This window comes from Faecalicatena sp., from assembly GCF_058819085.1.
Map to the genome: position 1 here is coordinate 57,672 of NZ_JBZUUL010000027.1, position 54,262 is coordinate 111,933.

Annotated in this window: 71 protein-coding genes and 2 tRNA genes (2 of these 73 only partly in view); 65 read left to right on the forward strand and 8 right to left on the reverse strand. The window is 45.3% G+C overall.

What is annotated here, in order from left to right; translation table 11 throughout:
• A protein-coding gene (locus AC4OGX_RS13880; protein WP_493331178.1) for a uroporphyrinogen decarboxylase family protein crosses the window boundary here: on the reverse strand, nt 1–86 show its beginning. It extends 931 nt beyond the left edge of the window; 86 of the gene's 1,017 nt are visible here — the first part of the coding sequence; its start codon is at nt 84–86; its stop codon lies beyond the left edge, outside the window.
• Between the two features lie 226 nt (nt 87–312).
• Between AC4OGX_RS13880 and xylB the strand changes: the two genes are divergently transcribed.
• A complete protein-coding gene (xylB, locus tag AC4OGX_RS13885; RefSeq protein WP_493331179.1) occupies nt 313–1,800 on the forward strand; it encodes a xylulokinase in 1,488 nt (495 codons plus the stop codon).
• Between the two features lie 65 nt (nt 1,801–1,865).
• On the opposite strand, the gene AC4OGX_RS13890 is transcribed toward xylB, so the two are convergent.
• Nucleotides 1,866–1,949: transfer RNA gene (locus AC4OGX_RS13890), tRNA-Leu, on the reverse strand.
• 485 nt (nt 1,950–2,434) lie between these two features.
• Between AC4OGX_RS13890 and AC4OGX_RS13895 the strand changes: the two genes are divergently transcribed.
• From AC4OGX_RS13895 to AC4OGX_RS13970, 16 genes are all read left to right on the forward strand, one after another.
• Nucleotides 2,435–3,397 carry a beta-ketoacyl-ACP synthase III gene (locus tag AC4OGX_RS13895; RefSeq protein WP_493331180.1) on the forward strand — a complete coding sequence of 321 codons (963 nt, stop codon included), beginning with the start codon at nt 2,435–2,437 and terminating at the stop codon, nt 3,395–3,397.
• 96 nt (nt 3,398–3,493) lie between these two features.
• Nucleotides 3,494–3,718 carry an acyl carrier protein gene (locus AC4OGX_RS13900; RefSeq protein WP_493331181.1) on the forward strand — a complete coding sequence of 75 codons (225 nt, stop codon included), beginning with the start codon at nt 3,494–3,496 and terminating at the stop codon, nt 3,716–3,718.
• Between the two features lie 110 nt (nt 3,719–3,828).
• Nucleotides 3,829–4,767, forward strand: coding sequence for an enoyl-[acyl-carrier-protein] reductase FabK (gene fabK, locus AC4OGX_RS13905; RefSeq protein WP_493331182.1), 939 nt, complete (start codon nt 3,829–3,831; stop codon nt 4,765–4,767).
• Nucleotides 4,760–5,680, forward strand: a complete 921-nt coding sequence (fabD, locus tag AC4OGX_RS13910) for an ACP S-malonyltransferase (RefSeq protein WP_493331183.1) — start codon at nt 4,760–4,762, stop codon at nt 5,678–5,680. Before fabK ends, fabD begins: the two co-directional genes overlap by 8 nt.
• Complete coding sequence (fabG, locus tag AC4OGX_RS13915) at nt 5,674–6,414, forward strand: 3-oxoacyl-[acyl-carrier-protein] reductase (protein WP_493331184.1); 741 nt, start codon at nt 5,674–5,676, stop codon at nt 6,412–6,414. The genes fabD and fabG overlap by 7 nt, the downstream gene beginning before the upstream one ends.
• Nucleotides 6,415–6,426: 12 nt before the next feature.
• Nucleotides 6,427–7,665 carry a beta-ketoacyl-ACP synthase II gene (gene fabF / locus AC4OGX_RS13920; protein WP_493331185.1) on the forward strand — a complete coding sequence of 413 codons (1,239 nt, stop codon included), beginning with the start codon at nt 6,427–6,429 and terminating at the stop codon, nt 7,663–7,665.
• A gap of 68 nt (nt 7,666–7,733) precedes the next feature.
• Nucleotides 7,734–8,240 carry an acetyl-CoA carboxylase biotin carboxyl carrier protein gene (gene accB, locus AC4OGX_RS13925; protein WP_493331186.1) on the forward strand — a complete coding sequence of 169 codons (507 nt, stop codon included), beginning with the start codon at nt 7,734–7,736 and terminating at the stop codon, nt 8,238–8,240.
• Between the two features lie 84 nt (nt 8,241–8,324).
• Complete coding sequence (gene fabZ, locus AC4OGX_RS13930) at nt 8,325–8,756, forward strand: 3-hydroxyacyl-ACP dehydratase FabZ (RefSeq protein ID WP_493331187.1); 432 nt, start codon at nt 8,325–8,327, stop codon at nt 8,754–8,756.
• 15 nt (nt 8,757–8,771) lie between these two features.
• Nucleotides 8,772–10,109, forward strand: coding sequence for an acetyl-CoA carboxylase biotin carboxylase subunit (locus AC4OGX_RS13935; RefSeq protein ID WP_493331188.1), 1,338 nt, complete (start codon nt 8,772–8,774; stop codon nt 10,107–10,109).
• An 86-nt stretch (nt 10,110–10,195) separates the two neighbouring features.
• A complete protein-coding gene (locus tag AC4OGX_RS13940; protein ID WP_493331189.1) occupies nt 10,196–11,908 on the forward strand; it encodes an acetyl-CoA carboxylase carboxyltransferase subunit alpha in 1,713 nt (570 codons plus the stop codon).
• A gap of 20 nt (nt 11,909–11,928) precedes the next feature.
• Nucleotides 11,929–12,990 (forward strand): NAD(P)H-dependent flavin oxidoreductase, encoded by a 1,062-nt coding sequence (locus AC4OGX_RS13945; protein ID WP_493331190.1) that lies wholly within the window; start codon nt 11,929–11,931, stop codon nt 12,988–12,990.
• 42 nt (nt 12,991–13,032) lie between these two features.
• Nucleotides 13,033–13,479: a MarR family winged helix-turn-helix transcriptional regulator gene (locus AC4OGX_RS13950; protein WP_493331191.1), complete on the forward strand. Its 447-nt coding sequence runs from the start codon at nt 13,033–13,035 to the stop codon at nt 13,477–13,479.
• 140 nt (nt 13,480–13,619) lie between these two features.
• Complete coding sequence (locus AC4OGX_RS13955) at nt 13,620–14,204, forward strand: DUF6465 family protein (RefSeq protein ID WP_493331192.1); 585 nt, start codon at nt 13,620–13,622, stop codon at nt 14,202–14,204.
• A 308-nt stretch (nt 14,205–14,512) separates the two neighbouring features.
• Entirely contained in the window at nt 14,513–15,097 is a 585-nt protein-coding gene (locus AC4OGX_RS13960; RefSeq protein WP_493331193.1) for an HD domain-containing protein, read from the forward strand.
• A gap of 90 nt (nt 15,098–15,187) precedes the next feature.
• A complete protein-coding gene (locus tag AC4OGX_RS13965) occupies nt 15,188–15,913 on the forward strand; it encodes an NAD-dependent protein deacylase (RefSeq protein ID WP_493331308.1) in 726 nt (241 codons plus the stop codon).
• A 31-nt stretch (nt 15,914–15,944) separates the two neighbouring features.
• Nucleotides 15,945–16,469, forward strand: coding sequence for a nitroreductase family protein (locus AC4OGX_RS13970; protein WP_493331194.1), 525 nt, complete (start codon nt 15,945–15,947; stop codon nt 16,467–16,469).
• 142 nt (nt 16,470–16,611) lie between these two features.
• On the opposite strand, the gene AC4OGX_RS13975 is transcribed toward AC4OGX_RS13970, so the two are convergent.
• A complete protein-coding gene (locus tag AC4OGX_RS13975; RefSeq protein WP_493331195.1) occupies nt 16,612–17,475 on the reverse strand; it encodes a class I SAM-dependent methyltransferase in 864 nt (287 codons plus the stop codon).
• 228 nt (nt 17,476–17,703) lie between these two features.
• On the opposite strand from AC4OGX_RS13975, the gene yedF reads away from it, so the two are divergent.
• The 9 genes from yedF (at nt 17,704) to AC4OGX_RS14020 (ending at nt 26,819) form a co-directional block, all read left to right on the forward strand.
• The gene (yedF, locus tag AC4OGX_RS13980; protein WP_493331196.1) at nt 17,704–18,321 is read left to right on the forward strand and encodes a sulfurtransferase-like selenium metabolism protein YedF; all 618 of its coding nucleotides are present in this window, start codon (nt 17,704–17,706) and stop codon (nt 18,319–18,321) included.
• A 94-nt stretch (nt 18,322–18,415) separates the two neighbouring features.
• The gene (gene selD, locus AC4OGX_RS13985) at nt 18,416–19,462 is read left to right on the forward strand and encodes a selenide, water dikinase SelD (RefSeq protein WP_493331197.1); all 1,047 of its coding nucleotides are present in this window, start codon (nt 18,416–18,418) and stop codon (nt 19,460–19,462) included.
• A gap of 39 nt (nt 19,463–19,501) precedes the next feature.
• Nucleotides 19,502–20,917, forward strand: a complete 1,416-nt coding sequence (gene selA, locus AC4OGX_RS13990; protein WP_493331198.1) for an L-seryl-tRNA(Sec) selenium transferase — start codon at nt 19,502–19,504, stop codon at nt 20,915–20,917.
• A gap of 1 nt (nt 20,918) precedes the next feature.
• Nucleotides 20,919–22,835 (forward strand): selenocysteine-specific translation elongation factor, encoded by a 1,917-nt coding sequence (gene selB, locus AC4OGX_RS13995; protein ID WP_493331199.1) that lies wholly within the window; start codon nt 20,919–20,921, stop codon nt 22,833–22,835.
• On the forward strand, nt 22,832–23,752 hold the full coding sequence (locus tag AC4OGX_RS14000; RefSeq protein ID WP_493331200.1) for a selenium metabolism-associated LysR family transcriptional regulator: 921 nt from the start codon (nt 22,832–22,834) through the stop codon (nt 23,750–23,752). Before selB ends, AC4OGX_RS14000 begins: the two co-directional genes overlap by 4 nt.
• A 246-nt stretch (nt 23,753–23,998) precedes the next feature.
• Complete coding sequence (locus AC4OGX_RS14005; protein ID WP_493331201.1) at nt 23,999–25,135, forward strand: aminotransferase class V-fold PLP-dependent enzyme; 1,137 nt, start codon at nt 23,999–24,001, stop codon at nt 25,133–25,135.
• A gap of 13 nt (nt 25,136–25,148) precedes the next feature.
• Nucleotides 25,149–26,243, forward strand: coding sequence for a YedE family putative selenium transporter (gene yedE, locus AC4OGX_RS14010; RefSeq protein WP_493331202.1), 1,095 nt, complete (start codon nt 25,149–25,151; stop codon nt 26,241–26,243).
• A 128-nt stretch (nt 26,244–26,371) separates the two neighbouring features.
• Nucleotides 26,372–26,575, forward strand: coding sequence for a sulfurtransferase TusA family protein (locus AC4OGX_RS14015; protein ID WP_493331203.1), 204 nt, complete (start codon nt 26,372–26,374; stop codon nt 26,573–26,575).
• Nucleotides 26,576–26,582: 7 nt separating this feature from the next.
• Complete coding sequence (locus AC4OGX_RS14020) at nt 26,583–26,819, forward strand: putative Se/S carrier protein (RefSeq protein ID WP_493331204.1); 237 nt, start codon at nt 26,583–26,585, stop codon at nt 26,817–26,819.
• A gap of 115 nt (nt 26,820–26,934) precedes the next feature.
• Here AC4OGX_RS14020 and AC4OGX_RS14025 read toward each other — a convergent pair whose 3' ends face one another.
• The 5 genes from AC4OGX_RS14025 to AC4OGX_RS14045 all read right to left on the reverse strand — a co-directional run bounded on the left by AC4OGX_RS14025 (nt 26,935) and on the right by AC4OGX_RS14045 (nt 30,622).
• Nucleotides 26,935–27,615 carry a hypothetical protein gene (locus AC4OGX_RS14025; RefSeq protein WP_493331205.1) on the reverse strand — a complete coding sequence of 227 codons (681 nt, stop codon included), beginning with the start codon at nt 27,613–27,615 and terminating at the stop codon, nt 26,935–26,937.
• The gene (locus tag AC4OGX_RS14030; protein WP_493331206.1) at nt 27,612–27,938 is read right to left on the reverse strand and encodes a PadR family transcriptional regulator; all 327 of its coding nucleotides are present in this window, start codon (nt 27,936–27,938) and stop codon (nt 27,612–27,614) included. Before AC4OGX_RS14030 ends, AC4OGX_RS14025 begins: the two co-directional genes overlap by 4 nt.
• Before the next feature lie 174 nt (nt 27,939–28,112).
• The gene (locus AC4OGX_RS14035) at nt 28,113–28,709 is read right to left on the reverse strand and encodes a hypothetical protein (protein ID WP_493331207.1); all 597 of its coding nucleotides are present in this window, start codon (nt 28,707–28,709) and stop codon (nt 28,113–28,115) included.
• Between the two features lie 109 nt (nt 28,710–28,818).
• Entirely contained in the window at nt 28,819–29,406 is a 588-nt protein-coding gene (locus tag AC4OGX_RS14040) for a TetR/AcrR family transcriptional regulator (RefSeq protein ID WP_493331208.1), read from the reverse strand.
• A gap of 181 nt (nt 29,407–29,587) precedes the next feature.
• Nucleotides 29,588–30,622 (reverse strand): proline racemase family protein, encoded by a 1,035-nt coding sequence (locus AC4OGX_RS14045; protein WP_493331209.1) that lies wholly within the window; start codon nt 30,620–30,622, stop codon nt 29,588–29,590.
• A 332-nt stretch (nt 30,623–30,954) separates the two neighbouring features.
• On the opposite strand from AC4OGX_RS14045, the gene AC4OGX_RS14050 reads away from it, so the two are divergent.
• From AC4OGX_RS14050 to AC4OGX_RS14240, 39 genes are all read left to right on the forward strand, one after another.
• Nucleotides 30,955–31,052, forward strand: a tRNA-Sec gene (locus tag AC4OGX_RS14050).
• A gap of 201 nt (nt 31,053–31,253) precedes the next feature.
• A complete protein-coding gene (prdC, locus tag AC4OGX_RS14055; RefSeq protein WP_493331211.1) occupies nt 31,254–32,579 on the forward strand; it encodes a proline reductase-associated electron transfer protein PrdC in 1,326 nt (441 codons plus the stop codon).
• A 189-nt stretch (nt 32,580–32,768) separates the two neighbouring features.
• Nucleotides 32,769–34,622, forward strand: coding sequence for a D-proline reductase (dithiol) proprotein PrdA (gene prdA / locus AC4OGX_RS14060; RefSeq protein ID WP_493331212.1), 1,854 nt, complete (start codon nt 32,769–32,771; stop codon nt 34,620–34,622).
• 1 nt (nt 34,623) lies between these two features.
• Nucleotides 34,624–34,923, forward strand: coding sequence for a CBO2463/CBO2479 domain-containing protein (locus tag AC4OGX_RS14065; RefSeq protein WP_493331213.1), 300 nt, complete (start codon nt 34,624–34,626; stop codon nt 34,921–34,923).
• On the forward strand, nt 34,920–35,372 hold the full coding sequence (locus AC4OGX_RS14070; RefSeq protein WP_493331215.1) for a glycine/sarcosine/betaine reductase selenoprotein B family protein: 453 nt from the start codon (nt 34,920–34,922) through the stop codon (nt 35,370–35,372). Before AC4OGX_RS14065 ends, AC4OGX_RS14070 begins: the two co-directional genes overlap by 4 nt.
• Nucleotides 35,373–35,396: 24 nt before the next feature.
• Nucleotides 35,397–35,645, forward strand: a complete 249-nt coding sequence (locus tag AC4OGX_RS14075; RefSeq protein ID WP_493331216.1) for a hypothetical protein — start codon at nt 35,397–35,399, stop codon at nt 35,643–35,645.
• 129 nt (nt 35,646–35,774) lie between these two features.
• Complete coding sequence (prdD, locus tag AC4OGX_RS14080; protein ID WP_493331217.1) at nt 35,775–36,542, forward strand: proline reductase cluster protein PrdD; 768 nt, start codon at nt 35,775–35,777, stop codon at nt 36,540–36,542.
• A gap of 33 nt (nt 36,543–36,575) precedes the next feature.
• Entirely contained in the window at nt 36,576–37,043 is a 468-nt protein-coding gene (locus AC4OGX_RS14085; protein WP_493331219.1) for a glycine/sarcosine/betaine reductase component B subunit, read from the forward strand.
• Nucleotides 37,044–38,084: 1,041 nt separating this feature from the next.
• Nucleotides 38,085–38,402: a 30S ribosomal protein S10 gene (gene rpsJ, locus AC4OGX_RS14090; RefSeq protein ID WP_004607300.1), complete on the forward strand. Its 318-nt coding sequence runs from the start codon at nt 38,085–38,087 to the stop codon at nt 38,400–38,402.
• A gap of 81 nt (nt 38,403–38,483) precedes the next feature.
• Nucleotides 38,484–39,167: a 50S ribosomal protein L3 gene (gene rplC / locus AC4OGX_RS14095; protein ID WP_493331220.1), complete on the forward strand. Its 684-nt coding sequence runs from the start codon at nt 38,484–38,486 to the stop codon at nt 39,165–39,167.
• 31 nt (nt 39,168–39,198) lie between these two features.
• Nucleotides 39,199–39,819: a 50S ribosomal protein L4 gene (rplD, locus tag AC4OGX_RS14100; RefSeq protein WP_493331221.1), complete on the forward strand. Its 621-nt coding sequence runs from the start codon at nt 39,199–39,201 to the stop codon at nt 39,817–39,819.
• On the forward strand, nt 39,819–40,118 hold the full coding sequence (gene rplW, locus AC4OGX_RS14105; protein ID WP_493331222.1) for a 50S ribosomal protein L23: 300 nt from the start codon (nt 39,819–39,821) through the stop codon (nt 40,116–40,118). The genes rplD and rplW overlap by 1 nt, the downstream gene beginning before the upstream one ends.
• Before the next feature lie 208 nt (nt 40,119–40,326).
• Nucleotides 40,327–41,169 (forward strand): 50S ribosomal protein L2, encoded by an 843-nt coding sequence (rplB, locus tag AC4OGX_RS14110; RefSeq protein WP_493331223.1) that lies wholly within the window; start codon nt 40,327–40,329, stop codon nt 41,167–41,169.
• A 26-nt stretch (nt 41,170–41,195) separates the two neighbouring features.
• Entirely contained in the window at nt 41,196–41,477 is a 282-nt protein-coding gene (gene rpsS, locus AC4OGX_RS14115) for a 30S ribosomal protein S19 (protein WP_493331224.1), read from the forward strand.
• A gap of 29 nt (nt 41,478–41,506) precedes the next feature.
• On the forward strand, nt 41,507–41,893 hold the full coding sequence (gene rplV, locus AC4OGX_RS14120) for a 50S ribosomal protein L22 (RefSeq protein ID WP_122641714.1): 387 nt from the start codon (nt 41,507–41,509) through the stop codon (nt 41,891–41,893).
• Between the two features lie 14 nt (nt 41,894–41,907).
• Nucleotides 41,908–42,564, forward strand: coding sequence for a 30S ribosomal protein S3 (rpsC, locus tag AC4OGX_RS14125; RefSeq protein ID WP_109732262.1), 657 nt, complete (start codon nt 41,908–41,910; stop codon nt 42,562–42,564).
• Entirely contained in the window at nt 42,564–43,001 is a 438-nt protein-coding gene (gene rplP, locus AC4OGX_RS14130; protein WP_493331225.1) for a 50S ribosomal protein L16, read from the forward strand. Before rpsC ends, rplP begins: the two co-directional genes overlap by 1 nt.
• Nucleotides 42,991–43,197, forward strand: coding sequence for a 50S ribosomal protein L29 (gene rpmC, locus AC4OGX_RS14135; protein WP_025654669.1), 207 nt, complete (start codon nt 42,991–42,993; stop codon nt 43,195–43,197). The genes rplP and rpmC overlap by 11 nt, the downstream gene beginning before the upstream one ends.
• Before the next feature lie 11 nt (nt 43,198–43,208).
• On the forward strand, nt 43,209–43,466 hold the full coding sequence (rpsQ, locus tag AC4OGX_RS14140) for a 30S ribosomal protein S17 (RefSeq protein WP_216238578.1): 258 nt from the start codon (nt 43,209–43,211) through the stop codon (nt 43,464–43,466).
• Between the two features lie 94 nt (nt 43,467–43,560).
• Nucleotides 43,561–43,929, forward strand: coding sequence for a 50S ribosomal protein L14 (rplN, locus tag AC4OGX_RS14145; protein ID WP_025654671.1), 369 nt, complete (start codon nt 43,561–43,563; stop codon nt 43,927–43,929).
• Nucleotides 43,930–43,942: 13 nt separating this feature from the next.
• Nucleotides 43,943–44,254: a 50S ribosomal protein L24 gene (gene rplX, locus AC4OGX_RS14150; protein WP_216238580.1), complete on the forward strand. Its 312-nt coding sequence runs from the start codon at nt 43,943–43,945 to the stop codon at nt 44,252–44,254.
• Between the two features lie 23 nt (nt 44,255–44,277).
• Nucleotides 44,278–44,817 (forward strand): 50S ribosomal protein L5, encoded by a 540-nt coding sequence (gene rplE, locus AC4OGX_RS14155; protein WP_493331226.1) that lies wholly within the window; start codon nt 44,278–44,280, stop codon nt 44,815–44,817.
• 13 nt (nt 44,818–44,830) lie between these two features.
• Nucleotides 44,831–45,016 carry a type Z 30S ribosomal protein S14 gene (locus AC4OGX_RS14160; protein ID WP_493331227.1) on the forward strand — a complete coding sequence of 62 codons (186 nt, stop codon included), beginning with the start codon at nt 44,831–44,833 and terminating at the stop codon, nt 45,014–45,016.
• Between the two features lie 145 nt (nt 45,017–45,161).
• Nucleotides 45,162–45,563 (forward strand): 30S ribosomal protein S8, encoded by a 402-nt coding sequence (gene rpsH / locus AC4OGX_RS14165; protein WP_493331228.1) that lies wholly within the window; start codon nt 45,162–45,164, stop codon nt 45,561–45,563.
• A 280-nt stretch (nt 45,564–45,843) separates the two neighbouring features.
• Nucleotides 45,844–46,386 (forward strand): 50S ribosomal protein L6, encoded by a 543-nt coding sequence (gene rplF / locus AC4OGX_RS14170; protein WP_493331229.1) that lies wholly within the window; start codon nt 45,844–45,846, stop codon nt 46,384–46,386.
• A gap of 17 nt (nt 46,387–46,403) precedes the next feature.
• Nucleotides 46,404–46,772 (forward strand): 50S ribosomal protein L18, encoded by a 369-nt coding sequence (rplR, locus tag AC4OGX_RS14175; RefSeq protein WP_493331230.1) that lies wholly within the window; start codon nt 46,404–46,406, stop codon nt 46,770–46,772.
• A 15-nt stretch (nt 46,773–46,787) separates the two neighbouring features.
• Entirely contained in the window at nt 46,788–47,297 is a 510-nt protein-coding gene (rpsE, locus tag AC4OGX_RS14180) for a 30S ribosomal protein S5 (RefSeq protein WP_493331231.1), read from the forward strand.
• Nucleotides 47,298–47,396: 99 nt separating this feature from the next.
• Entirely contained in the window at nt 47,397–47,576 is a 180-nt protein-coding gene (gene rpmD, locus AC4OGX_RS14185) for a 50S ribosomal protein L30 (protein WP_493331232.1), read from the forward strand.
• Between the two features lie 26 nt (nt 47,577–47,602).
• Nucleotides 47,603–48,043: a 50S ribosomal protein L15 gene (gene rplO / locus AC4OGX_RS14190; RefSeq protein WP_009001876.1), complete on the forward strand. Its 441-nt coding sequence runs from the start codon at nt 47,603–47,605 to the stop codon at nt 48,041–48,043.
• Nucleotides 48,043–49,395, forward strand: coding sequence for a preprotein translocase subunit SecY (gene secY / locus AC4OGX_RS14195; protein ID WP_493331234.1), 1,353 nt, complete (start codon nt 48,043–48,045; stop codon nt 49,393–49,395). The genes rplO and secY overlap by 1 nt, the downstream gene beginning before the upstream one ends.
• A gap of 104 nt (nt 49,396–49,499) precedes the next feature.
• Nucleotides 49,500–50,144: an adenylate kinase gene (locus AC4OGX_RS14200; protein ID WP_493331235.1), complete on the forward strand. Its 645-nt coding sequence runs from the start codon at nt 49,500–49,502 to the stop codon at nt 50,142–50,144.
• Nucleotides 50,145–50,199: 55 nt separating this feature from the next.
• On the forward strand, nt 50,200–50,481 hold the full coding sequence (locus AC4OGX_RS14205; RefSeq protein ID WP_493331236.1) for a KOW domain-containing RNA-binding protein: 282 nt from the start codon (nt 50,200–50,202) through the stop codon (nt 50,479–50,481).
• A gap of 5 nt (nt 50,482–50,486) precedes the next feature.
• Nucleotides 50,487–50,705 carry a translation initiation factor IF-1 gene (gene infA, locus AC4OGX_RS14210; RefSeq protein WP_109732278.1) on the forward strand — a complete coding sequence of 73 codons (219 nt, stop codon included), beginning with the start codon at nt 50,487–50,489 and terminating at the stop codon, nt 50,703–50,705.
• A 122-nt stretch (nt 50,706–50,827) separates the two neighbouring features.
• Nucleotides 50,828–50,941: a 50S ribosomal protein L36 gene (rpmJ, locus tag AC4OGX_RS14215; protein ID WP_073105013.1), complete on the forward strand. Its 114-nt coding sequence runs from the start codon at nt 50,828–50,830 to the stop codon at nt 50,939–50,941.
• Nucleotides 50,942–51,368: 427 nt separating this feature from the next.
• The gene (gene rpsM / locus AC4OGX_RS14220) at nt 51,369–51,737 is read left to right on the forward strand and encodes a 30S ribosomal protein S13 (RefSeq protein ID WP_493331237.1); all 369 of its coding nucleotides are present in this window, start codon (nt 51,369–51,371) and stop codon (nt 51,735–51,737) included.
• 90 nt (nt 51,738–51,827) lie between these two features.
• Nucleotides 51,828–52,223 (forward strand): 30S ribosomal protein S11, encoded by a 396-nt coding sequence (gene rpsK, locus AC4OGX_RS14225; protein WP_009001882.1) that lies wholly within the window; start codon nt 51,828–51,830, stop codon nt 52,221–52,223.
• A gap of 100 nt (nt 52,224–52,323) precedes the next feature.
• A complete protein-coding gene (rpsD, locus tag AC4OGX_RS14230; protein ID WP_493331238.1) occupies nt 52,324–52,917 on the forward strand; it encodes a 30S ribosomal protein S4 in 594 nt (197 codons plus the stop codon).
• Nucleotides 52,918–52,971: 54 nt separating this feature from the next.
• Nucleotides 52,972–53,931 (forward strand): DNA-directed RNA polymerase subunit alpha, encoded by a 960-nt coding sequence (locus tag AC4OGX_RS14235; protein ID WP_109732281.1) that lies wholly within the window; start codon nt 52,972–52,974, stop codon nt 53,929–53,931.
• 107 nt (nt 53,932–54,038) lie between these two features.
• A protein-coding gene (locus AC4OGX_RS14240) for a bL17 family ribosomal protein (RefSeq protein WP_493331239.1) crosses the window boundary here: on the forward strand, nt 54,039–54,262 show its 5' end (the start). 313 nt of this gene lie beyond the right edge of the window; the window shows 224 of its 537 coding nt (coding positions 1–224); its start codon is at nt 54,039–54,041; its stop codon lies beyond the right edge, outside the window.

Genomic DNA, 54,262 nt, shown 5'->3' on the forward strand with positions numbered 1-54,262 from the left:
ATAGCAGGGAAAGATAAGACGGGCATCCCTTTTTTTACTGGACTGTTGATCATATCTGCAACCCATTGTTTCATATTACATTTCATACTTATTACCTCCTGTGGGAATCACTCTCTTTCTGATGAAAAGTATAGCGGATCAGAAGGATAAGTTTTTGAAAAAATATTCTTTTTTTGGTGGTTTTTTAAGTTGTTATAGTTCACGCATTTGTTTATGCGCAAAAAAGAACGTGAAACGGCGGAGAATTATCAGAGAAGATGTGATAAAATGGGGATACAAAGTTCTGTTAACAATGATATAAAGGAGAGCGCTATGGCATATTATATGGGAATCGATCTTGGCACATCGAGTGTGAAAGCTTTGCTCATGCGTGAGGACGGCATAGTGGTGGATACAGTTCAGGCTGGATATGATATTTTGAAGCCAGAACAGCAATATGCGGAACAGGATATGGAAATTCTTTGGGATGCGGCAAAGCAAACGATCCGAAGTCTCTTTGCTCAACATTCTAATTTAAAGGATGAGATCAGAGGCGTGGGATATTCCGGGCAGATGCACGGTCTTGTTATGATTGATAAGGAGGGGCGGCTTCTTCGAAATGCGATCATATGGGCGGATCAAAGGACAGGGGAGACGATCAGCCGGATTTATGCGAAGGTTCCGGAGGATGAGTACCGCAGCATTTCTTTGAACTCTTTAAGTACGGGATTTCTGGTCACCTCTTTAATGTGGGTGAAGGAGAATGAGCCGTCTCTTTATGAAAAGATCGACAAAGTAATGCTGCCCAAGGATTATCTGCGGTATCGAATGTGTGGTGAATTAGGAACTGATCTGTCGGATGCATCGGGAACCGCTGTTTTTGATACGGCGCGCAGGGATTGGGCCTGGGATTTGATCGAACGGCTTGATTTAGACAGAAAAATTTTTGTGCCATGCCATGAAGCACATGAAACTGCCGGAGTCAGCAGCCTTAAATGTGAAGAAGAGACGGGGCTCAAGGCTGGTACAAGCCTGGTCTATGGCGGGGGAGACAGTATGATGCAGGCAGTGGGGAATGGATTGATCGAGCCGGGGCTTCTATGCGCGAATATAGGAACAGCAAGCCAGCTTTCCTGCTGCGTTAAGCGGCCGATACATGACAGCCGGTACAGAACAAATACGTTCTGTCATTCCGTGCAGGATGCATGGATCTTAATGGGAGCAAATCTAAGTGGCGGGGTGGCTTTGAAGTGGCTGAAGGAAAATATTCTGGAGATGAGGTCTTTTGATGAGATGTCCAGGCTGGCAGAAACGGCTTTGGCCGGAAGCGGGGGGCTGTTATTTCTCCCCTATCTAAACGGCGAACGCACACCTTATCATGATCCTGAGGCAAAAGGGATCTATCATGGACTGACGTTAAAGCACACAAGGGCCGAACTGATCAGAAGTACGATGGAGGGGATCGTATTTGCTTTGAGGAATTCATTTGATATTTTTCAAGAAATGTCTGTTGGGTGCGACCGCATCATAGCAAGCGGAGGCGGTGCCCGTGGGCGGCTGTTTAGACAGATACAGGCAGATGTGTTTGGCGTGGAGATCTACACGAATCAAATAAAGGAGCAGGCCTGTGTCGGTGCTGCAGTTACGGCGGCGGTCGGAACAGGCGGGTATGGCTCCTATGAAGAGGCCTGTGAAAGAATCGTGAAAATGGAAGAGGAGATCGTGCAGCCGGATCTTGAAAGGCAGAAGATCTATAGGGAAAGATATGAGGCATATAAGGAACTGTATCCAAGGAATCGGGGATCGTTTGCGAGAACTTGACGAGTTTGAGGATAAGATCCTCATGTAATAAAAAAAGGCTGTAATCACAAGGATTACAGCCTTTATGCGGAAGAAGAGACTTGAACTCTCACAGGATTAACTCCCACTAGAACCTGAATCTAGCGCGTCTGCCATTCCGCCACTTCCGCTCGACAAGTGATATAATATCATATAGATCTGAGTTTGTAAACCCCTAAATTTAAATTTTTTAAATTTTTGTGGAATCAGGATGTACTCCTGCAGTGTTTCCGATTTCTTTTAGTACCTCCTTCCTCGTTTGAATCATCGGAAAATAGTCTTTTAGTGTTTTTGCCATAGACGGTTCCTCCTTTGTAATATGAGTGTGTTTGTGCAAAGCTGCTGTTCTAATTTACGGATTAAACTTCGACAGTGAAGTACCGAATAAAATAGAAATCTTGTGGCTGGATACGGCATGATCGCCTTCCACATAAGATAGTTTCACACTATCATAACTTAGAAGAAGAAACAATAAACACTCTATAAAATTTACATGCAGTAAATATTTTGTAGAATATTTCTGTATTGACATCTGGGAAATTTGTGATATACTTTGATAATCAAAGTATTTTAAAATAAAAATATTTGGAAATGAAATTAAACATGGAGAATAATTATGATAGGAAAGATATGTGGAACAGGTTCATACGTGCCGGCGCATTTTCTGGACAATAATGATCTGTCTAAGATGGTGGACACAAATGACGAATGGATACGTGAACGGACCGGGGTGATCAGGAGACATATTATAGAAGAAGAGACAACCGTCTCCATGTCCGTGGAGGCGGCAAGGCGTGCGCTGGAGAATGGCGGTGTTGCACCACAGGAAGTGGATCTGATCCTGGTTTCTACGTTTACCTCAGAAGTGCTGCTTCCATGTACGGCCTGTGAAGTACAAAAAGAGCTGGGGGCGGTCAATGCCACAGGGTTTGATCTGAATGCGGCATGTACGGGATTTTTATTCGCATATAATACGGCGCAGGCATATATTGCATCCGGGGTCTATCAGACCGTTCTGGTCATCGGTGCGGAGAGCTTATCCAATACGGTGAACTGGGAGGACCGGGGAACCTGTATTTTATTCGGAGACGGCGCAGGTGCGGCGGTACTAAGGGCGGAGGAAGGCAGGTTTTATCAGCCGGTCACACATTCCGATGGAAGCTTAGGCAGTGCACTTACATGTATGAGCAGGCATCGAAAGAACTGTCCGGCCAGGGAGGAAGATTTAGACTCCTATATGCACATGGATGGGCAGGCGGTTTTCAAATTTGCTGTCAGGAAGGTGCCGGAGGTGATCACAGAGGCCCTTGCCGGGACAGAGTTTACGCCCCGTGACATCGATTATTTTATCCTGCATCAGGCAAATAAACGGATCGTAGAAGCCGTTGCGAAGAGATTGAAAGAGGATATCAGCAAGTTCCCGATGAACCTGCAGGAATACGGGAATACATCCTCGGCAAGTATTCCGATCCTTTTAGATGAGATCAACCGAAAGGGAATGCTCAAAAGAGGAGATAGGCTTATGATGGCAGGGTTCGGGGCAGGATTGTCCTGGGGAGCCGTCTGCCTGGAATGGTAATACCCGGCTGTGCCGGATTACATACATCTACATAGAAGCGCAGGAAGAGCGCTCTATGAAAAAATGAAGAGAAGAGTAAGAAAGGAAATTAAAATCATGTTAGAAAGAGTAAAAGAAATCGTAGCAGAATCATTAGGAGCAGAAATCAACACACTTACAGCAGAGACGTCATTTAAAGAGGATCTGGCAGCAGACTCTCTGGATTTATTCGAAGTAGTTATGGCTTTTGAAGAAGAATTTGATGTGGAGATCCCATCAGAAGATTTAGAGCAGATCGGAACGATCGGAGATGTTGTGAAATATTTAGAGGCACATAAGTAAAAGAATGATAAAATAGTAGATCATTATGCTCAGATGCGTATAAAACCGAGGCTTGAAGTAAAATTTGCAAAAAGCTGAATAAATGTTAGGAAAGAAGAAGGGTTGTTAGTATGAAGACAAAAGTAACCGAAATTTTAGGAATTGAATATCCGATCATCCAGGGTGGAATGGCATGGGTTGCTGAATATCATCTGGCAGCCGCCGTATCAGAAGCCGGCGGGCTTGGACTGATTGGTGCGGCGAGCGCGCCGGCCGACTGGGTACGGGAACAGATCAGAGAAGCGAAGAAGCTCACAGAGAAGCCGTTTGGAGTAAATATTATGCTGATGAGTCCGTATGCGGACGAAGTGGCATCTGTGATCGTGGAGGAAGGTGTGAAGGTCGTGACGACCGGGGCCGGTTCTCCTGAAAAATATATGAAGATGTGGAAGGAAGCCGGAGTAAAGGTGATTCCGGTTGTCGCATCTGTTGCACTGGCAAAGCGTATGGAGCGCTGCGGGGCAGACGCCCTGGTGGCAGAGGGAACAGAGGCAGGCGGACACATCGGTGAAAATACAACTATGGTATTAGTGCCTCAGGTTGTAGATGCGGTGAGTATTCCGGTCATTGCTGCCGGAGGGATCGCGGACGGCAGAGGGATCGCGGCGGCATTTATGTTAGGTGCACAGGCCGTGCAGATGGGAACTCATTTTGTGGTTACGAAAGAATCTATTGTTCATGAAAATTATAAGAAATGCATCATAAAAGCGAGAGATATTGACTCCAGGGTGACAGGGCGTACAACAGGCCATCCGGTCCGTGCGCTTCGCAATCAGATGACCAAGGAATATCTTTTGAAAGAGCAGGAAGGTGCATCTTTTGAAGAACTGGAGCTGCTGACACTGGGAGGCCTTAGAAAGGCAGTCGTTGAAGGCGATGTGGTAAACGGCAGCGTGATGGCAGGCCAGATCGCAGGAATGGTAAAGGAAGAGCTGTCCTGTAAAGAGCTGATCCAAAAGCTGGTGAAAGAGACAGATGACCTGATTGGAGGAAAAGGATTTTATGAGTAAGACTGCATTTATATTTCCGGGACAGGGCGCACAGAAAGCCGGGATGGGAAAGGATTTTTATGAGCAGAGTGTAACAGCGGCGGAGGTTTTTGATAAAGCATCCAAACTGCTGGATATAGATATGAAGGCGTTATGCTTCGAGGAAAATGATTTATTGGATCAGACCGAGTATACGCAGGCAGCGTTGGTGACGACCTGTCTTGCGATTGCAAAGGTCCTGGACGAAAGAGGAGTAAAGCCGGACGCAGCTGCCGGCTTAAGTCTGGGAGAATACTGTGCCATCGCCATTGCAGGCGGGATGAGTGCAGAGGATGCAATTACAACGGTCAGAAAGCGCGGGATTCTGATGCAGAATGCCGTACCAGGTGGGAAAGGTTCTATGGCTGCAGTTTTGGGCATGGCAGCAGAGGAGATTGAAAAGGTGCTCAGTGAGATCGAAGGAGTCAGTATTGCAAACTACAACTGCCCGGGACAGATTGTGATCACAGGCTGGAAGGAAAGCGTGGAGAAGGCATCTGAGGTGCTGAAAGAAGCAGGTGCAAAACGGGTTCTTCCGCTGAATGTGAGCGGACCGTTCCATTCCCCGCTTTTAGAGGAAGCAGGCAGGGAGCTTGGGAGTGTGCTTAAGAATGTGGAGCTGCATCCGCTTAATTTTCCGTATGTGACCAATGTGACCGCGCAGTATGTGGAGGATATCAGCGAAACGAAGGAGCTGCTAAAACAGCAGGTGGCATCGTCTGTCCGCTGGCAGCAGAGTGTAGAGCGTATGATCGCAGATGGTGTGGATACATTTGTGGAGGTCGGCCCGGGAAAGACGCTGGCCGGATTCATGCGTAAGATCGACAAAAATGTCAAAGTGTACAATGTAGGTTCATGGGAAGATGTAGACAAGGTGGTCAGTGAATTATGTTAGAAGGAAAAGTTGCGGTCGTAACAGGCGCATCCAGAGGGATCGGAAGGGCAGTTGCCTTGAAGCTGGCCTCACAGGGAGCGGCTGTTGTGATCAATTATAATGGTTCTGCCGACAGGGCAGAGGAAGTAAAGAACGAGATTGAAAAAAATGGCGGGAAAGCAGTGACCATGCAGTGCAATGTGTCTGACTTTCAGGCTTGTGAGAATTTTATAAAAGAAGTCATTACCGAATTTGGAAGACTGGATATTCTTGTGAATAATGCCGGAATTACCAGGGACGGTCTTCTGATGAAGATGTCAGAGGAAGATTTTGATGCGGTTTTGGATACCAATCTGAAAGGAACCTTTCACTGTATCCGTTTCGCATCCAGGCAGATGATGAAGCAGAGAAGTGGACGGATCATCAATCTGTCTTCTGTATCCGGTGTTATGGGAAATGCGGGGCAGGCTAATTATTCTGCATCCAAGGCAGGAGTGATCGGGCTGACGAAATCGGCGGCCAGAGAACTGGCCTCCAGAGGGATTACGGTCAATGCGGTTGCACCGGGATTTATTGATACCGAGATGACACAGGTACTCAACGAGAAGGTGAAGGAAGGCGCTGTGGCGCAGATCCCGCTGGGACGATTTGGACAGCCGGAGGATATCGCAGAGGCGGCGGCATTTCTGGCTTCGGAGGGCGCAGGCTATATCACCGGACAGGTGCTGTGTGTAGACGGCGGAATGGCAATGTAGAAGGAGAGAAAGATGAAAAGAAGAGTGGTAGTAACCGGAATGGGAGCGGTGACTCCTGTCGGAAATACAGTAGAAGAGTTCTGGAGCGGGATTAAGGCCGGAAAGGTCGGGATCGGACCGATCACAAAATTTGATGCCTCAGAATATAAAGTACAGATCGCGGCAGAAGTAAAAGATTTTGTGGCAAAAGAGCGGATGGATTTTAAGGCGGCAAAGCGGATGGAATTATTTTCCCAGTATGCGGTTGCTGCGGCCAGGGAAGCTTTTGAGGATGCAGGGATCGACATGGAGAAAGAGGATGCATACCGCGCCGGTGTGATCGTCGGATCCGGGATCGGAAGCCTGCAGACGGTGGAGCAGAATTATACCAAGATCGTAGAAAAAGGCCCAAGCAGGGTGAACCCTTTGATGGTGCCGCTTATGATCTCAAACATGGCAGCCGGAAATGTTTCGATACAGCTTGGCTTAAAAGGAAAATGTACCAATGTGGTGACGGCATGTGCCTCAGGAACGAACTGTATCGGCGATGCTTTCCGTGCAATCCAGTATGATGATGCGGATATCATGGTTGCCGGAGGTACAGAGAGCTGTATCTGTCCCACCGGGGTAGCCGGATTTGCCGGATTGACTGCACTCTCCACATCTACAGACCCGATGCGTGCGTCTATCCCGTTTGACAAGGACAGAGACGGTTTTGTGCTGGGAGAAGGCGCCGGGATTGTCGTGCTGGAGGAACTGGAGCATGCGAAGGCGAGAGGAGCGAAGATCTATGCGGAACTGGCCGGCTACGGTGCGACCGGAGATGCCTACCATATCACCTCCCCGCAGGAGGATGGAGAAGGCGCCGGGATGGCAATGAAGTTAGCCATGAAGGAAGCCGGGGTACAGCCAAACGAGATCGACTATATCAATGCGCACGGAACAAGCACACATCATAATGATCTGTTTGAGACAAGGGCAATTAAATATGCGCTTGGCGATGCGGCAAAAGATGTGGTGATCAATTCCACCAAGTCCATGATCGGACATTTGCTCGGTGCAGCAGGCGGCGTGGAGTTTGTTGTATGTGTAAAGAGTATTCTGGACGGATTTATCCATCAGACGATGGGAACGGTTCAGACAGATGAAGGATGCGATTTAAACTATGCAGTCGGAGCACCGGTGGAGAAAGACGTGAATTATGTGCTGACCAATTCCCTTGGTTTCGGCGGACACAATGCGACCTTATTGTTAAAGAAATATGAGGGCTAGTGCGGGTTTGATCTATAGAGGGTGCATTTGATCTATAGACGCTGTATTAGTCAGGAAAGGCGGACAGCATGAGAATAGAAGAAATATTACAATTGGTGGATTCTGTATCCAGATCCACACTTGCAGAGTTCAAATATGAAGAGGGAGGAGTGAAGCTCTCCCTGAAAAAGGCAGTGGCAGCGAGTGCTGCAGTACAGCCGGGAGTACAGATTCCGATGCCTCTTGTTAAGCAGCCATCTGTTCAGACGACGGCTCCGGTACCGGTGAGTGTTTCTGTAGACAGAACGGCAGACAGTGGTGCGCCTGATGGCAAAGAGACAGCACAGAAGGAAGCTGAAGGCGGAAAGATCGTCAAGTCCCCGTTAGTCGGAACCTTTTATGCGGCTCCGACAGAAGATGCAGAGCCATTCGTAAAAGTTGGTGACAGTGTAAAAGAGGGGCAGGTCCTGGCGATCGTAGAGGCGATGAAGCTGATGAACGACATCGAGAGCGATTTCACCGGAACCGTGGCAGAGATCCTCGTTCAGAATGGGGATGCAGTAGAATACGGACAGCCGTTGTTTGTTATAAAATAGTCAATCAGGTTCAAAGGGGTCTGACCCCTTTGAAATTTTCTGTTTGCAGTTCACTAAATTGTGAACTGAGAAAGAGGGTTAAGTATGAACAGATTAGATATTAAGCAGATCCAGGAGATCATTCCTCACAGACATCCGTTTCTGCTAGTGGATTACATTGAGGATTATGAGCCGGGAAAATATGCCGTGGGATATAAATGTGTGACTTACCGCGAGGATTTCTTTCAGGGGCATTTTCCGCAGGAGCCGGTCATGCCGGGAGTTCTCACCGTAGAAGCGCTGGCACAGGTTGGCGCAGTGGCAATCTTAAGTCAGGAAGAAAATAAAGGGAAGGTCGCATATTTTGGAGGGATCCAGAAGTGCAAGTTCAGAGGCAAAGTAGTTCCGGGCGACAAGGTGAAGCTGGAAACGAGGATCATCAAGCAGAAGGGACCTGTCGGCATTGGGGAGGCAACAGCCTCAGTAGACGGGAAAGTAGTTGTCAGCGCAGAGTTGACTTTCATGGTTGGAAAATAAGGAGACGTTCAGATTATGATTGAAAAGGTATTGATTGCAAACCGGGGTGAGATCGCGGTGCGGATCATCCGTGCCTGCCGGGAAATGGGAATCGAGACGGTGGCGGTGTATTCGGAAGCGGACAAAGAAGCGCTGCATACACAGCTTGCCGATGAGGCGGTCTGTATCGGCCCGGCGCCGTCAACGCAGAGCTATCTGAGCATGGAGCAGATCATCAGCGCAACACTCGTTTCCGGAGCGGATGCGATCCATCCGGGGTTTGGTTTTCTCTCGGAAAACAGTCGTTTTGCAGAATTATGCGAGCACTGTAATATTACATTTATCGGGCCGTCCTCACAGGTGATCCGAAAGATGGGGAATAAGCAGGAAGCCAGAAACACGATGATCGCAGCAGGAGTTCCTGTGATACCGGGAAGTGAGGAGCCGATCTTTGATGCGCAGACGGGCGCAGAAATCGCGGCTGAGATCGGCTATCCAGTCATTGTGAAGGCAGCTCTCGGTGGCGGTGGAAAAGGAATGCGTGTGGCAGAGACGCCTCAGGAGTTTGAAAGCAGCTTTAACACGGCCCAGAAGGAAGCGAAAATGGCCTTTGGCGATGATACGATGTATATCGAGCATTTTGTGCAGCACCCGCGGCATATAGAGTTCCAGATCCTTGCTGATAAGCACGGAAATGTCATCCATCTCGGAGAGCGTGACTGTTCCGTCCAGAGGAACCATCAGAAAATGATCGAGGAGTCTCCCTCCATTGCTCTTTCTGAGGAAATGCGTAAGAAGATGGGCGAGGCAGCGGTAAAAGCAGCGAAGGCAGCGGATTATACGAATGCGGGGACCATCGAATTTCTTCTGGAAAAGACCGGAAATTTCTATTTCATGGAGATGAATACCAGGATCCAGGTGGAACATCCGGTAACCGAATGGGTAACAGGGATTGACCTGATCAAAGAACAGATCAAGATCGCAGACGGCAGGGAGTTAAGTTATACACAGGACGATGTAAGGATCACCGGTCATGCCATCGAGTGCCGGATCAACGCCGAGAATCCAAAGAAAAACTTCCGTCCGTCACCCGGAACCATCACAGACATGTACCTGCCCGGCGGAAAAGGGGTTCGTATTGATTCCGCCATCTACAGCGGTTATACTGTCACCCCATATTACGATTCCATGCTGGCAAAACTGATCGTACATGCAAAGAACCGGAAGGAAGCCATCCGGAAAATGAGGAGCGCTCTTGGAGAGATCATAATTGAGGGAATTGACACAAATGTAGATTATCAATATGAAATTCTACATCATCCCGATTTTGAGTCAGGCGACATAGATATTGAGTTTATCGAAAAAATGCAGTAAAAGAGCCGATGATATTTTCAGAATTATCAGAAAATGGAGAGCAAAAGGGTCTGACCCCTTTGCAAACAACAAGTTAGGAGCTGTCTATGAAGTTACAGAATATGTTTAAGAAGACGAGCAGAAAAAGTTATATTTCGTTAAAGGAGTCCAGGCCGGAGGTACCGGAGGGACTGCTACGGAAGTGCAATAAGTGCGGCGCTGCGATTATTACGGAGGATGTGAAGAGGGGATATTATATCTGTCCGAAATGTCACGGGTATTTCCGTGTCCATGCATATAGAAGAATCGAGATGATCGCGGATGAGGGTTCCTTTGAGGAATGGGACCGCTCTCTTACGACGAAGAACCCGCTTGGTTTTAAAGGGTACGAGGAAAAAGTCCGCCTGCTTCAGGAAAAAACGAAGCTGGAGGAGGCTGTCGTCACAGGGAAGGTTACGATCGACGGGAATCCGGCTGTGATCGGTGTCTGTGACGGATGGTTTCTGATGGCGAGCATGGGGGAGGCTGTGGGGGAAAAGATTGCCCGTGCAGTGGAACGTGCGACCAAGGAAAAGCTGCCGGTAATCATTTTCGCCTGCTCGGGAGGCGCCAGGATGCAGGAGGGAATTGTTTCCCTGATGCAGATGGCGAAAACTTCTGCGGCTTTGAAGCGTCATAGCGATGCTGGACAGCTTTATCTCTCTGTTTTGACGGATCCGACAACAGGCGGTGTGACCGCAAGCTTTGCTATGCTGGGAGATATCATCCTGGCGGAGCCGAACGCCTTGATCGGGTTTGCCGGACCACGCGTCATCGAGCAGACCATCGGCGAGAAGCTTCCGAAAGGATTCCAGCGTTCGGAATTCCTGCTGGAGCATGGTTTTATAGATAAAATTGTGGAACGGGAACATATGAAACAGGAATTATCCCAGATCCTGCGTCTTCACAGAGCTAAAGGAAAGAGAGGCGTTCTGACAGAATGTAAAGAAACTTCCCGTGAAGCTATGTCAGAGAATGGCACAGGGGATTCTTTGAAGAACCGCAGTGCCTGGGACCGCGTGCAGGTATCCAGAAAGAAGGACCGTCCGGCAGGCGAAGACTATATCAAGGCATTATTTGATGAGTTTATCGAATTCCATGGAGACCGCTGCTTCAAAGATGATAAAGCGATCATCGGGGGCATTGCGTATTTTAAAGGAATGCCGGTCACTGTGATCGCCCAGGCAAAAGGCAAGACGACGAAGGAAAATATCGAACGCAACTTCGGAATGCCATCCCCGGACGGCTACAGAAAGGCACTGCGCCTTATGAAGCAGGCGGAAAAATTCAACCGCCCGGTCATTTGCTTTGTGGACACCCCGGGAGCCTTCTGCGGACTGGAGGCAGAAGAGCGCGGCCAGGGGGAAGCGATCGCAAGAAACCTGTTTGAGATGTCCGGTCTTACGGTTCCGGTCCTGTCTATCGTGATCGGGGAAGGCGGCAGCGGCGGCGCACTGGCGATGGCGGTTGCGGATGAGGTATGGATGCTGGAAAATTCCATCTACTCCATCCTTTCACCGGAAGGATTTGCGAGTATCCTTTGGAAAGACAGCAAGCGTGCAAGCGAGGCGGCAGAGGTGATGCGCCTGACCGCAGCGGATCTGCTGGAATTAAAGGTGATCGAAAAAGTGATCCCTGAACCGGAAGACTATACCCGGGAAAATCTGCCGGAGGTCTTAAGTGTCTTACAGGAGAAGATCTGTTGTTTCCTGAATGAACACACAGCACTTTCGAAAGAGGAATTGACAGAAAAGCGGTACGAACGCTTTCGAAGGATGTAGAAGAAAAGAGAGGTAGCATTATGTATGCACTTAAAATTGGTGAAAAAACGGCGAAAGTTCCTTTGATACAAGGAGGAATGGGAGTAGGCATCAGTCTGGGAAACCTTGCCGGAAGTGTAGCGGCCAAGGGAGGCGTGGGGATCATTTCCACAGCGCAGATCGGATTTCGGGAGCCTGATTTTGACAAGCATCCTTCTAAAGCAAATGTCCGCGCCATCCAAAAGGAGATGGAGAAAGCAAGGGCCATCTCCGCGGACGGCATCATCGGATACAACATCATGGTGGCACTCAGAGATTATAAACAGCATGTAAAGGCAGCTGTTTCGGCGGGAGCTGACATCATCATTTCCGGCGCCGGACTCCCGACAGAATTACCGGGTCTTGTAAAAGGCAGTGATACGAAGATCGCCCCCATTGTTTCCACAGAAAAGTCTGCCAAGGTCATTCTGAAATACTGGGGGAAGAAGTTTCAAAGAACTGCCGATCTGGTCGTGATCGAGGGTCCGCAGGCAGGAGGCCATCTGGGATTTAAGAAGGAAGAGCTGGATCACTATACCCAGGAAAAATACGCGGATGAGATCAGGGCGATCATCCGGGTGGTACATTCTTATGCCCGGGAATACCAGACAGAAATACCGGTGATTCTTGCCGGCGGGATCTACGATCATGAGGATGTACAGAAAGCATTTTCCCTTGGCGCAGACGGTGTCCAGATTGCAAGCAGATTCGTGACGACAAAGGAATGCGATGCTGATATCCGGTATAAAGAGGCATATCTGAATGCGAAGAAGGAAGATATCGTGATCGTGAAGAGCCCTGTGGGAATGCCGGGACGTGCAATCTTGAATCCATTTATGAAACGTGTTATGCTAGGAGAGAAGATCGGGCATACCCCATGTCACGGCTGCCTGGCGAAGTGTAATCCGGCAGAGATCCCGTACTGCATCACGGACAGTCTGGTACATGCGGCTAGAGGCGAAGTAGACGACGCTTTATTATTCTGCGGTGCGAAAGCCTATAGAGCGGATCATATGGAAACGGTAAAAGAAGTAATAGATTCCCTGTTTGGGCGCGAAGCGTGATCTGACACAAGAAAAAGGAATCCGGAAAGGAGTACAGCATCTGTGAATGCACACGAGACGATCAATGATATCCTCGTACATCTGTTTAACGAAATCTGGGAACTGGAGGAGGATGCGATCATAACGGATGAGTATAAGGATATCAGCAACAATGATATGCATATCATAGAGGCCATTGGACTTGGAGATGACAGTACCATGTCCGTGGTAGCCAGGAAACTCGGCATCACTGCCGGGTCTCTTACCACGTCTGTAAATAGTCTGGTCAATAAAAAGTATATCATCCGTGAGCGGAGCGAGACTGACCGCCGTGTCGTCTACATCCGTCTGACGGAGAAGGGGCGCAGGGCATACCGGCATCATGAAGATTTTCATATGCAGATGACAGATGCGGTGATCCGGAATCTGGATGAAAATGAAATTCCCGTTCTTTTGAAAACGTTAGAAAGCCTTTCAAAATTTTTCCGTGGTTATAAAGCTGAGAAATAGGAAAACAGCCGCTGTCTGGCAGGCCGGAGAAAGTTTTTTTGACGTTTTAGAGAAAATGAGGTACAATACACCATGTAGCAAAATTAATGTTTATGTTGAAGTCTAAATACTTGAGTGTGTTTTGGCAGGAGGGAGCAAGTATGGCAACAAAGAAAACAACAATGAAAACAACGAAGAAAACAGTAACCGCAGCAGAGAAGGCGATAGAGTCTCCAGTAGTAAAGGCAGAAGAAACAAAGGCAGAAGCCGTGAAAGTAGATGAGGCAAAGCCGGCTGAAAAGGAAGCTGTTAAGAAAGTACAAGTGAAAACAGAAGCCATCGAGACGAAAGCGGGCAAGGCTAAGGCGATCGAAACGAAGAAAGACACGACGAAAGCGATCGAGACACGAGCGGCAGTTTTAAAAGATCCTGAACCTGCAAAAGAAGAGAAGCCGGCAGCGAAAAGAGCAGCGGCTAAAAAGACCACAGCTAAGACAACAGCGACAAAGACAACGGCAGCAAAGAGAACAACAAGGAAGGCAGAGATCAGCACCGAGTTATTCCTTCAATTTGCCGGCAGAGAGTATACTCAGAAAGAGATTCTTCAAAAAGTCAAAGACGTATGGACAAAGGAATTAAAGAACAAAGTCGGTGATATGAAAGAGGTAAAGATCTATCTCAAGCCAGAAGAATTTGCTGCGTATTATGTAATTAATGGCGATACAACAGGGAAAGTAGACTTATAATAAAGTTCATAATACATAATCACAAGACTCCGGATACGGGATAAGAATTTGATCCTGTATCCGGAGTTTTTTATGATATAGGAAATTCCTATGAAATTTCGTATATCATAAAAACCCTCCGGGGGGATGCACACACCGCGATAAGGTATATAGCCGCTTTCGCGGCGGCAAAGTGTGCAAGCCATGCAAAGTCATTCATGCAAAGTCATTCATGCAAAGTCATAGAAAACAGAAAGAAAATGTGGTAAAATTGCAAATAGAACAGGACGCAGCCGGTGGCCCCGCTGTGAAAGAAAAGAGGTAGCGAGATGACAAGAATCGAACAGCAGCTCCAATTTATCAGAGAGATTGACAAGGTAAAGAATATCTACCGCCAGACCTATCTGGCAGATGGGCAGAGGAAGGAGAATGATGCCGAGCATTCCTGGCACATCGCACTGATGGCAGTTCTTCTCAAGGAATATGTGCCCGGTGTGGATGTGACGAAGGTGATAGTGATGGTATTGATCCACGATCTGGTCGAGATCGATGCAGGAGATACCTACGCATATGATTCTAAAGGGGCTGAGACGAAGCGTGCCAGGGAAGTAGAGGCCGCAGAGCGTATTTTTGGTCTGCTTCCCAGGGAGCAGGGGGAATACTTCCGTGAATTATGGGAGGAATTCGAAGAATACGAGACAAAAGAAGCCAAGTACGCACATCTTTTGGATAATTTCCAGCCACTGCTCTTAAATGATGCAAGCGGCGGCATAAGCTGGAAGGAGCATGGCGTAAAGAAGTCACAGATCTATAAGCGCAATGAGAAGATCGAAGAGACATCGAAAGAGATATGGACATGTATGCAGGAGATCGTGCAGGACCATATCGAAAAAGGCAATATTATAGACGAGTAGACAGGGGATTCCTTTATAGAGGTATTTCTTTTCAAAGGAAGGGTCTCCTTCTGGGACCGGAATATGAAACACAAGTCAGGAGGGCTTAAGATGTATGAGAAGGAAGTAGAAGAGCTGCAGAGGATCATAGACGACAGCACCAATATCGTATTTTTCGGAGGTGCAGGAGTGTCAACGGAGAGCCACATCCCGGATTTCAGAAGTGCGGAAGGTATTTATCATCAGGCATATAAATACTCGCCGGAACAGGTTGTGAGCCATAGCTTTTTCATGCACTGCCCAGAAGTATTCTATGACTTTTACAAAGAGAAGATGATGATACTGGATGCCCGGCCCAATCCGGCCCACTTAAAGCTGGCCAGACTGGAACAGGCCGGAAAGCTTAAGGCTGTCATCACTCAGAATATTGATGGACTGCACCAGGCAGCGGGGAGTAAAAAGGTCTATGAGCTTCACGGAAGTATTCACCGTAATTACTGTATGGAGTGCGGCAGGTTCTACGATGCACAATATGTAAAGGAATCTGTGGGAATTCCCAGATGTGAATGCGGCGGTATGATCAAGCCGGATGTGGTCCTTTACGAAGAAGGACTGGATCCTGCAACCATCCAGGGGGCAGTCCAGGCTATTACGAAAGCCGATACTCTTATCATCGGCGGCACATCTCTGGTGGTATACCCGGCAGCGGGGTTCATTGACTACTTTCAGGGCAGACACCTTGTGGTGATCAACAAATCCCAGACTGCAAAGGCGGTCAGGGCCAAACTTAATATTTCCGCTCCGATCGGAGAGATCATGAGCCGGATACAGGTATAATATTTTTTCAGTGAAAAGGAGGCAGCAGATCATGGAATTACTTGAGGTCATGAAGAACAGACGCAGTGTTAGAAAGTATACACAGGAGCCGGTCGGGGAAGAAAGGCTGGAAAAGATCCTGCAGGCCGGAATGCTTTCGGCATCCAGCAGGAACAGGCGTTCATGGGATTTTATTGTGGTGCAGGAGAAAGAAACCCTGGAGAAAATGTCAAAGGCCAGGGCTCAAGGGGCGAAGATGCTTGAAGGTGCAGACTGTGCGATCGTGGTGATCGCGGATCCGAATATTACTGATGTATGGACGGAGGACTGCTCCATTGCTTTGGCTAATATGCATCTCATGGCATCCGCACTAGGTGTGGGAAGCTGTTGGATCCAGGGACGTTTGAGGGAGGCAGAAAATGGTCAGTCTACGGAGGAGTATCTTTGTTCACTTTTGCATTTCCCTGAAAACTATAAGCTTGAGGCAGTCTTATCTCTAGGGATGCCGGCAGAAGAACTGCCGCCCCACAGACTGGAAGAACTGCCGAAGGAGAAGATCCACAGAGAACATTTTTAATCTCATCAAGGCGGTTTCATAATGAAATGACAAAGCAGATCGCAAATATCCGCTTTGGGATCAGATATGCTAAATAAAAGAGGACGTAAGCCCTATCGCATAGATAGAGCTGCGTCCTTTTTGCAGTGCTCAAATAGAATTCCTATTCCGTGCGTGACCAGCGGCCGGATGCACCACATGGGAGTACCAGGCCATTGGAACTTACAGGAAGGCCGATTTCCTGGGAATCCACGGTTCCATGCCAGTCTTTTAACTCTGTTGAGATCATATAAGTCAGGACAGCCGGAGCCAGACCTGTTGTATAAGAGTTGATAAGAAAGAAAATTGCATCTTTCGAAAGAATCTGGGTGCACAGCTTGATCAATGGATGGATCATATCCTCGATCTTCCAGATCTCTCCTTTTGGTCCTCTTCCGTAAGAAGGCGGGTCCATGATGATGGCATCGTAGGTATTGCCCCGGCGGATCTCCCGCTCCACAAACTTCACACAGTCATCTACCAGCCAGCGGATCGGTGCATCCTTCAGCCCGGAAGAGGCAGCGTTTTCTTTGGCCCAGTTGACCATACCTTTGGAAGCATCAACGTGTGTTACCTGCGCACCGGCTGCTGCAGCGGCTAAGGTGGCTCCTCCCGTGTAGGCAAACAGGTTCAGAACCTTGACGGGGCGGCCGGCACCGCGTATCTTCTTGGAGAACCAGTCCCAGTTCACAGCCTGTTCCGGAAAAAGTCCGGTATGCTTGAAGTTAAAAGGCTTTAAGTTAAAGGTCAGGCTCTCATAATGGATCTGCCATTGATGCGGCAGATCGAAGAATTCCCATTCCCCGCCGCCTTTTTTACTGCGGTGATAGTGTCCGTTCGGCTGCTTCCAGCCTTTGTGGGTTTTCGGTGTATCCCAAATGACCTGCGGATCAGGGCGGATCAGGAGATAATCTCCCCAGCGCTCTAATTTCTCACCGTTAGAACAATCTATGACTTCATAATCTTTCCAGTTATCTGCTATCCACATAATTTTTCGAATCCTTTCTTAAGAAAACTGCCCGTCTGAAGCGTACCGCGGGCGGAAAACTACACATATCATCTCATAAAACCCTGATTTTTTCAACATACTTTTCCTGATCTGGGCCTGACGGGGAGTAAAGCCAGAAAATCTGGTCGAAATTTTAAACAAAAGTAGTTTACCTGGCGGCAAGTCAGTGATAGAATATGTCTATAAGTGTAGAAGGGAGAATGTAACATGATTACAGTAAATGCAATGGGGGATGCCTGCCCGATCCCAGTGATCAAGACAAAAAAGGCGCTTTCGGAGGTTCAGGGGCCGGAAGTAGTAGAGGTTTTAGTAGATAATGAGATCGCAGTACAGAATGTAACAAAGATGGCATCCAGTACAGGGGGGAATGTGACCTCAGAAAGAATAAGTGAGAGGGAGTTTAAAGTGATCATCAGAACAGACCGTGCTATGCCAAGACCGGAGGCTCAGGCAGCGGAAGAGGCAGTAGTATGCCATCCGGATAAAAGAAAAGATAATATCGTTGTGATCTCGTCAGACCGTATGGGTGAGGGAAATGATGAGCTCGGCACCGTACTGATCAAAGGGTTTCTTTTTGCAGTATCACAGCTTGATGAGCTGCCAAAGGCGATTCTTTTTTACAACGGCGGCGCGAAGCTGACCTGTGAGGGGTCAGATTCCCTGGAGGATCTAAAGTCAATGGAAGCACAGGGAGTAGAGATCATGACCTGCGGCACCTGTCTGGATTACTATGGCTTAAAGGATAAACTTCTGGTGGGAACCGTGACGAATATGTACAGTATTGTAGAGACCATGGATCAGGCCGGGAAGATCATCCGTCCATAGGCTAAAGGTGATTTTTTAAAGAGTCATCGGTTAACAAATACGCTCAGAAGATAAGAAGGTAGAAGCGGTAACGATAAAAAGGAGAAGACTGGTTATGATAAAAGGGAAAGATGTACGCCTTACCCAGATGGCAAAAACAGCCGGATGAGCAGCGAAGATAGGTCCTGAGACCCTTGCCCAGGTGCTGGGCAAGCTGCCAAAATTTGAAGATGAGAATCTCATCGTAGGAATCGAGACATCCGATGATGCCGCCATTTATAAAGTGACAGATGATATTGCAATGATACAGACGGTAGATTTTTTTACACCGATCGTGGATGATCCATATACATTCGGACAGATTGCAGCAGCCAACTCCTTAAGTGATGTGTATGCTATGGGGGGAGAGCCGAAGGTAGCTCTGAATATCGTTGGATTTCCGAATTGTCTGGACCCGGAGATATTAGGGGAGATTCTAAGAGGCGGTGCAGATAAAGTAAAAGAAGCGGGGGCTGTCCTGGTAGGCGGACATTCCGTGCAGGATGATGAGCCAAAGTATGGGCTGAGTGTATCCGGGTTTGTACATCCGGATAAGATTTTCAAGAACTACGGCTGTCAGCCGGGGGATGTGCTGATCCTGACCAAACAGATCGGCAGCGGCATCGTCAACACAGCAGTAAAAGCTGAGATGGCATCGAAGGAGGCCGCTTCGGAAGCGATCACGGTCATGGCGTCCCTGAATAAAAAGGCGAAGGAAGCGGTAGAGGAGTTTCCTGTGAATGCATGTACAGATATCACAGGATTTGGTTTATTAGGACATTGTGCCGAGATGGCATCTGCCAGCGATGTGACGCTGGAGATCAGGGTCCGTGATGTGGCATATCTTAAAGAAGCAGCAGATTATGCAAAGATGGGACTTGTGCCTGCAGGAGCATACAAAAACCGGGAGCATAGCGGCAGTATGGTCGATGCGGGAGAGGTAGAAGAATTTTATCTGGATCTGTTATATGATCCACAGACTTCTGGTGGTCTTTTGATAAGCGTGCCAAGAGAATATTGCGCAGATATATTAGAAAGTCTGCAAAAAAAGAAGCTTGATACAGAGGTGTCTGTCATAGGACATGTTCTTGAGAAGCAGGATAAATTAATCCTGCTCAGGTAACAGGCTTAAGAAAGATTTATAAGGGAAAAGGAGACGGTTATGAATAAGAACCTCTTGTTCCGCAGAATTCCCAAGGTGGATGTTCTGATGGAGAATGACGTGACAAAGAAAATGATAGAGTCTTACAGCTATGACAGTGTTTTGGAGGCTGTACGCACAGAACAGGAAAAGCTGAGGTCCTATATCGCCTCCTGTGAGGATGAAGAAAAAGCGATCCGGCAGATTGATACCCTGCTGGAGCGCGTAAGACAGGCGCTGGATGATATGTACAGGCCGAATGTGACCCGCGTGATCAATGGGACAGGCACTATCCTGCATACCAACCTGGGACGTGCCCCTCTGGGACAGAAGCATCTGGAACATATTACCTATATCGCCAGCGGATATTCGAACCTGGAGTATGACCTGGAGGCAGGGAAAAGAGGGGAGCGCTATTCCCACTTTGAAGAACTGCTGTGTAAGATCACAGGTGCAGAGGCGGCCATGGCCGTCAATAATAATGCTGCCGCTGTAATGCTGATCTTAAGTTCCATGGCAAAGGGCGGTGAGGCAGTGGTCTCCAGAGGAGAGCTCGTGGAGGTTGGCGGAAAATTCCGTATTCCGGATGTGATGGAGCAAAGCGGGGCAGTCCTTCGGGAAGTGGGAACGACGAATAAGACACATATCTCTGATTATGAAGAGGCAGTGAATGAGGATACCAAGGTTTTCATGAAGGTACACACAAGTAATTACCGTATCGTCGGTTTTATGGAGACCGTTCCGATCGCAGAACTGATCTCCCTTAAGGAAAAGTATGATATCCCGGTCATCGAAGATCTGGGAAGCGGTGTGCTCATCGATCTGAGTAAATACGGCCTGACTTACGAACCGACGGTTCAGGATTCCATCAGGAATGGTGCCGATGTAGTATGTTTCAGCGGGGATAAGCTTCTGGGCGGACCACAGGCAGGGATCATAGTCGGCAGGAAAAAATATATCGACCTGATGAAAAAGAATCAGCTGACCCGCGCACTGCGTATCGATAAATTCACTGCTTCTGCATTGGAAGTAGTATTAAGGGAATATTTATCAGAGGAAAAAGCGATCCAGAATATTCCGGCACTGCGGATGATCACAAGAAAGGCCGAAGAAGTGGAGCAGGATGCAAAAAGATTTCGCAGGATGTTAAAAAGGGCCGGCTTAAAGGCGGAGATCGAGCTCGAATCTTGTGAATCACAGATTGGCGGGGGATCGCTGCCTCTTGAGCGGATTCCAAGTACTGCGGTGACGATCAGGCCCACAGAGATCACAACCTCTGAACTGGAGACGCGGCTGCGCCATCTTCCGGTCCCGGTGATCGGAAGGACGCTCAATGATAAAATTCTATTAGATATGCGGACCTATGACCCGCAGTCTATGAACTATTTAGTAAAAGTCTTAAAGGAACAGGATGTCCTGGAAGAGAAAGGAAACTGATATGAAGCATATTATTATCGGAACGGCAGGCCATATCGACCATGGTAAGACAACCTTGATCAAGGCTCTGACCGGGCGTAATACAGACCGGTGGGAGGAAGAACAGCGCCGTGGGATCACGATCGACCTGGGGTTCACCTATTTCGATTTAAAGAATGGGAACCGCGCAGGGATCATCGATGTTCCGGGCCATGAAAAGTTCATTAATAATATGGTTGCCGGAGTCGTGGGAATGGATCTCGTCCTGCTGGTCGTGGCAGCGGATGAAGGGATCATGCCGCAGACAAGAGAGCATATGGATATCCTGGAAATGCTGGGAGTACAGAAAAGTATCCTTGTTTTAAACAAATGTGATCTTGTGGACGAGGAATGGCTGGAGCTGGTCGAGGAAGAGATCAAGGAAGAACTGGAAGGCACTTTCCTGGAACATGCTCCGGTTGCCAAAGTGTCTGCTGCGACAGGGCAGGGAATCCCGGAGCTGGTCGAGACGATAGAGCGGCTGACTGAAGAAGAGGTGGAAGAAAAGGATATCCATACAATACCAAGACTTCCTGTGGACAGAGTTTTTTCCCTCTCAGGCTTTGGTACCATAGTAACAGGAACGCTGGTAAGTGGAACCATATCCAAAGATGATACACTGGAAATGTTCCCCAACGGACAGGAATGCAAGATCCGCAATATCCAGGTACATGGTCAGGATGTGGAGCGCTGCTACGCCGGACAGCGTGTGGCGATCAATATTTCCAATATGAAAAAAAGAGAATTGAAAAGAGGGTGTGTCCTTGCACCACCCGGAAGCATGACTGACTCCAGACTCATGGATGTGAAGCTGGACATGCTGGATTCTACGATACGACTTTTGACTAATAATGCCAGGCTTCATTTCTACAGCGGAACGAGCGAAGTTCTCTGCCGCGCAGTCCTGTTAGGTGATGAGGAGCTGGGACCGGGGGACAGCGGATACGTGCAGCTAAGAATGGAGGAGGACGTGGCGTTCAGACGCGGGGACAGGTTTGTAGTCCGCTTCTATTCTCCCATGGAGACCATCGGCGGCGGTGTGATTCTGGAACCGAATGCTGTAAAGAAGAAACGTTTCTCAAAGGAAGTGCTTGAAAGCCTGAAACAGAAGGAATCGGGTACGGCTGAGGATGTCATCGAGCTGCATGCAAAGGATTATGCTGAGACAATGGCGGCAGTTTCCGAGCTTGCAAAGCTGACGGCCTTATCAAAAGAAGAGATAGAATCAGCGGTAGAGAATCTGGCATCCCAGGGGAACGTTTGTGTCTTCCCGATGAAAAAGGAGACGTATATCTGGCACACGGCAGACGAACATGCATATCGGGAAAAGATCAGCACAGCACTTGCACAGTATGTGAAAAAATATCCGTACCGCTATGGAATGCCCAAAGCAGAGGTTCACAGTACCTTCATGAAACGGGTGAAACCGAATGTTTTCGATAAGTATATCGAGTACCTGGAGGTACAGGAGGCAATCTCCAGACATGAGGAATTCCTGGCTCCAAAGGGATATGAAGTGAAGAAAGATGAAGTTTATGAGAAGGTGAGAAGAAAACTTTTAGGTGTCATCAAGCCTGCCCAATTTGATTTTGTCAAGCTTGCAGATATCCCGTTTGGAGATGTGCCTGCACAGGCGGTCGAGGATATCATACTTCTGCTTGCCGACAGTGGAGAGATCGTGAAGGTGGCCGATGGGGTATATACTCTGGGAACTTACATGAATGAGGCGAAGGAGAAGATCATAGAGAAGCTGAAAGCAGATGGAAAGATCACGATCGCAGAGATCCGTGATATGTTCCAGACAAGCAGAAAGAGTGCAAAACCGATCCTGGAATATATGGACAGCATTAAGATCACCCGGAAAACAGGCGGAGAAAGTGAGAGGGTATCAAATCTATGAATTTGAAACAGTTAGAGGCATTCGTAGCTGTCTCCGAAGATGGCAGCTTTTCCAAGGCAGCAAAGGCATTGTTTTTGACACAGCCTACAGTCAGTGCCCATATTTCCTCATTAGAAAAGGAACTGGGGGTACGTCTGTTTGTGCGTAATACGAAAGAAGTGCATCTGTCAGAGGACGGACAGACGCTTTATGGATATGCCAAACAGATGATCGTGCTTCAGAGGAAGATAGAGACGGCCTTTGATCAGACCCGTAAGGAGGGAAGCCATTGTATCCATATCGCTGCATCCAGTGTCCCATCCCAGTACCTGCTCCCGCAGATTCTGGCTTCTTTTCGTGAAAAGTATCCTCGGGAACAGTTCAAGATCATGGAGACGGACAGTGCAAAGGTGGTAGAGCAGGTAGTAAACGGAAATGTGGACATTGGATTTACGGGCACCGTTCTGGAAAAGAAGTATTGTCAGTATATTCCTTTTTACCGGGATGAGCTGGTCATAATTACACCGAATTCGGAGAAGTTCAGAAATCTGATAAAGAATGGGGAGAATGGGCCGGAAGCAGAGAAAGCATGGATCCAGAACGAGTCATTTATACTGCGTGAGGAGGGCTCGGGTACCCGCAAGGAGGCGGAGAAAATCTTAAAAAAGATGGGGATCCATGTGGACGAGCTAAAGCTTGTGGCCAGTATGGAGAACCAGGAGACGATCAAGCGTTCCGTAAGCCGCGGCGTGGGGATTTCCATCATCTCCCGCTTAGCTGCAGCAGATGAGATCAAAGAAGAGAAAGTATTATGTTTTCCGCTTGCAGGCGAGGAAGGCAAAAGAAATATTAATGTGGTCTATAATAAGAACTTTCAATTATCCGGATTGTCGGAAAAGTTTCTGCGTATCGTGGAAAAGGTCTATCCCCGGGGATAGTGTGGAATTTTATTCATAGAAACATTTATGTTTTCGGAGAAGCGTTTTGGTTACCAGAAAAGTAAAGAAAAGAGGCAGAAGGGGCACTGTGCAAAGGCTGCAGATATCTGAGTACAGCCCCGTCTGCATAAATGAGGAATGTTATAGAAAGTGTCTATAACATTCCTCATTTATGCGGGTTTTCAATTAGACTCACAGGAAATGTAAGGGTATACTGGATTTGTATGGAAATGGGAGGATAAAGCTATGATTTATATGGATAATGCGGCAACGACAATGCAAAAACCAAAAGGAGTGGCAGAGGCTGTAGTTCAGGCGATGGGGTCACTTGGAAATGCGGGCAGAGGAGCAACAGAAGCGGCCTTAAGTGCATCAAGGGTGATCTATGACACAAGAGAGCGGCTGAGCCGCCTTTTTCATGCAGAGACTCCAAAGCAGATTGCATTCACAGCCAATTCTACGGAGAGCCTGAACATAGCGATCAAGGGGATACTGTGTCCGGGAGACCATGTGGTCACCACAGTATTAGAGCATAATTCTGTGCTGCGCCCATTATTCGAGTGTCAGGAAAAAGGCGTAGAGCTGACGATCCTGCCGTGTGATTCTAAAGGGAATATCTCCTATGAAGAGATGGACAAGTCTATTCGGGAGAATACTCGTGCCATCATCTGTACCCATGCTTCCAATCTGACAGGCAATATGATCGATCTTGTCAGAGTCGGAAAGATCGCGAAGTCTCACGGGATTTTATTCGTTGTGGATGCGTCACAGACAGCAGGTGTATTTCCGATCGATGTCCAAAAGATGCAGATAGATATTCTGTGTTTTACCGGACATAAAGGCCTGCTCGGCCCACAAGGGACCGGAGGTCTGTATGTCAGGGAGGATGTGAAGGTACGCCCCCTTTTGAGCGGCGGAAGCGGAGTCGATACATACAATCCGCAGCATCCGCAGGAGATGCCGACAGCATTGGAGGCCGGAACCCTGAACGGACATGGGATCGCAGGTCTGAATGCAGCGCTGAAATATCTGGAGCAGACTGGGATCGATACGGTCAGGGAGAGAGAAGTTTCCTTGATGCGCCAGTTTTATGAAGGGGTCTCCAAGATTGACGGGGTCAGAGTATACGGAGATTTTGACACCGGGATGAGATGTCCCATTGTGACGCTCAATATCGGCGATTACGATTCCTCCGAGGTGAGTGACGAATTATTCATGGATTATGGGATTTCCACCAGGCCGGGAGCACACTGTGCACCGCTGATGCATAGGGCATTGGGAACAGAAGCGCAGGGTGCTGTGAGGTTTAGCTTTTCACATTTCAATACAGAAGAAGAGATAGAGTTTGCGATAAAGGCAGTGAGAGAATTAGCAGCAGACTAGGAGGGAAACAAACATGAATTTAGCAGATTCAAAGAAAAAATTGGCGATCGCAGGTGTGATATGCGGGCTTGTTGCAGCTTGTCTGGCATATTTCGGGAATCCTGCGAACATGGCATTTTGTATTGCCTGCTTTATCCGTGATACGGCGGGAGCGCTGGGAATGCATCAGGCCGAGGTGGTACAGTATGCAAGACCTGAGATCATAGGGCTTGTGTTAGGTGCTTTTATTATTTCCATAGCAACAAAGGAATATCGTTCAACGGCAGGATCTTCACCGATGATCCGTTTTATTCTTGGTATGGTTATTATGATCGGTTCCCTGGTATTTTTGGGATGTCCTCTTCGTATGATCCTGAGAATGTCAGCCGGGGATTTAAATGCATGGGTAGCTCTGATTGGATTTATTCTTGGAGTAGGAACCGGAGTATTTGCCCTGAAAAATGGATTCAGCCTTGGCAGAGCACATATTACAAATAAGACCAGTGGTATGGTGCTGCCTGTTTTAATGCTGGGAGTACTTGTGCTTGCAACAGCAACTACCTTATTAAAAGCAAGTGCAGCAGGACCGGGAAGCCTTCATGCACCGATCATCATGTCTCTGACCGGCGGATTGGTCTTCGGTGTAGTCGCACAGAAGTCCAGAATGTGCTTTGCCGGAGGGATCCGAGACGTGATACTGATGAGGAACTTTGATCTGTTAACTGTGATCGGCGGATTGTTCGTTGTAATGCTGGTCTTCAATATTGCAACGGGAAAATTCATCGTCGGTTTCAATACACCTGGAATCATTGCACATTCCGAGCATTTGTGGAACATTCTGGGAATGTACGCGGTAGGTTTTGCGGCAGTCCTGGCTGGTGGATGTCCGCTAAGACAGCTGATACTTGCAGGTCAGGGATCGTCAGACTCTGCAGTAACTGTACTGGGAATGTTTGCAGGTGCAGCTGTATGCCATAACTTCGGCCTTGCAGCAAGCGGAACCGCTATGAATGCAGAGACAAAGGAGATCGTTGCAGGTGCAGTGCCGCTTAACGGAAAAGTTGCGGTTATCATCTGCATAGCGGTATGTTTCCTGATCGCATTTACAAATAAACGCGAAAAAGCTTAGCCGTCTATACTATTTCACAGGGGTCTGACCCTACACGAAAGGGACAGACCCCTATGGAAACCCTCATATAAAAAATGGGTTGAAGTATTGTACATAAAGTAGTATTCTATGAAAGAAGGTAAAATAATATGAAGGAAGTAGATGCAAGAGGTCTTTCCTGTCCGGAACCGCTGATGCTGACCGCAGCAGCGCTAAAAGGTGCAAAAGAAGCAGTCAGAGTACTTGTTACAGAACCGCACCAGAAGATGAATGTGGAGAAATACGCCAAGGATCATGGCAAAAAGACAACATCTTCCGAGATAGAGGATGGATTTGCTGTCATCATCGAATAAGGGTAAGATGAGAAAAAAAGAGTTAAAATTAGTGGTAACATTCCATACAACTGCAGATGCAATGGCAATGGAGAAGGTATGCAAGGAAAACCAGGTTCCCGGAAGACTTATTCCGGTGCCAAGATCGCTATCCGCAGGATGCGGGCTGTCCTGGTGCTCTGAACTTACACAGCGTGAAGTGGTAAGTCGTGCCATGGAGAATGCAGGGATTGAAGCAGAGGCAATGCAGGAGTGTCTGGTATAGGCAGGGGAAGCACGCAGGATAGAAATATGAGAATGAGAACAAGAATATAATTCAGGCGGAGGAAAGACCGATACGACAGGTAGTTCCTCCGCCTTTTCTATAGCGTGCGGTGTTATTAGTGTGAAAAACGCTGAGCGCATATTCCCCAATGCCAGTTCATCAGTATGGTAACACCTGACCAAAAGATCAGGATGACCGCAAGGATCAGCCAGCCATTCCCCGTGAGGATAAATTGTGTTGCAAGAGGGCTTTTGCAAAGCAGTCCATAACTAAGAAGAGCAGCCAGGCGGCAGATCCACCCAAGATATCTAAGAGCAGAATTTTCATAGACTGCTGTCTTTTGATCCAGATATTCAGGCAGGAAAACTCCTCCGATAATCCATATGATAAGCCATATTAAATCAGAATAATCAATGCCAAACGTATTCGGGGCTGAATTCAACAAGATAAATTTTAATGAATATACAATAGCCCAGGCCGAGAGGATTGTCTGGAGATACCGCATAAGATGTTCCCAGGGAGCCCGGTGGTCTGAATTCTGGATGACCTCATCACAAAATTCTTTTGCATCAACACCTAATACCTCCTTTAGGGGGATCTGATTCTGTTCCCCCTCAGCAGCCATACCGATCAGATCTTTGCGGATGACCTGAATCTGATATAGAGAAAGAGGGGAGGCTGACAGGTATTTGACCATATCCACAATTTCCTTCCGGGTGTTTGGGTTATGGATAGACTGAAATGCTTCTGTATTCTCTTTTTCCAGTTTCATTAACTGACTTTTGAATAGTGTCATAATGCATCCTCCTTAAAAATCTTATGAACTGATTCGGTAATTTCGTTCCAATTTTGTAAAAACGACAGGAGATATTCTTCGCCGTCTCCGGTAAGTGAGTAATACTTACGGCTGGGTCCTAAGGGGCTGGGCTTAAAGGTGGCTGTAATCAGCTTCTTCTTTTCCAGACGGAGAAGGAGCGGGTAAAGGGTCCCTTCTCTTACTTCTGTGAAACCATTCTCCTGGAGCTGGGTTACGATCTCGTAACCGTATGTCTCAGAACTTTGAATGATCTTTAAGATACAGCCTTCCAGGATCCCCTTCATTAATTGAGATTTGTCCATGCTAAGCCCCCCTTTCCAGTTACTACCTTGCATTGCAATGTTCTTGACTATATTGTATCGCAAAGTAGCCGTAAAAGCAATAAAAAAGTGAATAAAAATCAGGAGTATGTAAAAAATACATACTCCTGATCTAAATGACACTGATCGCTATCTGCCAATACAGATTGTCTCTGCTTATTTTTTCTTATCCTTAGGATTCTTATATACCCAGAGTGCACCAAGAATTCCTGCTATGTATAGGATGTTCACAAGAATGGACGGGTTATCCTTCAAGAGGTAAACGATCGCGACACCAGCAGCAAGCCCAACGGTGATCTCAAATGCCCTGAGGATCCGTTTTTCTTTTATATCCTTTGCCTCCTGCTGCAATTCCGTGCGCCTCTGCTCGAGCTTTAGATAATCCATCAGGTTCTCATCACTGATACGTGAGAGAATCCATTTATCCCGGAAGAATTCTTTGTCTTCCCTTTTAAAATGGAAACGCTTCTTATCCTGTACGTCCTCTTCCGTGAAGATATCATCTGTCTCTGCCTTTATCTGGGAAGCAGTAGTTTGGAAAGATTCGTTAGGTCCCTTCTGTGACTGCTGGGCAGCGGGAGATGTCTTTGGGCTTTCCGGCTGGTTCGTCTCTTGGGATGCTTCGGCGGTAAAAGCTACAATATTAGAGGCATCTGCATTATCCTGACTGGTGGCAGGTACAACGTCTGCGGCAGTATTTTCAATTGATTGACAATTGGTTTCTTCGTTTGTAATGATTGGTTCTTCTAACACAGGTAATACCTCCATTTGTTTTTCTTAATCATAGCAGTTTTTGTCGAAAAATACAATCGTTCCCGGTAATATCAAGGCGGATATTCAAACTCCGCTTGGATGGTAAAGACTAAATCCCCTTCTCGAAGTTGTCCAGTACATGCGGGAGGAGTCTGTCACTATAAGCTGACAGCGAATATTTGCCCTCACAGAGTGCCCAGTCATATAAAAGAGCTCTCTCATACATGGTATAAATCTTAACCAGCTCCTCCACAGAGGAAGTATCTTTAAACTCACCGGAGTGGATTCCGGTTTCTATGATCTCCCGGATCAATTGGAAGTAATAGCGGTCGTCATCGAGCAAAGAGCGGTTATCTTTTGTGACAAGCTGGGAGGAATATAATGAGGCAAGCAGATTGATATCTATACTTGTCTCAATCATATAAAATAGTTCATGGTTTAATAAAAGCAGTTTTTCCCTGGCTGATAGTGACTGGTCTAATGTATTGTTGATTTCTTCGTATTGCTGGTCGAACAGGTCTGATAAAGTAGTAAGAAGGGCATCCTTTCCCTTAAAATAGTGGTAAAAGGTTCCTTTCGATGTCTTTGACAACTTAATAATGTCTTCGACGGTGGTGTTATCATACCCATTTTTATAAAATAAGTTCCAGGCAGCCTTTACGATTTTGCTCTTGGTTGTCTGTTTCTTTCGCGGCATAGTACCCTCTCTTCCTTGTAACACTTACTTTAGTTTCGGTTTATAGTATATCATAAGATCCGGCTTCCTACTATGCTAATATAGAAAAATCGGTGCGGACTTTTATCCGACACCGATTTCCCTGATAAAAATATATGATCCGGTTAAAGCTGCTATTTATAGAAATAGCCCAGTTCCTTCCTTAACCTCTTGATACCTTGAAACCGTACTTAAGCGGGTCATCCGGATCGATCACGTAAGTAGATTCACCTGTGATATAGGCACTTCCGGTAATCTGTGGAATGATTGCCTTGAATTCGCCGACCTGCGCTTCCTCTTTGATGACTCCCTTGAACTGTGAGCCGATGAAGCTTTCATACACGAATGGTTCACCGATCTTGATCTCACCACGTGCATACAGTGTTGCAAGCTTTGCGCTTGTACCTGTTCCGCATGGAGAACGGTCAGCCATGTGGTCTCCAAAGATGACAACATTGCGGTAATTACATCCGTCGGTCTTTGTGTGGCAGTAAAGCTCTGCCAGATCCACCGTTGTGATGTCCAGTTCAGGATGCTTGATCTCTACTTCTTCATTCACCTGCTTTACGACCTTCATTCCGAAATCTGTTAACTTCGGAATAGACTTTTCATCTACGGTCCAGCCAAGCTGTTCGATATCTACGAGGGCGAAGAAGCTTCCGCCAAAAGCGATGTCATATCTGATCTCTTTTCCATCAACGACAGTGGTCAGGTTTTCTTTATAAAGGAAAGCCGGAACATTTGTGAGCGTCACGTTAAGGACTTTTCCGTTCTTTACTTCTGCCTTTACGCGAATAAGACCGGCCGGAGCGTCTAATACTACTTCTGTATAAGGCTCAACAGCTGGAACAAGTCCTGCTTCGATCAGGGCTGTTGTTGTACCGATCGTACCATGTCCGCACATGTTTAAGTACTCTCCGGTGTCCATGAAAATAACTCCGAAATCTGCTTCTGGATTGACAGGCTCTGTGACAAGTGCACCGAACATATCATGGTGTCCGCGTGGTTCAAACATCAGGGCCTGACGGTACTTGTCGTAATTCTTTGCAAGATACTGCTTGCGCTCCATCATGGAGTCACCCTTTAACTCCGGGAAACCTGACATGATGATACGGGTAAACTCACCGACAGTATGTGTGTCGATTGCTTTGAATGCAGCTTCGAATGCATCCAGGTTGATTTTTGGATTGTAGTTCATAATCCTTCCTCCTAATTGGTAGTTTATAGAACCCGTCTATAAGTGACTTCATTATAATTGTGAAAATCACTATTATATAGAAACTATTCAGCTCAACGCACCTGGTAAAATTGATAAAAAATCAACAAATAGACCGCGTTCTAGTATGAAGTTCAGTTTATATTTAATATTATGTACGAAAACCCTTGAAAAGTCAACGATTATTTGGTAATATAAAAAACAGGTAAGGGAAAATAAAATAACGAATTGCATATGTAATTCCAAAAATTCATTTTGCCCATTTACAGCGTTTATATAGAAGAAAGCCTGTAAAGCCTGAGAAAACTGAATATGGGGGTAGAAGGGTAACTGGTGTGCCTCCTGGTCTTCAAAACCAGTGTTGGGCGTTTGTAGCGTCCTGGGTGGGTTCGATTCCCACATGCCTCCGCCAAAAAACAGATTTGTGGGATTATTTTCACAAACTTACTATATAAAGCAGCATAATACAAATCACAGTATGCTGCCTTTTGTTTGAAAGGAACTATCTATAAGTCCGGTGGACATGCCCGCCGGAGGGAAGTGATGCATAAGATATGCATACAAACTATAGATAAGATAAATATTATATATAACCTAAAAGGAGAAGCAGGTCATGGAGAATTTACAGTTTTTGCTAAGACAGCATGTGGGTGCTCCCTGTGAACCGGTTGTAAAAGCAGGTGACAGGGTAGAGAAGGGTACACTGATTGCTGTTCCAAAGGGATTGGGCGCTAACATTTTTTCCAGTGTGTATGGAAGTGTAGAGTCTGTTCTGGAGGATCGGATCGTGATTACGCCGGATGAAGAGCAGAAGGAAGAATTCGTACCGATTCATGAAGGTACACCGCTTGAGATGGTGAAAGAGGCAGGTGTAGTGGGAATGGGCGGTGCTGGTTTCCCAACGGGCGTGAAGCTCGGAACAGATCTTAAGGGTGGTTACATTCTGGTGAATGCAGCAGAGTGTGAGCCAGGGCTTTATCACAATATCCGTCAGATCGAGGAAAATATGGAGATGACCCTTAAGGGTGTGAAGTACTGCATGGAGATTTCAAATGCTGCCAAAGCGATCTTTGCGATCAAGGCAAAGAATAAGAAGGCAGTAGAGACTATCCGTGAAGCGATCCGCGGAGAAGAGAATATTTCTATACATCTGCTTCCGGATATTTACCCGATGGGTGAGGAGCGCGCGGTAGTCAGAGAAGCGCTTGGCAAGCTTTTGGATCCGACACAGCTGCCGTCAGCAGCAGATTCTATTGTAATTAATGTAGAGACTGTTCTGCGCGTAGCAGAAGCGATCGAGCTCAGGAAGCCGTGCTACAGCAAGAATATGACCGTGACCGGTAAGCTGAATGGTGGAAATGAAGCACACGTTTACATGGATGTTCCGGTAGGGACAAGCGTGAAGGATATGATCGAGATGTCCGGCGGGATCGACGGAGTATATGGTGAGATCATCATGGGCGGACCTTTTACAGGGAAAGCGACAACAATGGAGGATCCGGTTACAAAGACAACGGGTGGAATTATTGTTACCATTGATCTTCCGGATCTGCACGGTGCACCGGTAGGCCTTTTGGTATGTGCCTGCGGCGGAAGTGAAGAAAGAATGCGCGATATCTGTGGGAAGATGCACGGGGAAGTCGTATCCGTTGCCAGATGTAAACAGGCGGTCGAGATGAAGAACGGCACATTGAAATGCGAGAATCCGGGCAACTGTCCTGGACAGGCACAGAAATGTCTGCAGTTTAAGAAAGATGGTGCTGAGTATATTATTATCGGTAACTGTTCAGATTGTTCCAACACAGTCATGGGATCAGCTCCTAAGATGAAGCTGAAGGTTTTCCATCAGACAGATCATGTGATGAGAACGATCAACCATCCATTATATAGAAGATTAACCGTTTCTAAACAGGTGGACCAGCTGCCAGACGGCAGATAAAACGGGACGTCTGTTGGAAAATAGATTTTCCCCGGAGAGATTTTTGGTACGGGGAATGATGAACTAAGTAACTATATGAGATTGGCGGCAGCGTCATTTCATATACAGCTGCATCTGCTGGGTGCGGCTGCCTAAAGGGCGTGATAATTGGTATGTCCTTGGGATATAAGATAAAAGGAGGAATAAAGTATGTCAATTACAGCTGAAACAGCGAAAGAACATGCGAAAGATCCTGCGGTGCTCTGCTGCAGGGCCGAAGAAGGCATTACGATTCAGGCATCCAATCTGGAAGATCCGGCCATTTTTGATGATTTGGTAGATTCCGGACTCCTGGACCTGGAGGGTGCATTGACAATTGAGCAGGTATTAGGTGCAAAGCTTACAAAGACCTGCGATTCTCTGTGTCCTTTGACAGCAGATGTTGTAGAAGGGGCTAATGTTGTAGAGGAAGCAGCGGCAGAAGAGGCCGTTGCAGAAGAAGCACCGGAAGTTGTTGCTCCGGCTGCACCTGCTGCACCAGTATCAGCACCGGGTGGAGTGCTTAAGATCCACATTGGGGAAGGAAAAGACATTGATATCGAGCTTCCGTTAGGAATTGCAGGAGGAGCTGCAGCAGCGCCGGCACCGGCAGCAGTGATTCCGGCAGCAGAGCCAGTTCTGGCAGAAGCAGCAGCGGAAGAAAAGATCGTCAGAAGTCTTACAAGAAAGCATTACAGAATTACGGAAGTAAAACGTGGGCCTGAGACTAAGATCGAAGGAACTACATTATATATCCGTGAAGGAATTGAAAAAGAGTGTGTTGATTCTCAGGAGTTAGTATATGACTTAAAGATCGATATCATCACACCAGAAGATTACCACACATATTCAGAGACGATCATGGATGTACAGCCGATCGCCTGCAAGGAAGGCGAGAGTGAAGTCGGAAGCGGTACTACCCGTGTTCTTGACGGTGTGATCATGATGGTTACAGGAACAGATGCTAATGGAGTGCAGATTGGGGAATTCGGCTCTTCAGAAGGATATCTGGACGAGAATATCATGTGGAACCGTCCGGGTGCACCTGATAAAGGCGAGATCTTTATCAAGACCCAGGTGACGATCAAAGAGGGCACAAACATGGAGAGGCCGGGTCCTCTTGCAGCCCACACAGCTACAGACCACATTACACAGGAGATCAGAGAGGCGTTGAAAGCTTTGGAGGACGACTCACTGGTTGTTGATACAGAAACATTTAACCAGGTCAGAAGACCGGGCAAGAAGAAAGTAGTCATTGTAAAAGAGATCATGGGACAGGGCGCTATGCATGATAACCTGATCCTTCCGGTAGAGCCGGTCGGCGTACTTGGGGCAAAGCCGAATGTTGACCTTGGCAATGTACCTGTTTGTGTATCACCGTTAGAGGTTCTGGATGGATGTATCCATGCACTGACCTGTATCGGACCTGCATCAAAGGAGATGTCCAGACACTATTGGAGAGAGCCGCTGGTTCTTGAGGCACTTCATGATACAGAAGTGGATCTGTGCGGTGTCATCTTCGTTGGAAGCCCGCAGATCAATGCAGAGAAATTCTATGTTTCTAAACGTGTTGGTATGATGGTAGAGATGATGGATGCAGATGGCGCGTTCATTACTACAGAAGGCTTCGGCAACAACCATATTGATTTTGCAAGTCATCACGAGCAGATCGGAATGCGCGGAATCCCTGTTGTTGGTATGTCTTTCTGCGCAGTTCAGGGGGCTCTGGTCGTTGGTAACAAATACATGACCAATATGGTTGATAATAATAAATCTGAGTCAGGTATTGAGAACGAGGTCCTTGCATGCAATACTCTGTGCCATGAAGATGCGATCAGAGCACTTGCAATGTTAAAGAATGCAATGGCTGGGGAAGAAGTAAAGACTGCTGAAAGAAAGTGGAATCCGAATGTCAAGGCTACAAATGTAGAACTGATTTCCAATGTAACAGGCAGACCGATCGAGCTGGTGAAGAATGAGCAGTCCCTGCCAATGAGCCAGAAGAGAAAAGAGAAATACGACTAAGATGAAAGAATTAATGTATGGTGATAAGATTATTCGTATGGAAGGGGTCATCGTAGAGATTCACGACGGATGTGTCGGGATCGATTTAAAGGGCAGGCTTGGTTATCTTAAGATACCGATGCGCATGCTGATCACCGATTACCCTCTGGTGGTGGGACAGGAGGTTGCATGGAACATGAGTTTTGTGGAGCAGCTTGGACCGGAAGCCAATGATAAATACGTGAGCAATCTGGACACATATAACAGACGTCAGGAAGAAATGCGTAAAGCAAACGCGGAAACCAAGGAGGTAGAAGAATGAGCTTGACAACCACAAAAGGTTTACAGTCAGAAATTTACGTTCCGATCACTCCTCCGGCAGTATGGACACCTGTAAAGAAAGAGTTAAAGGATATGTCCATTGCCCTTGCAACAGCAGCTGGGGTACACTGCAAGAGTCAGGAGAGATTTAATCTGGCCGGAGACTCTACATGGAGAAAGATAACGAACGATACACCATCAAGTGAACTGATGGTATCCCATGGCGGATATGATAACGGTGATGTTAATAAAGACATCAACTGTATGTTCCCGATCGACAGAATTCACGAGCTGGCAGCAGAAGGATTTATCAGATCCTGCGCACCGGTACACGCTGGATTCATGGGAGGCGGCGGAAACCAGGATAAATTTAAAAATGAGACAGGACCAGCAATTGCACAGATGTTTAAAGACGAAGATGTAGATGCAGTAGTCCTGACCGCTGGCTGAGGCACCTGCCACCGCTCTGCAGTTTTGGTGCAGAGAGCAATTGAAGAAGCTGGAATTCCTACAATTATTATTGCAGCTCTTCCTCCGGTTGTTCGTCAGACCGGTACACCTCGTGCCGTAGCTCCGTTAGTACCGATGGGTGCTAATGCAGGTGCGCCGAATGATGTAGAAATGCAGACGAATATTGTAAAAGCAACACTTGAACAGCTGATCAAGATCGAGACACCGGGCAAGATTGTTCCGCTGCCATTCGAATATGTAGCTAAGGTATAATATACAGACAAGTGTAGTATACAGACACAAAAAGGGACGTTCCGGTGGAATTGTCCCTTTTTTGTCACAAAACTCGGAAAACGGAGAGCAAAGGGGTCTGACCCCTTTGCAGAAAGAAGGTGTTTACGCATGGAGCAAAAAGTAAAGGATCTGCGCCGTCTGGTAATTAAAGCTTTTCATATTGAGAATGTGGCAGAGGGCGCTGAAAATCTTCTGACGAAAGAAGGCCATATGACGATCAGCAGAGAGTGTATCCCAGGGCTTATGGAGTCTGAACCTCTCATTGAAAATATTAGTATAAATATTATACCGCCGGGGGAGCATGACCGATGGACAAACACGATTATGGATATCATCCCGATTTCGACGAAGGTACTCGGCAGGCTTGGTGAGGGGATCACACATACTCTGACGGGCGTGTATGTGATTCTGACAGGGGTGGATACTAATGGGAAACAGACTCATGAATTCGGCTCTTCAGAGGGAAATCTAAAAGAACAGCTCTATACAGGCAGGTCGGGTACGCCCTCAAAAGAGGATTATATCATCTCCTTTGATGTGACACTAAAAGCCGGGATGGGGCAGGAGCGTCCGGGGCCGATGGCAGCGCACAGAGCGTGTGACCGGTTTATTCAGGTTTTCAGGGATCAGCTGAAAAAGATGAAAGGTGATCTGTGCACGGAACGGCATGAATACCACGATGTTGTGCGGGAAGGTAAGAAGAAGGTTGTGATCATCAAACAGGTGGCGGGACAGGGGGCGATGTATGATACATGGCTTTTCCCGAAGGAACCGTCTGGTGTGGAAGGTGGTCATTCTATCATCGATATGGGAAATATGCCTGTCGTGCTTACACCGAATGAGTATCGGGACGGCATGATCCGCTCGATGCAGTAGAGGGACTGGAATATAAGGAGAGGAGATAAGCTTATGGGAATCGGACCATCAACGAAGGAGACTACGCTTCATCATTTTCGCGATCCTTTGCTGGATGTGGTATCTTCAGATGAAGATTTGGATCTGCTGGGAATTATTGTGGTAGGCACTCCGGATGACAATGAAGAAAAGATGCTCGTCGGAACCCGTGCAGCGGTTATGGCAGAATGCATGCGGGCCGACGGTGCGATCATATCATCTGACGGATGGGGGAACAGTGATGTGGATTACGCCAATACCTGTGAACAGCTTGGAATTCGGGGCATTCCGGTCACGGGCCTTAAATTCAGCGGTGTGAATGGTGGATTTGTGGTGGAAAATAAATATCTTTCCGGTATCAAGGATATCAATAAGAGCAGGGAAGGTGTTGAGACCTGCGTGGTTGGAGAAAATAATGTGACAGAGCTGGATGCCAGAAAGGTAACGGCCATGTTGAAATTGAAGATGAGACAGTCTAAATAGCAGGTAAACTAAGAGAAAACAAGCGTGATATAAAAAGCGAAAAGCACGACTGCAGTCGTGCTTTTCGCTTTTGGTATGTCATTGAGAGGTTTTTCCTCGTTGCCTTGCAGTTTGTATTTATATACAAATCTGGGGAATGTCCTACAATGAGGATGTATATATATTAATTGGAGTTTACCAATGCAGGACTGTTCTTGGGGGAAACAGTCGGCAGTGGCATAACTGCAATAGCAACCACAAACAAATAAAATATGGTCTGAACTTAACAGCTATTATCCTTCATTTCTCTAGTGTCAGAAAAAAACGCTTTCCGAAATAATGGGAAACCGTTACAGGTTAATGCCCTTTAAGTTGTTTTCACTATACCACTTTACTACGGTGATGTCAAGGAAAGAAATTTTTATTTTATATTTTTTATAAGGATTTTACAAAATCGAGGAAAATGTAAGGAAAACCTTGTAATCTATCTGAAATTCAGGTATATCTAAAGGGTACGCTGTAACACATGTTCTTCCGATTATAGCAAATGCTGCGGATCAACGTATTTTTTCTTTCAGTCCAAGAAGGAACGGTGGAGCTTGTGAAGTAGTTTCTTCTATATATAAGTATGTTTCCAACAGGAAGAAAATGTACATAATTTTCTGAGAAGAGGAATCCATACTGCCGGGGACCTTACAATTGTTGCTTAGGCAGACGAGGTTAGAACGCTGCTGCAAATATTGTACGAAAAAAAATACAATAATTCTGAAAAACTACTTGAAATATGTGGATGAATCCGCTATACTAAAAAAGCTGTGGCATGATAGCGATGAAGCGAGAGGTTGCTGCCAAGTGCAGAAGGCACAATGGCAGGTTTTCCGTGGAGCGAATGTCAAGTTAGGAAACTGACGACAAGTCACTGTACGAATCACAACTGATTACTGATTATCAAGGATAAGAGGTATGAAACAACGTGTGAGTTTCTCACGACACACACGGGAGAGTGTACAGTCACCGCTTGTCGTACTCAAACAAAAGTACGAAAAGGAGGCGACTTTTTTTATGGCAAGTCAAGTAATGAGAATCACATTGAAGGCATATGATCACCAGCTGGTTGATGCATCTGCAAAGAAAATCATCGAAACTGTAAAAAAGAACGGATCACAAGTGAGTGGACCAGTACCACTTCCGACTAAGAAGGAAGTAGTAACAATCTTAAGAGCTGTACACAAGTACAAAGACTCCAGAGAGCAGTTCGAGCAGAGAACTCATAAGAGACTTATTGATATCATTACACCAACACAGAAGACTGTGGATGCATTATCCAGACTAGAAATGCCAGCCGGTGTTTACATTGATATCAAAATGAAAAACAAGTAAGATCAAAACAAAAAACAGTATTCCTAAAATTTAGGATGAGCGCATAACGCGTTCCGCTGTAAATCACAGGAGGTAATTATAATGAAGAAAGCTATCTTAGCTACTAAAGTCGGAATGACTCAGATCTTCAATGAAGATGGAGTTTTGACTCCGGTAACTGTACTCCAGGCTGGACCATGTGTGGTAACACAGATCAAGACAGCTGAGAATGACGGTTACAGCGCAGTTCAGGTCGGATTTGTTGACAAGAAAGAAAAGATTGTCACAAAAGACAAGAGCGGCAAGAAAGAGATCGCACACAGAAATGGTGTGACAAGAGCTGAAAAGGGACACTTCGACAAAGCAGGTGTTTCTGGCAAGAGATATGTAAAAGAATTCAAATTTGACAACGCAGAGGAATATACATTGGCTCAGGAGATCAAAGCTGATATCTTTGAAGCAGGAGACAAGATCGATGCTACTGCAATTTCAAAAGGTAAAGGTTTCCAGGGTGCAATCAAGCGTCACAATCAGAGCAGAGGACCTATGACACACGGTTCTAAATTCCACCGCCATGCAGGTTCTAACGGTGCAGCATCTGATCCGAGCAAGGTATTCAAAGGTAAAAAGATGCCAGGACAGATGGGTAACAAGAAGATTACAGTTCAGAATCTTGAAATTGTAAGAGTTGATGCTGAAAACAATCTGCTTTTAGTAAAAGGCTCAGTACCGGGACCGAAGAAATGCCTGGTAACAATCAAAGAAACTGTAAAGGCTGCAAATTAGTCTGATTGACGTAGAAAGGAGGAACACACAGATGGCAAACGTATCTGTTTATAATATCGAAGGTAAAGAAGTTGGTACAATCGATTTGAACGATGCTGTATTCGGTGTTGATGTGAATGAACACTTAGTACACATGGCAGTTGTAAGCCAGCTTGCAAACAATCGTCAGGGAACACAGAAAGCGAAAACACGTTCTGAAGTTTCCGGAGGCGGAAGAAAACCATGGAGACAAAAAGGAACAGGTCATGCAAGACAGGGTTCAACAAGAGCTCCGCAGTGGACAGGCGGTGGAGTTGTATTTGCTCCGGTACCGAGAGACTACTCTTTCAAGATGAACAAGAAAGAAAAGAGAGCAGCTCTGAAATCCGCTCTTACTTCAAGAGTAGAGGAGAACAAGTTCATCGTGATCGATGACCTGAGCTTCGACGAGATCAAAACAAAGAAATTCCAGGCAGTATTAAACAACCTGAATGTAAACAAAGCACTGGTTGTTCTGGAAGACGGAAACAAGAATGCTGAGATTTCTGCAAGAAACATCGCAGGTGTGAAGACAGCTCATACAAATACTCTTAACGTATTTGATATCTTAAAATACAACACAGTAATCACTACGAAAGCTGCTGTTGCAACTATCGAGGAGGTGTACGCATAATGGCTAATATTCAATATTATGATGTAATCCTTAAACCAGTAATTACTGAGAAGACAATGGAGCTCATGGCTGATAAGAAATATACTTTCTTAGTTCATACAGAGGCTACAAAGTCACAGGTAAAAGAAGCTGTTGAAAAAATGTTCAATGGAACAAAAGTAAAAAGCGTAAATACTATGAATCTTGATGGTAAGACAAAAAGACGTGGTATGACATACGGAAAGACAGCTAAGACAAAGAAAGCTATCGTTCAGTTAACAGAAGATAGCGCTGATATCGAGATTTTCGAGGGACTGTAGGCACTGAACACTTAGTGAGCTTACAGCGAACTTAGTGAGAAGGCCGTTCCCAAGCCTTGGCGAGGTCTTGTCGAGCCTAGGCGCACGGAACTTGATATCCCTTGATGCGCCTAAGTCATGCCTTAAGGCTGATGAAGTAGTATCAAGCAGCATATACGCATAAAAGCGTGAGAACAAATAATCAGGCAAAACGAAAGGAGAGAAAGTAATGGGAATCAAAACATATAACCCATATACACCTTCCAGAAGACAGATGACTGGCTCTGATTTCTCTGAAATCACAAAGACAACTCCTGAGAAATCCTTACTGGATTCCAAGAGCAGAAAAGCTGGTCGTAACAATCAGGGTAAAATCACAGTTAGACACCGCGGAGGCGGAGCTAAGAAGAAATATAGAATCGTAGACTTCAAGAGAAAGAAAGACGGAATTCCGGCAACAGTAGTTGGAATCGAGTACGATCCGAACAGATCAGCTAACATCGCATTAATCTGCTACGCAGACGGCGAGAAGGCTTACATCCTTGCTCCAGAAGGATTAAAGGACGGAATGAAGGTTATGAACGGACCGGAAGCAGAAGTAAGAGTAGGAAACTGCCTGCCGCTTTCTGAGATCCCGGTTGGTACACAGATCCACAACATCGAGTTATATCCTGGAAAAGGCGGACAGCTTGTTCGTTCAGCAGGAAACAGCGCTCAGTTGATGGCTAAAGAAGGAAAATACGCAACACTGAGACTTCCATCTGGTGAGATGAGAATGGTTCCAATCATTTGCAGAGCATCTGTTGGTGTCGTAGGTAACGGAGAGCACAACCTGATCAACGTTGGTAAAGCAGGACGTAAGCGTCACATGGGTATCAGACCTACAGTACGCGGTTCCGTTATGAACCCGAACGACCATCCGCACGGTGGTGGTGAAGGTAAGACAGGTATCGGACGTCCAGGTCCATGTACACCATGGGGCAAACCGGCACTTGGTCTTAAGACACGTAAGAAAAACAAAGCTTCTAACAAGTTAATTGTAAGAAGAAGAGATGGAAAAGCAATCAAATAATTTAGTTTACAAGGAGGTTAGAACCTATGGCTCGCTCACTTAAAAAAGGACCATTTGCAGACGAAAGCTTACTGAAAAAAGTAGACGCTATGAATGCTGCAGGTGATAAATCAGTTATTAAGACATGGTCACGTCGTTCTACAATCTTCCCGTCATTCGTTGGACACACTTTTGCTGTCCATGACGGAAGAAAACATGTGCCTGTATATGTTACAGAAGATATGGTTGGACACAAGCTCGGAGAGTTCGTAGCAACCAGAACATACAGAGGTCACGGAAAAGACGACAAGAAGTCAAGAGTTAGATAATATAAAGTATTCGAAAGGAGGGTTCATCCATGGCAAAAGGACATAGATCCCAAATCAAGAGAGAAAGAAATGAGCAGAAAGATACAAGACCATCAGCTAAGATTTCTTACGCTAGAGTGTCAGTTCAGAAAGCTTGCTTCGTATTGGATGCCATCAGAGGTAAGGATGTACAGACAGCACTTGGTATTTTAGCTTACAATCCAAGATATGCTTCAAGTGTAATAGAGAAATTATTAAAATCAGCGATCGCTAATGCTGAGAACAACAACGGTATGAATGTTGAGAACCTTTATATTGAAGAGTGTTATGCAAATAAAGGACCGACAATGAAGAGAATCAGACCAAGAGCACAGGGCAGAGCTTATAGAATCGAGAAGAGAATGAGCCACATCACAATCGTGCTTAATGAAAGATAATAAGGAGGGCAATAATGGGACAGAAAGTTAATCCTCATGGCTTAAGAGTCGGCGTTATCAAAGACTGGGATTCCAAATGGTATGCAGAAAAAGATTTCGCAGACAACCTGGTAGAAGACCATGAAATCAGAAAATTCCTTAAGAAGAAATTATACAGCGCAGGTGTTTCAAGAATCGAGATCGAGAGAGCATCTGACCGCGTTAAGATCATCATCTATACAGCAAAACCTGGTGTAGTAATCGGTAAAGGCGGTTCTGAGATCGAGAAAGTGAAAGCTGAGTTAAAGCAGTTCACAGACAAGAAGTTAATCGTTGATATCAAAGAGATCAAGAGACCTGACAAAGATGCTCAGTTAGTAGCTGAGAACATTGCTCAGCAGCTTGAAAACCGTATTTCATTCAGACGTGCTATGAAGTCCTGCATGTCAAGAACAATGAAATCCGGAGCACTTGGTGTGAAGACATCTGTTTCAGGACGTCTTGGCGGAGCTGATATGGCCCGTACAGAGTTCTACAGTGAAGGAACAATTCCGCTTCAGACACTGAGAGCTGACATTGATTATGGATTCGCAGAAGCTGACACAACTTACGGAAAAGTCGGTGTAAAGGTTTGGATTTACAAAGGCGAAGTTCTTCCGACTAAAGCAGATAAGGAAGGGAGCGATAAATAATGTTAATGCCAAAAAGAGTGAAACGTCGTAAACAGTTCCGTGGCACCATGAAAGGAAAAGCTTTAAGAGGTAATAAGATTTCCTACGGTGAGTACGGTATCGTTGCAGCAGAGCCTTGCTGGATTCGTTCTAACCAGATCGAGGCAGCCCGTGTTGCTATGACACGTTATATCAAACGTGGTGGTAAAGTTTGGATCAAAATTTTCCCGGATAAGCCGGTAACCCATAAACCTCTTGAAGTTCGTATGGGTAAAGGAAAAGGTGCCCTGGAATACTGGGTAGCAGTAGTTAAGCCGGGCCGCGTTATGTTTGAAATTGCAGGAGTACCAGAGGAAACAGCTAGAGAGGCACTTCGACTTGCAATGCATAAGTTACCTTGCAAATGCAAAATCGTTTCTCGCGCAGACTTAGAAGGCGGTGATAACAGTGAAAATTAATACATTTGTACAAGAATTAAAAGGAAAATCCGTTGAGGAATTAAATGAAGAATTAGTAGCTGCTAAGAAGGAACTCTTTAACTTAAGATTCCAGAATGCAACTAACCAGTTAGATAATACAAGCAGAATCAAAGAAGTGAGAAAGAATATCGCTCGTATCCAGACAGTGATAACTGAAGCTTCTAAAGCTGAATAGGAGGTCGTACTGTGGAAGAAAGAAATCTTAGAAAAACCCGTACAGGCAAGGTTGTTAGTGACAAGATGGACAAGACAATCGTTGTCGCAGTTGAAGACCACGTTAAGCATCCACTTTATAAGAAGATCGTAAAAAGAACTTATAAATTGAAAGCTCATGATGAAAAGAATGAGTGCAACGTTGGAGATAAAGTAAAAGTTATGGAAACAAGACCATTATCTAAAGATAAGAGATGGAGACTTGTGGAGATCGTAGAAAAAGCAAAATAATATGCCCGCATTAGTTTGGACCATGTGTCCGCCTAAGCAGGTTATGTTGGACAGATAGTTCAATAAGCGTATAATTTGAAGGAGGTTTACCTGCATGATACAACAAGAAAGTAGACTTAAAGTAGCAGACAACACAGGTGCTAAAGAGTTACTGTGTATCCGTGTACTTGGCGGTTCTACAAGAAGATATGCCAATATCGGAGATGTGATCGTTGCGACTGTTAAAGATGCAACACCAGGCGGCGTTGTAAAAAAAGGTGACGTTGTGAAAGCTGTAGTTGTCCGTACTGTTAAAGGCGCACGTCGTAAAGACGGTTCCTATATCAGATTCGACGAAAATGCTGCTGTTATTATAAAAGACGATTTGAACCCACGTGGAACACGTATTTTTGGACCAGTAGCCAGAGAGCTCAGAGACAAGAAGTTTATGAAAATTGTTTCTTTAGCTCCGGAAGTACTGTAGGGAGGTGCCGAGAATGTCAACTATGAAGATCAAAAAAGGCGACACTGTTAAAGTTATCGCTGGTAAAGATAAAGACAAAGAAGGCAAAGTAATTGCTGTAAATAAAAAAGACGGAAAAGTTCTGGTTGAAGGTGTCAATATGCTGACGAAGCACACAAAGCCAAGTGCTGCTAATCAGAATGGCGGTATCATCCATCAGGAAGGACCGATCGATATTTCCAATGTTATGTATGTACACAAAGGAAAAGCTACAAGAATCGGTTTCAAAATGGATGGAGACAAAAAGGTACGTGTTGCTAAGGCAACAGGCGAAGTGATTGATTAATTCAAGGAAGGAGGTCCAGAACTTTGAGTAGACTGAAAGAACAGTATCAGAATGAGATCGTTGATGCAATGATCAAAAAATTTGGATATAAAAATATAATGGAAGTGCCGAAGCTTGACAAAGTTGTTATCAACATGGGTGTAGGCGAAGCAAAAGACAATGCTAAAGTATTAGAGTCAGCTGTAGCTGATCTCGAGAAGATTTCCGGACAGAAGGCAGTTCTTACAAGAGCTAAGAACTCTGTCGCTAACTTCAAGATCAGAGAAGGCATGGCTATCGGATGTAAAGTTACATTAAGAGGAGAAAGAATGTATGAGTTCGTTGATCGTCTGATCAACCTTGCATTACCTCGTGTACGTGACTTTAGAGGTGTTAACCCGAACGCATTCGACGGAAGAGGTAACTACGCTCTTGGAATCAAAGAGCAGCTGATTTTCCCTGAAATCGAGTACGATAAAGTAGACAAAGTCAGAGGTATGGATGTAATTTTCGTTACAACAGCTAAGACTGACGAAGAAGCTCGTGAATTATTGACTCAGTTCAATATGCCATTCACTAAGTAAAGGAGGGAAATTCATGGCTAAGACATCAATGAAAATCAAACAGCAGCGCAATGCAAAATTCTCCACCAGAGAATACAACCGCTGCAGAATCTGTGGACGTCCACATGGATATTTGAGAAAATATGGAATCTGCCGTATTTGTTTCCGTGAACTGGCATATAAAGGACAAATCCCAGGTGTTAGAAAAGCAAGCTGGTAGGTATGAAATTCTTAGTGCGTGCTGAGTACACACTTAGAATTTCAGCCGTTCTTCGGGCAAAGCACGAAGAACTTCCATCATGTACAATTCAAAGGAACATAGTGGAAAGCCGTTAACTTAATAGAAATAAGGAGGTCAATAATCAATGACTATGAGTGATCCAATCGCAGATATGCTTACAAGAATCCGTAATGCAAATACTGCTAAACATGATACAGTTGATGTACCTGCATCAAAGATGAAAATCGCGATTGCTGAGATCCTTTTCAATGAAGGATATATTCAGAAATTTGATATCGTTGAAGATGGAAACTTCAAGACAATCCACATCACATTGAAATATGGTGCAGACAAGAATGAAAAAGTTATTTCAGGTCTTAAGAGAATCTCTAAGCCAGGACTTCGTGTATACGCTAACAGCGAAGATATGCCGAAGGTACTTGGTGGACTTGGAACAGCGATCGTTTCCACAAACAAGGGTGTAATCACAGACAAAGAAGCTAGAAAAGCCGGTGTAGGCGGAGAAGTTCTTTGCTTTGTTTGGTAGGCACTGAACACTTAATGAGTGCATAGCACGAATTTAGTGAGAAGGCCGTTCTTGGAACTTAGTGAGGTTTTTCAAAACTTAGTGACAAGAACATGTCCCGATATAGATAGAGTACAAGGAAGGAAACACTTAAGCCACCAGGTTCGAAAGAACCTCACCAAGTGGATCGGGTGTGCGTTCGGACTAGGTTCGAAAAGACTTCACCAAGTACTCACAGCAACTGAAAACAGAGAAGCCATTTAGCAGCTTCTCCGAGAATTTAAGTTATAGGAGGTACGGTATGTCACGTATAGGAAGACTGCCAATCGCAATCCCAGCAGGCGTAACTGTTGAAATTGCAGAGAACAATGTAGTGACTGTAAAAGGTCCAAAAGGAACTCTTTCAAAAGAGCTTCCAGTTGAAATGGAAATTAAGCAGGAAGGCGAAGAAGTAATCGTTACAAGACCGAATGATTTAAAGAGAATGAAATCTTTACACGGTCTGACAAGAACACTGATCAACAACATGGTTGTTGGTGTAACAGACGGATACCAGAAGGTTCTGGAAGTTAACGGTGTTGGTTACAGAGCAGCTAAATCAGGAAACAAATTGACATTAAGCTTAGGATACTCTCATCCAGTTGAGATGATCGACCCAGAAGGTGTTGAGACTGTTCTGGAAGGTCAGAATAAAATTACTGTCAAAGGTATCGATAAAGAAAAAGTAGGCCAATACGCAGCTGAAATCAGAGACAAGAGAAGACCGGAGCCATATAAGGGCAAGGGTATCAAGTATGCTGATGAAGTGATCAGACGTAAAGTTGGTAAGACTGGTAAGAAATAATTAAGGAGAGTGTGAAAATGGTTAGTAAGAAATCAAGAAGCGAAGTTCGTAGAAAAAAACACATGAAATTACGTAACCGTTTCAGCGGTACTGCTGAAAGACCACGTTTAGCTGTGTTTAGAAGTAATAATCATATGTATGCTCAGATTATTGACGATACGGTTGGAAATACACTGGTTTCAGCTTCCACTCTTCAGAAAGACGTGAAAGCAGAATTAGGGAAGACCAACAACGTTGATGCAGCAGCATATTTAGGAAAAGTAATTGCCGAGAAGGCAAAAGAAAAAGGTATTACAGATGTTGTCTTTGACAGAGGCGGCTTTATATACCAGGGTAAAATCAAAGCATTAGCAGACGCAGCCAGAGAAGCTGGGTTGAATTTCTAAGAAGGGAGAACACATATGAAACAAGAACGTATTGATGCTAGCCAGTTGGAATTAACAGAAAAAGTGGTATCAATTAAGCGTGTTACCAAAGTTGTTAAAGGTGGTCGTAACTTCAGATTCACAGCTTTAGTAGTTGTTGGCGATGGTAAAGGCCATGTTGGTGCAGGTTTAGGAAAAGCTACTGAAATCCCAGAGGCTATCCGCAAAGGAAAAGAGGATGCAGCAAAGAAACTGATCACTGTTGCAATGGATGAAAATGAAAGTGTAACACACGATGTAATCGGTAAATTCGGTAGTGCTTCTGTATTACTGAAGAAAGCTCCAGACGGTACAGGAGTTATCGCCGGAGGTCCGGCACGTGCGGTAATCGAGATGGCAGGAATCAAGAATATCCGTACAAAATCTTTAGGTTCTAACAACAAGCAGAACGTAGTTCTTGCTACAATTGAAGGACTTAGAGAGATTAAGACTCCAGAGGCAGTTGCAAAACTTCGTGGTAAATCAGTTGACGAGATCGTAGGCTAAAGAGATAGAGATATGCTCTATCGCATAATAAGATAGAGATATGCTCTATCGTATAAGATGGATAGAGCTGTTTTTTCTATCGTGTAGGAGGTAAATATAATGGCAAATTTAAAGATTACACTGGTTAAGTCTACAATCGGTGCTGTGCCGAAACATAAAAAGACTGTTGAAGCTCTTGGTCTTAAAAAGCTCAACAAGACAGTTGTATTACCGGATAATGCAGCTACCAGAGGTATGGTACAGCAGGTTAGACACTTAGTGAAAGTTGAAGAAGCGTAAATAATAAAAGATAAGGAGGTAAGATCATGGACTTATCAAACTTGAGACCAGCAGACGGCTCTAAGCAGAGTGATAATTTCAGAAGGGGCCGTGGACACGGTTCTGGAAATGGTAAGACAGCCGGTAAGGGCCACAAAGGTCAGAAAGCTCGTTCAGGAGCACCAAGACCAGGCTTTGAAGGTGGTCAGATGCCTTTATACAGAAGAATACCAAAGAGAGGTTTCACATGCAGAAACTCTAAAGAGATCATTGGTATTAACTTAAGTGCTTTAGAAGCATTTGAAGATGGCGCTACAGTTTCAGTAGAAACACTGATCGAGAGCGGTATCGTTAAAAATCCAAAAGACGGTGTTAAAATTCTTGGAAATGGAGAGTTAACTAAGAAGCTTACTGTTCAGGCAAATGCATTTAGTGCAAAAGCAGCTGAAAAAATCGAGGCCCTTGGTGGAAAAGCAGAGGTGATCTAATGCTAGAAACAGTGCGAAGAGCATTTCACATTGAGGATATTAGAAAAAGACTTTTCTATACCTTCATGATGCTGGTCGTTGTGAGACTTGGTTCCCAGCTGCCGACGCCGGGAGTGGATCCAACCTATATTCAGAATTTTTTCGCGAATCAGACCGGTGATGCATTCAATTTTTTTGATGCATTCACCGGCGGTTCCTTTACACAGATGTCTGTGTTTGCCCTAAGCATTACACCGTACATCACATCTTCCATTATTATGCAGCTTTTAACCATCGCGATTCCAAAGCTGGAAGAGATGCAGAAAGAAGGCGAGGATGGAAGAAAGAAGATTGCAGCGATTACCCGTTATGTTACAGTTGCACTTGCATTGATCGAATCCATTGCTATGGCAGTAGGATTTGGCCGCCAGGGACTTCTCGTAGACTATAACTTCGTAAATGCTGCTATTGTAGTATGTACACTTACAGCAGGATCTGCATTTTTAATGTGGATCGGTGAGCGTATTACAGAAAAAGGTGTGGGAAATGGAATTTCCATCGTCCTGCTCATTAACATCATCTCCCGTGTGCCGGATGATTTCATGACTCTGTTTGAACAGTTTGTTAAAGGAAAGAGTCTCGCAAAGGGAGGACTTGCAGCAATCATCATTCTTGCAGTCTTACTGGTTGTAGTAGTATTTGTTATCATCCTCCAGGGTGGTGAGAGAAGGATTGCAGTTCAGTATTCCCAGAAGGTTCAGGGAAGAAAGACATATGGCGGACAGTCAACACACATTCCGCTGAAAGTAAATACAGCAGGTGTTATTCCGGTTATCTTCGCATCATCACTGATGCAGTTCCCGATCGTGATCGCCTCTTTCTTAGGGAAGGGCAATGGCACAGGAATCGGAAGTCAGATCTTAAAGGCTATGAATTCCAATAACTGGTGTAACCCGGAAAATTTAATATATTCAATAGGACTGATTGTATATATCGTGCTTACCATATTCTTTGCATATTTCTATACGTCAATTACCTTTAACCCGTTGGAAATTGCAAACAACATGAAGAAGAGCGGAGGGTTCATCCCAGGTATCCGTCCAGGTAAGCCGACTGTTGAGTACCTGCAGAAGATTTTGAATTATATCATTTTTATCGGTGCATGCGGTCTTGTTATTGTCCAGGTAATCCCGTATTTCTTCAATGGTGTGTTCAAGGCCAATGTTTCTTTCGGAGGAACATCTTTGATCATTATCGTTGGTGTAGTATTGGAGACGATCAAACAGATCGAGGCACAGATGCTTGTACGCAACTATACAGGTTTTTTGAATAGTAAGGGAAGTTCTATGAAGAACAGTTTCCTTGGATATTAATTGAAACTATTTAGCTCGCCTGAGTTTTGTCCCGCGTGGATAAAACCGGCGGGTTAATGTGCTATATGGCTATACTTTGGCATAGCAGAACATAGGGGGTCAATATGAAGATTATTATGTTAGGAGCTCCGGGAGCAGGTAAGGGAACACAGGCTAAAAAGATCGCTGCAAAATACGGTATCCCACATATTTCTACAGGAGATATTTTCAGGGCAAATATTAAAAACGGAACAGAACTGGGACAGAAGGCAAAGACCTTCATGGATCAGGGACTCTTAGTACCGGATGAGCTGGTTGTGGATCTTGTCGTTGACAGAGTAAATCAGGATGATTGTACAAAGGGATATGTACTGGACGGATTCCCGAGGACCATCCCGCAGGCAGAAGCTTTGGATAAAGCTCTTGCAGAGCTGGGGCAGAAGATGGATTATGCAATCAATGTTGAAGTACCGGATGAGAATATCATCAACCGTATGTCAGGCAGAAGAGCGTGTGTGGATTGTGGAGCTACTTACCACTTGGAATATGCACCGACAAAGGTAGAGGGCGTATGCGATAACTGCGGCGGAAGCCTCATCTTAAGAGATGATGATAAGCCGGAGACAGTAAAGAAACGTCTTGGTGTATATCATGACCAGACACAGCCTCTGATTGATTATTACACAAATGCCGGCATCCTGAAAGAAGTAGACGGAACAATTGATATTGATGACGTGTTTGCTGAGATCGTTAAGATACTCGGAGAATAGTATGCCCGCAGGAATCTCATAAATCATGCCCTGTAAAGCAAAGGAGCAGCAAAGTATGTTATTTTCACCAGGAATGCTTGTCAAGTCCAAAAAAGGACGGGATAAGGGCTGTATATATGTCATAATTAATGTCAATGCTGAATATGTATATCTGGCAGACGGACGAAACAGGCCCGTCTGCCGCACAAAACGAAAGAATAAAAAGCATCTGCAGGTGATCAAGAAGACAGTTTGTAAGTCTTATGCAGATAATGAAGCAGTCAAAAAAGTAATTAGTATGTATTCTCGTTTGGACACGAATGAGAATCGTAAAGTGCCAAACGTGCAGGAGGATTAGAAAGTATGTCAAAAGCTGACGTGATCGAAATTGAAGGAGTCGTAGTTGAGAAACTGCCTAACGCAATGTTTAAGGTGGAGTTGGAGAACAAGCATATCGTGCTTGCACATATTAGTGGAAAACTGCGTATGAATTTCATTAAGATTTTACCAGGTGACAAAGTGACGTTGGAAATGTCTCCATATGACCTGAGCAAGGGAAGAATTGTTTGGAGAGATAAGTAAAAAAAGTATTGACTTTGCCGGAAGAATAGTGTTACAATATGAAATGGCTGTTTTTGGATAGGTGTGCCCAAAAATCGGCCCGTAACGTATGGTAAAGCAAAAGGATGGAAGGAGGATTTGACATGAAGGTTAGATCATCAGTAAAACCAATCTGCGAAAAATGCAAAATCATTAAAAGAAAAGGAAGCGTCAGAGTAATCTGCGAGAATCCGAAACACAAACAAAGACAAGGCTAGAGCACTTAGTGAAAGCAAGCCACAGGCGCAGCTTGAACTTAGTACGAAGCCTGTTCAAAGGAGCTTAGCGAGGTTCTTTTAAGCTTAGCGATTTGAACTTCCTTATTATTACTTTGAACAGCAGTAATGTTTGTGAATTAATTAGGCGGCTGACAGCGCGACACGCCAGGAGGTGTGTGGAGCTGTTTAATATACAGTAGGGATACACCACACTGCTGAGAATGCAGGTACCGTAGGGTTGGTGGTCTTTTGTATATTGCTTATAATACCCGGCTGTCATTTGCGGAAAAATCCGTGCCGGGAAAGGGTATGCATAGCAGCTATGTATGCCTGGATGTTTTTTTCGAAGCAGAAACACCTTTCTGTGCAGGAATGAGCATCCCAGTTAGGGACAATATTAAACAGATTCGAAATGGAGGAAAGACACATGGCTCGTATTGCAGGTGTAGACTTACCAAGAGACAAACGTGTAGAAATCGGCTTAACTTATATCTATGGAATCGGTAGAACAAGCGCAAGCCGTATCTTAGCAGAGGCAGGAATCAATCCTGATACTCGCGTAAGAGATTTAACCAGTGAAGATGTAAAGAAGATCAGTGAAGTGATCGATGCAACTCAGGTTGTAGAAGGTGATTTAAGAAGAGAGATCCAGCTGAACATTAAGAGACTCAAAGAGATCGGATGCTACCGCGGAATCCGTCATAGAAAAGGACTTCCGGTACGTGGTCAGAAGACAAAAACAAATGCAAGAACATGCAAAGGTCCTAAGAGAACTGTAGCTAATAAGAAGAAATAATATGTCAAAAATTCAGCTGCCTTATTATGGCAGCCTGACAGACATCAGTAATCGTAAATCACAAGTATTCAAGAAAGTAGGTTAGTTTAAATGGCTAAGAAAGTTACCAAAAAAGTGACAAAGAAACGTGTCAAGAAAAACGTTGAACGAGGACAAGCACACATCCAGTCATCTTTTAATAATACAATCGTTACATTAACAGATGCACAGGGAAATGCTCTTTCATGGGCAAGTGCAGGCGGTCTGGGATTTAGAGGTTCAAGGAAATCTACTCCATATGCAGCACAGATGGCAGCTGAGACAGCAGCAAAGGCAGCATTAGTACATGGTCTGAAAACAGTTGATGTTTTTGTAAAGGGACCAGGATCAGGAAGAGAAGCAGCAATCCGTGCGCTTCAGGCATGCGGTATTGATGTAACAAGCATCAAGGACGTAACTCCGGTACCACACAACGGATGTCGCCCGCCGAAACGCAGAAGAGTGTAGTGATTCGGAAGATAGCAAAGATTCTTGAGAAACTTATGTGCGGATGTCATGCCCTGTGTGAGGGATACAATGTTCCGCTGATATTTTAGGAGGAAGCGAAATGGCAGTAAATAGAGTTCCAGTTCTTAAAAGATGCCGTTCATTAGGTATGGACCCAATCTATTTAGGAATTAACAAAAAATCTAACAGACAGTTAAAAAGATCCAATAGAAAAATGAGTGAGTATGGTCTTCAGTTACGTGAGAAGCAGAAAGCTAAATTTATCTATGGTGTATTAGAGAAACCTTTCAGAAACTACTATGCAAAAGCAAAACAGTTAGAAGGTATGACAGGTGAAAACCTGATGATCATTCTGGAATCCAGACTGGACAACGTAATGTTCCGTATGGGATTCGCTAGAACAAGAAAAGAAGCAAGACAGATCGTTGATCACAAGCATGTACTTGTTAACGGCAAGCAGGTAAATATTCCATCTTACCTTGTAAAAGCCGGAGATACAATTGAAATCAAAGAAAAACACAAAGGAAGCGTAAGATACAAAGATATCTTAGAAGCAACAGGCGGAAACATGGTTCCTGAATGGTTAGAGGTAGATGCTGAAAACCTGAAAGGTACAGTAAAAGAGCTTCCAAGAAGAGAAGCAATCGATGTTCCTGTTGACGAGATGTTGATTGTCGAGTTATATTCTAAATAATCCCTGAATATAGCAAACGGAAACATTCTTTAACCCATAAGGAGGGTCTGTGTAGTGTTTGATTTTAATAAACCTAATATTGAAATTACAGAAATTTCAGAAGATAAAAAATATGGAAGATTTGTTGTAGAACCTCTGGAAAGAGGATATGGAACGACCCTCGGCAACTCTCTGAGAAGGATCATGCTTTCTTCCCTTCCGGGAGCGGCTATCAGTTCTGTAAAGATTGACGGAGTCCTGCACGAATTCAGCTCCATACCGGGTGTAAAAGAAGATGTGACCGAGATTATCATGAATTTGAAATCACTGGCAATCAAGAACACATCAGAATCAGACGAAGTAAAGACCGCATATATCGAATTTGAAGGTGAAGGCGTTGTAACAGGTGCTGACATCCAGGCGGATTCTGATATTGAGATTATGAATCCTGAGCAGGTCATTGCCACATTAAGCGGCGGCAAAGACAGCAAGCTGTATATGGAACTTACCATTACAAAAGGCAGAGGATACGTAAGCGCAGACAAGAACAAGAGCGAAGACTTACCGATCGGTGTGATTCCGATTGATTCCATCTATACACCGGTAGAGCGTGTGAACCTGACAGTGCAGAACACACGTGTTGGTCAGATCACAGACTACGATAAACTTACATTAGATGTATGGACAAAGGGAACATTACTTCCGGACGAGGCTGTCAGCCTTGCTGCGAAAGTGCTTAGCGAACATCTGAAATTATTCATCGACTTATCTGAGGTTGCACAGGCTGCTGAGGTTATGATTGAAAAAGAAGATGACGAGAAGGAAAAAGTACTGGAAATGAGCATCGACGAATTAGAGCTTTCCGTACGTTCATACAACTGCTTGAAGAGAGCCGGCATCAATACTGTGGAAGAGCTTACGAATAAGACACCGGAAGATATGATGAAGGTGCGTAACCTTGGACGTAAGTCACTCGAAGAAGTGTTGGCTAAGTTAAAAGAGTTAGACCTTGAGTTAAATCAGGGTGATGAGTAATATTATTTGAATTATCCTGTCAGTAAGTCCGAAGAGCGTGTCAGGAGCATTTGATTAATAAGACCGAAGATGCATAACCAAATGTTTAAAAATGGAGGATAAATATAATGGCAAAGTATAGAAAACTCGGCAGAACATCCAGCCAGAGAAAAGCCTTAATCAGAAACCAGGTAACAGCATTACTGAACAACGGTAAGATTGTTACAACAGAAGCTAAAGCAAAAGAGATCCGTAAAGTAGCAGAAGGATTGATTGCTATGGCAGTAAAAGAAAAAGATAACTTCGAAGAAGTTACTGTAAAAGCAAAAGTTGCCCGTAAAGACAAAGACGG

Bases quoted from the DNA above. Each gene is read 5' to 3' on its own strand.
- xylB (WP_493331179.1), top strand. From the start codon at position 313: ATGGCATATTATATGGGAATCGATCTTGGCACATCGAGTGTGAAAGCT.
- AC4OGX_RS13895 (WP_493331180.1), top strand. From the start codon at position 2,435: ATGATAGGAAAGATATGTGGAACAGGTTCATACGTGCCGGCGCATTTT.
- AC4OGX_RS13900 (WP_493331181.1), top strand. From the start codon at position 3,494: ATGTTAGAAAGAGTAAAAGAAATCGTAGCAGAATCATTAGGAGCAGAA.
- fabK (WP_493331182.1), top strand. From the start codon at position 3,829: ATGAAGACAAAAGTAACCGAAATTTTAGGAATTGAATATCCGATCATC.
- fabD (WP_493331183.1), top strand. From the start codon at position 4,760: ATGAGTAAGACTGCATTTATATTTCCGGGACAGGGCGCACAGAAAGCC.
- fabG (WP_493331184.1), top strand. From the start codon at position 5,674: ATGTTAGAAGGAAAAGTTGCGGTCGTAACAGGCGCATCCAGAGGGATC.
- fabF (WP_493331185.1), top strand. From the start codon at position 6,427: ATGAAAAGAAGAGTGGTAGTAACCGGAATGGGAGCGGTGACTCCTGTC.
- accB (WP_493331186.1), top strand. From the start codon at position 7,734: ATGAGAATAGAAGAAATATTACAATTGGTGGATTCTGTATCCAGATCC.
- fabZ (WP_493331187.1), top strand. From the start codon at position 8,325: ATGAACAGATTAGATATTAAGCAGATCCAGGAGATCATTCCTCACAGA.
- AC4OGX_RS13935 (WP_493331188.1), top strand. From the start codon at position 8,772: ATGATTGAAAAGGTATTGATTGCAAACCGGGGTGAGATCGCGGTGCGG.
- AC4OGX_RS13940 (WP_493331189.1), top strand. From the start codon at position 10,196: ATGAAGTTACAGAATATGTTTAAGAAGACGAGCAGAAAAAGTTATATT.
- AC4OGX_RS13945 (WP_493331190.1), top strand. From the start codon at position 11,929: ATGTATGCACTTAAAATTGGTGAAAAAACGGCGAAAGTTCCTTTGATA.
- AC4OGX_RS13955 (WP_493331192.1), top strand. From the start codon at position 13,620: ATGGCAACAAAGAAAACAACAATGAAAACAACGAAGAAAACAGTAACC.
- AC4OGX_RS13960 (WP_493331193.1), top strand. From the start codon at position 14,513: ATGACAAGAATCGAACAGCAGCTCCAATTTATCAGAGAGATTGACAAG.
- AC4OGX_RS13965 (WP_493331308.1), top strand. From the start codon at position 15,188: ATGTATGAGAAGGAAGTAGAAGAGCTGCAGAGGATCATAGACGACAGC.
- AC4OGX_RS13970 (WP_493331194.1), top strand. From the start codon at position 15,945: ATGGAATTACTTGAGGTCATGAAGAACAGACGCAGTGTTAGAAAGTAT.
- AC4OGX_RS13975 (WP_493331195.1), bottom strand. From the start codon at position 17,475: ATGTGGATAGCAGATAACTGGAAAGATTATGAAGTCATAGATTGTTCT.
- yedF (WP_493331196.1), top strand. From the start codon at position 17,704: ATGATTACAGTAAATGCAATGGGGGATGCCTGCCCGATCCCAGTGATC.
- selA (WP_493331198.1), top strand. From the start codon at position 19,502: ATGAATAAGAACCTCTTGTTCCGCAGAATTCCCAAGGTGGATGTTCTG.
- selB (WP_493331199.1), top strand. From the start codon at position 20,919: ATGAAGCATATTATTATCGGAACGGCAGGCCATATCGACCATGGTAAG.
- AC4OGX_RS14000 (WP_493331200.1), top strand. From the start codon at position 22,832: ATGAATTTGAAACAGTTAGAGGCATTCGTAGCTGTCTCCGAAGATGGC.
- AC4OGX_RS14005 (WP_493331201.1), top strand. From the start codon at position 23,999: ATGATTTATATGGATAATGCGGCAACGACAATGCAAAAACCAAAAGGA.
- yedE (WP_493331202.1), top strand. From the start codon at position 25,149: ATGAATTTAGCAGATTCAAAGAAAAAATTGGCGATCGCAGGTGTGATA.
- AC4OGX_RS14015 (WP_493331203.1), top strand. From the start codon at position 26,372: ATGAAGGAAGTAGATGCAAGAGGTCTTTCCTGTCCGGAACCGCTGATG.
- AC4OGX_RS14020 (WP_493331204.1), top strand. From the start codon at position 26,583: ATGAGAAAAAAAGAGTTAAAATTAGTGGTAACATTCCATACAACTGCA.
- AC4OGX_RS14025 (WP_493331205.1), bottom strand. From the start codon at position 27,615: ATGACACTATTCAAAAGTCAGTTAATGAAACTGGAAAAAGAGAATACA.
- AC4OGX_RS14030 (WP_493331206.1), bottom strand. From the start codon at position 27,938: ATGGACAAATCTCAATTAATGAAGGGGATCCTGGAAGGCTGTATCTTA.
- AC4OGX_RS14040 (WP_493331208.1), bottom strand. From the start codon at position 29,406: ATGCCGCGAAAGAAACAGACAACCAAGAGCAAAATCGTAAAGGCTGCC.
- AC4OGX_RS14045 (WP_493331209.1), bottom strand. From the start codon at position 30,622: ATGAACTACAATCCAAAAATCAACCTGGATGCATTCGAAGCTGCATTC.
- prdC (WP_493331211.1), top strand. From the start codon at position 31,254: ATGGAGAATTTACAGTTTTTGCTAAGACAGCATGTGGGTGCTCCCTGT.
- prdA (WP_493331212.1), top strand. From the start codon at position 32,769: ATGTCAATTACAGCTGAAACAGCGAAAGAACATGCGAAAGATCCTGCG.
- AC4OGX_RS14065 (WP_493331213.1), top strand. From the start codon at position 34,624: ATGAAAGAATTAATGTATGGTGATAAGATTATTCGTATGGAAGGGGTC.
- AC4OGX_RS14070 (WP_493331215.1), top strand. From the start codon at position 34,920: ATGAGCTTGACAACCACAAAAGGTTTACAGTCAGAAATTTACGTTCCG.
- prdD (WP_493331217.1), top strand. From the start codon at position 35,775: ATGGAGCAAAAAGTAAAGGATCTGCGCCGTCTGGTAATTAAAGCTTTT.
- AC4OGX_RS14085 (WP_493331219.1), top strand. From the start codon at position 36,576: ATGGGAATCGGACCATCAACGAAGGAGACTACGCTTCATCATTTTCGC.
- rpsJ (WP_004607300.1), top strand. From the start codon at position 38,085: ATGGCAAGTCAAGTAATGAGAATCACATTGAAGGCATATGATCACCAG.
- rplC (WP_493331220.1), top strand. From the start codon at position 38,484: ATGAAGAAAGCTATCTTAGCTACTAAAGTCGGAATGACTCAGATCTTC.
- rplD (WP_493331221.1), top strand. From the start codon at position 39,199: ATGGCAAACGTATCTGTTTATAATATCGAAGGTAAAGAAGTTGGTACA.
- rplW (WP_493331222.1), top strand. From the start codon at position 39,819: ATGGCTAATATTCAATATTATGATGTAATCCTTAAACCAGTAATTACT.
- rplB (WP_493331223.1), top strand. From the start codon at position 40,327: ATGGGAATCAAAACATATAACCCATATACACCTTCCAGAAGACAGATG.
- rpsS (WP_493331224.1), top strand. From the start codon at position 41,196: ATGGCTCGCTCACTTAAAAAAGGACCATTTGCAGACGAAAGCTTACTG.
- rplV (WP_122641714.1), top strand. From the start codon at position 41,507: ATGGCAAAAGGACATAGATCCCAAATCAAGAGAGAAAGAAATGAGCAG.
- rpsC (WP_109732262.1), top strand. From the start codon at position 41,908: ATGGGACAGAAAGTTAATCCTCATGGCTTAAGAGTCGGCGTTATCAAA.
- rplP (WP_493331225.1), top strand. From the start codon at position 42,564: ATGTTAATGCCAAAAAGAGTGAAACGTCGTAAACAGTTCCGTGGCACC.
- rplN (WP_025654671.1), top strand. From the start codon at position 43,561: ATGATACAACAAGAAAGTAGACTTAAAGTAGCAGACAACACAGGTGCT.
- rplX (WP_216238580.1), top strand. From the start codon at position 43,943: ATGTCAACTATGAAGATCAAAAAAGGCGACACTGTTAAAGTTATCGCT.
- AC4OGX_RS14160 (WP_493331227.1), top strand. From the start codon at position 44,831: ATGGCTAAGACATCAATGAAAATCAAACAGCAGCGCAATGCAAAATTC.
- rpsH (WP_493331228.1), top strand. From the start codon at position 45,162: ATGACTATGAGTGATCCAATCGCAGATATGCTTACAAGAATCCGTAAT.
- rplF (WP_493331229.1), top strand. From the start codon at position 45,844: ATGTCACGTATAGGAAGACTGCCAATCGCAATCCCAGCAGGCGTAACT.
- rplR (WP_493331230.1), top strand. From the start codon at position 46,404: ATGGTTAGTAAGAAATCAAGAAGCGAAGTTCGTAGAAAAAAACACATG.
- rpsE (WP_493331231.1), top strand. From the start codon at position 46,788: ATGAAACAAGAACGTATTGATGCTAGCCAGTTGGAATTAACAGAAAAA.
- rpmD (WP_493331232.1), top strand. From the start codon at position 47,397: ATGGCAAATTTAAAGATTACACTGGTTAAGTCTACAATCGGTGCTGTG.
- rplO (WP_009001876.1), top strand. From the start codon at position 47,603: ATGGACTTATCAAACTTGAGACCAGCAGACGGCTCTAAGCAGAGTGAT.
- secY (WP_493331234.1), top strand. From the start codon at position 48,043: ATGCTAGAAACAGTGCGAAGAGCATTTCACATTGAGGATATTAGAAAA.
- AC4OGX_RS14200 (WP_493331235.1), top strand. From the start codon at position 49,500: ATGAAGATTATTATGTTAGGAGCTCCGGGAGCAGGTAAGGGAACACAG.
- AC4OGX_RS14205 (WP_493331236.1), top strand. From the start codon at position 50,200: ATGTTATTTTCACCAGGAATGCTTGTCAAGTCCAAAAAAGGACGGGAT.
- infA (WP_109732278.1), top strand. From the start codon at position 50,487: ATGTCAAAAGCTGACGTGATCGAAATTGAAGGAGTCGTAGTTGAGAAA.
- rpmJ (WP_073105013.1), top strand. From the start codon at position 50,828: ATGAAGGTTAGATCATCAGTAAAACCAATCTGCGAAAAATGCAAAATC.
- rpsM (WP_493331237.1), top strand. From the start codon at position 51,369: ATGGCTCGTATTGCAGGTGTAGACTTACCAAGAGACAAACGTGTAGAA.
- rpsK (WP_009001882.1), top strand. From the start codon at position 51,828: ATGGCTAAGAAAGTTACCAAAAAAGTGACAAAGAAACGTGTCAAGAAA.
- rpsD (WP_493331238.1), top strand. From the start codon at position 52,324: ATGGCAGTAAATAGAGTTCCAGTTCTTAAAAGATGCCGTTCATTAGGT.